Origin of the sequence: Enterobacter sp. E1 (genome assembly GCF_016809815.1) — a bacterium.
GTDB classification, from domain to species: Bacteria; Pseudomonadota; Gammaproteobacteria; order Enterobacterales; family Enterobacteriaceae; genus Enterobacter; species Enterobacter adelaidei.
This window is the reverse complement of record NZ_JAFBJM010000004.1, coordinates 401,845-459,221: the sequence shown is the minus strand read 5'-3', so window position 1 is coordinate 459,221 and position 57,377 is coordinate 401,845. Positions and strand designations below refer to the sequence as shown.

The 57,377-nt window shown below is 53.2% G+C and carries 57 protein-coding genes and 1 pseudogene (2 of these 58 only partly in view); 31 read left to right on the top strand and 27 right to left on the bottom strand.

The genetic code is table 11. From position 1 onward, the window contains the following. The 5 genes in view from cmoB to JGF26_RS13950 are tightly spaced (at most 52 nt apart) and all read right to left on the bottom strand, a layout consistent with a single transcriptional unit that may run on beyond the window. Positions 1-424 carry the beginning of a tRNA 5-methoxyuridine(34)/uridine 5-oxyacetic acid(34) synthase CmoB gene (gene cmoB, locus JGF26_RS13970; protein WP_134708051.1) on the bottom strand. Its footprint begins 548 nt before the window's first position, so the window shows 424 of its 972 coding nt (coding positions 1-424); it begins with the start codon at positions 422-424; its stop codon lies beyond the left edge, outside the window. Beyond that, positions 421-1,164, bottom strand: coding sequence for a carboxy-S-adenosyl-L-methionine synthase CmoA (gene cmoA / locus JGF26_RS13965; protein ID WP_134708052.1), 744 nt, complete (start codon positions 1,162-1,164; stop codon positions 421-423). Before cmoA ends, cmoB begins: the two co-directional genes overlap by 4 nt. 41 nt (positions 1,165-1,205) lie before the next feature. Then, positions 1,206-1,601: an MAPEG family protein gene (locus tag JGF26_RS13960; protein ID WP_028018624.1), complete on the bottom strand. Its 396-nt coding sequence runs from the start codon at positions 1,599-1,601 to the stop codon at positions 1,206-1,208. 52 nt (positions 1,602-1,653) lie between these two features. Then, positions 1,654-2,472 (bottom strand): DUF72 domain-containing protein, encoded by an 819-nt coding sequence (locus JGF26_RS13955; RefSeq protein WP_134708053.1) that lies wholly within the window; start codon positions 2,470-2,472, stop codon positions 1,654-1,656. Then, complete coding sequence (locus tag JGF26_RS13950; protein ID WP_134708054.1) at positions 2,469-3,035, bottom strand: hydrolase; 567 nt, start codon at positions 3,033-3,035, stop codon at positions 2,469-2,471. Before JGF26_RS13950 ends, JGF26_RS13955 begins: the two co-directional genes overlap by 4 nt. A gap of 264 nt (positions 3,036-3,299) precedes the next feature. Between JGF26_RS13950 and aspS the strand changes: the two genes are divergently transcribed. The 6 genes from aspS (at position 3,300) to ruvB (ending at position 8,554) form a co-directional block, all read left to right on the top strand. Beyond that, positions 3,300-5,072 (top strand): aspartate--tRNA ligase, encoded by a 1,773-nt coding sequence (aspS, locus tag JGF26_RS13945; RefSeq protein WP_028018627.1) that lies wholly within the window; start codon positions 3,300-3,302, stop codon positions 5,070-5,072. 1 nt (position 5,073) lies between these two features. Next, a complete protein-coding gene (nudB, locus tag JGF26_RS13940; RefSeq protein ID WP_028018628.1) occupies positions 5,074-5,517 on the top strand; it encodes a dihydroneopterin triphosphate diphosphatase in 444 nt (147 codons plus the stop codon). A 27-nt stretch (positions 5,518-5,544) separates the two neighbouring features. Further along, positions 5,545-6,285, top strand: coding sequence for a YebC/PmpR family DNA-binding transcriptional regulator (locus JGF26_RS13935; RefSeq protein ID WP_028018629.1), 741 nt, complete (start codon positions 5,545-5,547; stop codon positions 6,283-6,285). Positions 6,286-6,319: 34 nt separating this feature from the next. After that, positions 6,320-6,841 carry a crossover junction endodeoxyribonuclease RuvC gene (gene ruvC / locus JGF26_RS13930; protein ID WP_014832404.1) on the top strand — a complete coding sequence of 174 codons (522 nt, stop codon included), beginning with the start codon at positions 6,320-6,322 and terminating at the stop codon, positions 6,839-6,841. A gap of 79 nt (positions 6,842-6,920) precedes the next feature. Continuing rightward, on the top strand, positions 6,921-7,535 hold the full coding sequence (gene ruvA, locus JGF26_RS13925) for a Holliday junction branch migration protein RuvA (RefSeq protein ID WP_134708055.1): 615 nt from the start codon (positions 6,921-6,923) through the stop codon (positions 7,533-7,535). Between the two features lie 8 nt (positions 7,536-7,543). Continuing rightward, positions 7,544-8,554 (top strand): Holliday junction branch migration DNA helicase RuvB, encoded by a 1,011-nt coding sequence (ruvB, locus tag JGF26_RS13920; RefSeq protein WP_028018631.1) that lies wholly within the window; start codon positions 7,544-7,546, stop codon positions 8,552-8,554. Between the two features lie 59 nt (positions 8,555-8,613). Here the strand turns inward: ruvB and znuB are convergent, their stop codons facing one another. Next, positions 8,614-9,399, bottom strand: a complete 786-nt coding sequence (znuB, locus tag JGF26_RS13915; RefSeq protein ID WP_028018632.1) for a zinc ABC transporter permease subunit ZnuB — start codon at positions 9,397-9,399, stop codon at positions 8,614-8,616. After that, a complete protein-coding gene (gene znuC, locus JGF26_RS13910; RefSeq protein ID WP_023312233.1) occupies positions 9,396-10,151 on the bottom strand; it encodes a zinc ABC transporter ATP-binding protein ZnuC in 756 nt (251 codons plus the stop codon). The genes znuB and znuC overlap by 4 nt, the downstream gene beginning before the upstream one ends. A 77-nt stretch (positions 10,152-10,228) precedes the next feature. On the opposite strand from znuC, the gene znuA reads away from it, so the two are divergent. The 3 genes from znuA to lpxM all read left to right on the top strand — a co-directional run bounded on the left by znuA (position 10,229) and on the right by lpxM (position 13,600). Then, entirely contained in the window at positions 10,229-11,173 is a 945-nt protein-coding gene (znuA, locus tag JGF26_RS13905; RefSeq protein WP_028018634.1) for a zinc ABC transporter substrate-binding protein ZnuA, read from the top strand. A 15-nt stretch (positions 11,174-11,188) separates the two neighbouring features. Beyond that, entirely contained in the window at positions 11,189-12,508 is a 1,320-nt protein-coding gene (gene mepM, locus JGF26_RS13900; protein ID WP_028018635.1) for a murein DD-endopeptidase MepM, read from the top strand. Positions 12,509-12,628: 120 nt separating this feature from the next. After that, the gene (lpxM, locus tag JGF26_RS13895) at positions 12,629-13,600 is read left to right on the top strand and encodes a lauroyl-Kdo(2)-lipid IV(A) myristoyltransferase (protein ID WP_028018636.1); all 972 of its coding nucleotides are present in this window, start codon (positions 12,629-12,631) and stop codon (positions 13,598-13,600) included. Between the two features lie 45 nt (positions 13,601-13,645). Here the strand turns inward: lpxM and pyk are convergent, their stop codons facing one another. Next, positions 13,646-15,088: a pyruvate kinase gene (pyk, locus tag JGF26_RS13890; protein ID WP_008500455.1), complete on the bottom strand. Its 1,443-nt coding sequence runs from the start codon at positions 15,086-15,088 to the stop codon at positions 13,646-13,648. Between the two features lie 139 nt (positions 15,089-15,227). Next, a complete protein-coding gene (locus tag JGF26_RS13885; RefSeq protein WP_028018637.1) occupies positions 15,228-16,097 on the bottom strand; it encodes a MurR/RpiR family transcriptional regulator in 870 nt (289 codons plus the stop codon). Between the two features lie 357 nt (positions 16,098-16,454). On the opposite strand from JGF26_RS13885, the gene zwf reads away from it, so the two are divergent. From zwf to kdgA, 3 genes are all read left to right on the top strand, one after another. Continuing rightward, the gene (zwf, locus tag JGF26_RS13880; RefSeq protein WP_028018638.1) at positions 16,455-17,930 is read left to right on the top strand and encodes a glucose-6-phosphate dehydrogenase; all 1,476 of its coding nucleotides are present in this window, start codon (positions 16,455-16,457) and stop codon (positions 17,928-17,930) included. 234 nt (positions 17,931-18,164) lie between these two features. Further along, on the top strand, positions 18,165-19,976 hold the full coding sequence (edd, locus tag JGF26_RS13875) for a phosphogluconate dehydratase (RefSeq protein WP_028018639.1): 1,812 nt from the start codon (positions 18,165-18,167) through the stop codon (positions 19,974-19,976). Positions 19,977-20,015: 39 nt separating this feature from the next. Further along, the gene (gene kdgA, locus JGF26_RS13870) at positions 20,016-20,657 is read left to right on the top strand and encodes a bifunctional 4-hydroxy-2-oxoglutarate aldolase/2-dehydro-3-deoxy-phosphogluconate aldolase (protein WP_108089680.1); all 642 of its coding nucleotides are present in this window, start codon (positions 20,016-20,018) and stop codon (positions 20,655-20,657) included. Between the two features lie 41 nt (positions 20,658-20,698). Here the strand turns inward: kdgA and purT are convergent, their stop codons facing one another. Continuing rightward, entirely contained in the window at positions 20,699-21,877 is a 1,179-nt protein-coding gene (gene purT / locus JGF26_RS13865; protein WP_134708056.1) for a formate-dependent phosphoribosylglycinamide formyltransferase, read from the bottom strand. A 170-nt stretch (positions 21,878-22,047) separates the two neighbouring features. Between purT and JGF26_RS13860 the strand changes: the two genes are divergently transcribed. After that, positions 22,048-22,698 carry a tellurite resistance TerB family protein gene (locus JGF26_RS13860; RefSeq protein ID WP_128347524.1) on the top strand — a complete coding sequence of 217 codons (651 nt, stop codon included), beginning with the start codon at positions 22,048-22,050 and terminating at the stop codon, positions 22,696-22,698. 84 nt (positions 22,699-22,782) lie between these two features. Continuing rightward, positions 22,783-24,843, top strand: a complete 2,061-nt coding sequence (gene ptrB / locus JGF26_RS13855; RefSeq protein WP_134708057.1) for an oligopeptidase B — start codon at positions 22,783-22,785, stop codon at positions 24,841-24,843. Here the strand turns inward: ptrB and exoX are convergent. From exoX to JGF26_RS13840, 3 genes are all read right to left on the bottom strand, one after another. Then, a complete protein-coding gene (gene exoX, locus JGF26_RS13850) occupies positions 24,840-25,502 on the bottom strand; it encodes an exodeoxyribonuclease X (protein WP_028018644.1) in 663 nt (220 codons plus the stop codon). The genes ptrB and exoX overlap by 4 nt on opposite strands. A gap of 24 nt (positions 25,503-25,526) precedes the next feature. After that, entirely contained in the window at positions 25,527-26,177 is a 651-nt protein-coding gene (locus JGF26_RS13845; RefSeq protein WP_028018645.1) for a carbon-nitrogen hydrolase family protein, read from the bottom strand. Positions 26,178-26,288: 111 nt separating this feature from the next. Further along, positions 26,289-26,519 carry a DNA polymerase III subunit theta gene (locus JGF26_RS13840; protein WP_028018646.1) on the bottom strand — a complete coding sequence of 77 codons (231 nt, stop codon included), beginning with the start codon at positions 26,517-26,519 and terminating at the stop codon, positions 26,289-26,291. 137 nt (positions 26,520-26,656) lie between these two features. Between JGF26_RS13840 and yobA the strand changes: the two genes are divergently transcribed. The 3 genes from yobA to JGF26_RS13825 are packed head-to-tail and all read left to right on the top strand — an operon-like array spanning position 26,657 to position 28,254. Further along, positions 26,657-27,028 carry a CopC domain-containing protein YobA gene (gene yobA, locus JGF26_RS13835; protein ID WP_128347527.1) on the top strand — a complete coding sequence of 124 codons (372 nt, stop codon included), beginning with the start codon at positions 26,657-26,659 and terminating at the stop codon, positions 27,026-27,028. 1 nt (position 27,029) lies between these two features. After that, positions 27,030-27,899 (top strand): copper homeostasis membrane protein CopD, encoded by an 870-nt coding sequence (gene copD / locus JGF26_RS13830; RefSeq protein WP_134708058.1) that lies wholly within the window; start codon positions 27,030-27,032, stop codon positions 27,897-27,899. 16 nt (positions 27,900-27,915) lie between these two features. Continuing rightward, the gene (locus JGF26_RS13825; protein WP_134708059.1) at positions 27,916-28,254 is read left to right on the top strand and encodes a YebY family protein; all 339 of its coding nucleotides are present in this window, start codon (positions 27,916-27,918) and stop codon (positions 28,252-28,254) included. A gap of 407 nt (positions 28,255-28,661) precedes the next feature. On the opposite strand, the gene JGF26_RS13820 is transcribed toward JGF26_RS13825, so the two are convergent. Then, a complete protein-coding gene (locus JGF26_RS13820; RefSeq protein ID WP_049008507.1) occupies positions 28,662-29,603 on the bottom strand; it encodes a VirK/YbjX family protein in 942 nt (313 codons plus the stop codon). Between the two features lie 176 nt (positions 29,604-29,779). Here JGF26_RS13820 and pphA point away from each other — a divergent pair, with 176 nt between their 5' ends. Further along, positions 29,780-30,424, top strand: coding sequence for a protein-serine/threonine phosphatase (pphA, locus tag JGF26_RS13815; RefSeq protein WP_108089688.1), 645 nt, complete (start codon positions 29,780-29,782; stop codon positions 30,422-30,424). A gap of 34 nt (positions 30,425-30,458) precedes the next feature. On the opposite strand, the gene JGF26_RS13810 is transcribed toward pphA, so the two are convergent. The 4 genes from JGF26_RS13810 to yebS form a co-directional block, all read right to left on the bottom strand. After that, on the bottom strand, positions 30,459-30,698 hold the full coding sequence (locus JGF26_RS13810) for a YebV family protein (RefSeq protein WP_028018652.1): 240 nt from the start codon (positions 30,696-30,698) through the stop codon (positions 30,459-30,461). A 106-nt stretch (positions 30,699-30,804) separates the two neighbouring features. Further along, entirely contained in the window at positions 30,805-32,247 is a 1,443-nt protein-coding gene (gene rsmF, locus JGF26_RS13805; protein ID WP_134708060.1) for a 16S rRNA (cytosine(1407)-C(5))-methyltransferase RsmF, read from the bottom strand. A gap of 76 nt (positions 32,248-32,323) precedes the next feature. Beyond that, entirely contained in the window at positions 32,324-34,957 is a 2,634-nt protein-coding gene (locus tag JGF26_RS13800; protein WP_167587190.1) for a PqiB family protein, read from the bottom strand. Continuing rightward, on the bottom strand, positions 34,926-36,209 hold the full coding sequence (gene yebS, locus JGF26_RS13795) for a membrane integrity lipid transport subunit YebS (RefSeq protein ID WP_134708062.1): 1,284 nt from the start codon (positions 36,207-36,209) through the stop codon (positions 34,926-34,928). Before yebS ends, JGF26_RS13800 begins: the two co-directional genes overlap by 32 nt. A gap of 132 nt (positions 36,210-36,341) precedes the next feature. Here yebS and JGF26_RS13790 point away from each other — a divergent pair, with 132 nt between their 5' ends. From JGF26_RS13790 to htpX, 4 genes are all read left to right on the top strand, one after another. Next, positions 36,342-36,839 carry a GAF domain-containing protein gene (locus tag JGF26_RS13790; protein WP_028018655.1) on the top strand — a complete coding sequence of 166 codons (498 nt, stop codon included), beginning with the start codon at positions 36,342-36,344 and terminating at the stop codon, positions 36,837-36,839. A 96-nt stretch (positions 36,840-36,935) separates the two neighbouring features. Then, complete coding sequence (gene proQ / locus JGF26_RS13785) at positions 36,936-37,622, top strand: RNA chaperone ProQ (RefSeq protein ID WP_028018656.1); 687 nt, start codon at positions 36,936-36,938, stop codon at positions 37,620-37,622. A 19-nt stretch (positions 37,623-37,641) separates the two neighbouring features. Continuing rightward, positions 37,642-39,690 carry a carboxy terminal-processing peptidase gene (gene prc / locus JGF26_RS13780; protein WP_028018657.1) on the top strand — a complete coding sequence of 683 codons (2,049 nt, stop codon included), beginning with the start codon at positions 37,642-37,644 and terminating at the stop codon, positions 39,688-39,690. A gap of 193 nt (positions 39,691-39,883) precedes the next feature. After that, entirely contained in the window at positions 39,884-40,765 is an 882-nt protein-coding gene (gene htpX / locus JGF26_RS13775; protein ID WP_028018658.1) for a protease HtpX, read from the top strand. A gap of 50 nt (positions 40,766-40,815) precedes the next feature. On the opposite strand, the gene JGF26_RS13770 is transcribed toward htpX, so the two are convergent. Further along, positions 40,816-42,189, bottom strand: coding sequence for an MFS transporter (locus JGF26_RS13770; RefSeq protein ID WP_134708063.1), 1,374 nt, complete (start codon positions 42,187-42,189; stop codon positions 40,816-40,818). A 179-nt stretch (positions 42,190-42,368) separates the two neighbouring features. On the opposite strand from JGF26_RS13770, the gene kdgR reads away from it, so the two are divergent. Next, positions 42,369-43,160 (top strand): DNA-binding transcriptional regulator KdgR, encoded by a 792-nt coding sequence (gene kdgR, locus JGF26_RS13765; RefSeq protein WP_028018660.1) that lies wholly within the window; start codon positions 42,369-42,371, stop codon positions 43,158-43,160. Between the two features lie 60 nt (positions 43,161-43,220). On the opposite strand, the gene JGF26_RS13760 is transcribed toward kdgR, so the two are convergent. Next, positions 43,221-43,460 carry a YobH family protein gene (locus JGF26_RS13760; RefSeq protein WP_049008652.1) on the bottom strand — a complete coding sequence of 80 codons (240 nt, stop codon included), beginning with the start codon at positions 43,458-43,460 and terminating at the stop codon, positions 43,221-43,223. Between the two features lie 159 nt (positions 43,461-43,619). On the opposite strand from JGF26_RS13760, the gene mgrB reads away from it, so the two are divergent. The 7 genes and pseudogenes from mgrB (at position 43,620) to rlmA (ending at position 48,849) form a co-directional block, all read left to right on the top strand. After that, positions 43,620-43,763, top strand: coding sequence for a PhoP/PhoQ regulator MgrB (mgrB, locus tag JGF26_RS13755; RefSeq protein WP_089598207.1), 144 nt, complete (start codon positions 43,620-43,622; stop codon positions 43,761-43,763). 74 nt (positions 43,764-43,837) lie between these two features. Further along, on the top strand, positions 43,838-44,128 hold the full coding sequence (locus JGF26_RS13750) for a YebO family protein (protein ID WP_028018662.1): 291 nt from the start codon (positions 43,838-43,840) through the stop codon (positions 44,126-44,128). Positions 44,129-44,151: 23 nt separating this feature from the next. After that, a complete protein-coding gene (locus JGF26_RS13745) occupies positions 44,152-45,141 on the top strand; it encodes an MBL fold metallo-hydrolase (RefSeq protein ID WP_128347531.1) in 990 nt (329 codons plus the stop codon). A gap of 525 nt (positions 45,142-45,666) precedes the next feature. After that, a pseudogene (locus JGF26_RS13740) lies at positions 45,667-45,811 on the top strand (DUF2627 domain-containing protein). A gap of 12 nt (positions 45,812-45,823) precedes the next feature. Further along, entirely contained in the window at positions 45,824-46,033 is a 210-nt protein-coding gene (gene cspE / locus JGF26_RS13735; RefSeq protein ID WP_001062678.1) for a transcription antiterminator/RNA stability regulator CspE, read from the top strand. A gap of 219 nt (positions 46,034-46,252) precedes the next feature. Beyond that, positions 46,253-47,968, top strand: a complete 1,716-nt coding sequence (gene ftsI, locus JGF26_RS13730; RefSeq protein ID WP_134708064.1) for a peptidoglycan glycosyltransferase FtsI — start codon at positions 46,253-46,255, stop codon at positions 47,966-47,968. 65 nt (positions 47,969-48,033) lie between these two features. Further along, positions 48,034-48,849: a 23S rRNA (guanine(745)-N(1))-methyltransferase gene (gene rlmA / locus JGF26_RS13725; RefSeq protein WP_108089695.1), complete on the top strand. Its 816-nt coding sequence runs from the start codon at positions 48,034-48,036 to the stop codon at positions 48,847-48,849. Here rlmA and mntP read toward each other — a convergent pair. The 5 genes from mntP to manX form a co-directional block, all read right to left on the bottom strand. Further along, the gene (gene mntP, locus JGF26_RS13720) at positions 48,846-49,412 is read right to left on the bottom strand and encodes a manganese efflux pump MntP (RefSeq protein WP_126303775.1); all 567 of its coding nucleotides are present in this window, start codon (positions 49,410-49,412) and stop codon (positions 48,846-48,848) included. The two genes, rlmA and mntP, sit on opposite strands and share 4 nt — an antisense overlap. Positions 49,413-49,811: 399 nt before the next feature. Beyond that, positions 49,812-50,270 carry a DUF986 family protein gene (locus tag JGF26_RS13715; protein WP_134708065.1) on the bottom strand — a complete coding sequence of 153 codons (459 nt, stop codon included), beginning with the start codon at positions 50,268-50,270 and terminating at the stop codon, positions 49,812-49,814. Between the two features lie 62 nt (positions 50,271-50,332). Next, complete coding sequence (locus JGF26_RS13710; RefSeq protein WP_028018668.1) at positions 50,333-51,184, bottom strand: PTS mannose transporter subunit IID; 852 nt, start codon at positions 51,182-51,184, stop codon at positions 50,333-50,335. A gap of 12 nt (positions 51,185-51,196) precedes the next feature. Next, positions 51,197-51,997, bottom strand: coding sequence for a PTS mannose transporter subunit IIC (gene manY, locus JGF26_RS13705; RefSeq protein ID WP_134708066.1), 801 nt, complete (start codon positions 51,995-51,997; stop codon positions 51,197-51,199). Between the two features lie 46 nt (positions 51,998-52,043). Further along, positions 52,044-53,006, bottom strand: a complete 963-nt coding sequence (gene manX, locus JGF26_RS13700) for a PTS mannose transporter subunit IIAB (protein ID WP_028018670.1) — start codon at positions 53,004-53,006, stop codon at positions 52,044-52,046. 461 nt (positions 53,007-53,467) lie between these two features. On the opposite strand from manX, the gene yoaE reads away from it, so the two are divergent. Then, complete coding sequence (yoaE, locus tag JGF26_RS13695) at positions 53,468-55,027, top strand: CNNM family cation transport protein YoaE (protein WP_028018671.1); 1,560 nt, start codon at positions 53,468-53,470, stop codon at positions 55,025-55,027. A gap of 6 nt (positions 55,028-55,033) precedes the next feature. Here yoaE and JGF26_RS13690 read toward each other — a convergent pair whose 3' ends face one another. Both JGF26_RS13690 and sdaA read right to left on the bottom strand, forming a co-directional pair. Next, positions 55,034-56,632 carry a cyclic diguanylate phosphodiesterase gene (locus JGF26_RS13690; RefSeq protein ID WP_134708067.1) on the bottom strand — a complete coding sequence of 533 codons (1,599 nt, stop codon included), beginning with the start codon at positions 56,630-56,632 and terminating at the stop codon, positions 55,034-55,036. Positions 56,633-56,763: 131 nt separating this feature from the next. Next, positions 56,764-57,377, bottom strand: partial view of an L-serine ammonia-lyase gene (sdaA, locus tag JGF26_RS13685; protein ID WP_023336071.1) — the final stretch only. 751 nt of this gene lie beyond the right edge of the window; only the last 614 of its 1,365 coding nucleotides appear in the window; its start codon lies beyond the right edge, outside the window; the stop codon is at positions 56,764-56,766.

Genomic DNA, 57,377 nt, shown 5'->3' with positions numbered 1-57,377 from the left:
CAATCATGCGCCACATGTGGTAACCGCTGCCGCAGCCGACATCCAGAATGGTACGTCCGGTCAGATCGGACAGATGCGGCAAAACGCGATCCCATTTCCAGTCTGAGCGCCATTCGGTATTGATGTTCACACCGTAAAGTGAAAACGGTCCTTTGCGCCATGGCATCAGGTTTCGCATCAACGTTTCGATACGATTAGTCTGCCCGGCGGAAAGAGGCTCTGCGCTTTCTGCGGTCACGCTATGCAGCAGATCCAGACGGTGAGGTGTCAGTTCAGGCAGAAACTCCACTGCATTTGACCACTGCTTTAACAGGCCGTGCTGTTGATCGCGCTGCCAGGTGGCAATCTGGGCAGGCAGGGTTTCCAGCCAGTGGGAAAGGTGGTTTTTCGCAATCAGCTGATAGAAGTTGCCGAACTCAATCATGCAGGAACCCCCGCTTTCAGTGCCACCAGGGAGCCAAAGTTGAAACACTGGAACCACAGTTCGCTATGCTCAAATCCTGCCTGACGCAGACGCGCTTTATGGGTCTCCACGGAGTCCGTGAGCATCACGTTTTCGAGCATGCTGCGCTTCTGACTGATCTCCAGCTCGCTGTAACCGTTCGCACGTTTGAAATCGTGGTGCATATTGAACAGCAGTTCGCCAACCTCGGCGTCTTCAAAGCTGAATTTTTCGGAAAGGACCAGCGCACCGCCAGGGTTCAGCCCTTGATAAATTTTGTCCAGCAGTCGCTGACGGTCTTCAGGCACCAGGAACTGCAGGGTAAAATTCAGCACCACCATCGACGCGTTATTGATCTCAATCTCACGGATATCACCTTCTACGACGTCCACCGGGGTAGGGGCTTTGTAAGCATCAATATGGCGACGGCAGCGTTCAACCATGGCGGGGGAATTATCCACGGCAATGATCCGGCAGCCTTCGTGGTGAACGTTACGACGTACCGACAGCGTTGCCGCGCCAAGCGAACAGCCCAGGTCATAGACCTTCGTGCCGGGTTGAACGAAGCGCTCAGCCAGCATGCCGATCATAGAGATAATATTGGAATAACCGGGAACAGAGCGCTGGATCATATCCGGGAAGACTTCGGCTACCCGTTCATCGAAGGTCCAGTCGCCCAGGCTGGCGATAGGCGCGGAAAAAAGCGTGTCGCGATCTGACATAACGTAAAAAATCCGGGAAAAATAAAGTGGCGTATTGTGCGCTAATGGAAGGAGAAAACCAACTCCCACGGCATATACCAAAGGTTAGCCAGCACCATCAGCAAAAGTGAACACCACGTCGCACTCATGCCGGAACGACGCCAGCGAAACAGGCGGTGGTGAAAACCGTAATAATGCATTAGTCGGCCGGCAAGCAGAAGCAGGCCACAGATGTGCACCATCCAGGTTTCTGCGCCATTCATCTCCATAAACAGCAGCAAAATTAACGCCACCGGGATGTATTCGACCGCATTGCCGTGAACGCGGATAGCGCTTTGTAGCTCGGAAAATCCGCCGTCACCGTAAGAGACGCGGTACTGCATTCTCAGGCGCACAACATCAAATGAAAACTTAATCAGTAGCAATGCACCTAATACCGCATACAGCGCGCTGACCATACAAACTCCCTGTTTTTTGGCAGATGGCACTTTACTATGATAGGGGGTGATATCAGAAAAGAGAAGATTGTTGTGGGATGACGGGGGCGCTGCCCACGGACGGTACCGCAGCCTGCAAGGCCTGCCAGAGAGCATCGACCAGTTCAGGTGCCTGCGCGATATCCGGGGTGTGCAGGAAGAGATATGGCGTGGTGGTCTGTTCCCACGTCGCTAATTTTTGCAGCCAGACGGCGAAAATCTCCTGATTTTGCTGCATGTTATCGCTGCCGATAAACCTGACCATAGGGCGATGAGCCGTCACGATGGCATGAACAGGCACTTTGGGCTTTTTGCGCTGCGCATCAATGATGGCTTCGCTATGCGGAATGGCGCTATGCACCGGACGGCTGTCGAGGATCACACGGTTGACTGAGCGCTCAAGCAGACCGCGATTGAGCGCTTTCTCTTCTTCACCTTTGGCAAAAAATGCAGGATGCCTGACTTCAACCCCATAGGTAAATTCCCGGGGAAGTGTATCCAGAAACTGCCAAAGCGCGGGCAGATCGCGTGGGCCAAAGACGGCGGGAAGCTGCAGCCAGTACTGACCTATGCGGTTTGCCAGCGGCGACATTCTGTTCAAGAACTCGACGGTCAAATCATCGCAGTGACGCAGGGCCGCGTTATGGGAGATGGTTGCCGGAAACTTAAAGCAGAAGCGGAAATCATCGGTTGTTTGTTCGCGCCAGCGTTCAACAATCTCTGCTTTGGGTAGTGCATACAGCGTGGTGTTACCCTCGACGCAATTGAAGTGTCGGGCATATTCCTCAAGGCTGGTGATGCCAAGGCGCACCCATTTCGGGTGCGACCATTGGGGCAGGCCCACATACATCATAACGCGTTTAAAATCTCGTCAGTGCTGCGCACACGACTGATGCGCGGGAAGATGTGAGTCATACTGCCCAGGTGCTGTTCCGCGGAGGCCGCGCTGCAGGCATCTTCTGCAATCACAAGGTTAAAGCCCAGTTCCCACGCGTTGCGGGCGGTAGATTCCACGCCGATGTTGGTGGAAATGCCACAAAGAATGATGGTGTCGATTCCGCGACGGCGCAGCTGCAGCTCCAGATCGGTACCGTAAAACGCGCCCCACTGGCGTTTAGTCACTTCGATATCACTGTCACGCTTGCCGAGTGAGACCGGATACGTCCACCAGTTTTCCGGTAGCGAATGCGCCGCAATCTGCGCATCGACGGGCTGTTTTAAGGCTTCGGCAAAATCGGCGGACCAGCCGACGCGCACCATGACAACAGGCGCTCCGCTTGTGCGGCATTTTTCCGCCAGGCGAGCGGCGCGGCTGACCACATCATTTGCGGTGTGCGGGCCTCCGGCAAAAGGCAGGATGCCTTCCTGTAAATCAATGACGACAAGCGCGGTTTTGCTGGTATCGAGTGTTAACATAGTCACTCCAGTTAAATTAATCACTTCCGCTACACCATACGACGTGATGGCCTGTTACCGGTCGGATAATTTTGTTAATTTTTGTGAGAATGCGCAATAAGAGTGCAGCAAACGACCGTCAGGCCGAGGTTCGCTCTTATCGTCCGGCGGAATTTCCAGTATAATAGCCGCCTTTTTTCATCCAGTTGTGACATACAGAAAGCTGCGACATAGTAGCCTGCATACCAGGCGACATTTAGCCTGCGGCTAATTAAGGGATATCTCATGCGTACAGAATATTGCGGGCAGCTGCGTCAGTCCCACGTTGGACAGCAGGTAACCCTGTGTGGTTGGGTCAACCGCCGTCGTGATCTTGGTAGCCTTATCTTCATTGATATGCGTGACCGCGAAGGTATCGTTCAGGTGTTCTTCGATCCGGATCGCGCAGATGCGTTGAAACTGGCTTCTGAGCTGCGTAATGAGTTCTGCATTCAGGTCACCGGCACCGTTCGTGCGCGTGACGAGAAAAACGTCAACGCAGACATGGCGACTGGCGCAATTGAAGTGCTGGCGTCCGATCTGGTGATTATCAACCGTGCTGAAGCGCTGCCGCTGGACTCTAACCACGTCAACACTGAAGAAGCACGTCTGAAGTACCGCTACCTGGATCTGCGTCGCCCGGAAATGGCTCAGCGCCTGAAAACCCGCGCGAAAATCACCAGTCTGGTGCGTCGCTTTATGGATGACCACGGTTTCCTGGATATCGAAACCCCGATGCTGACCAAAGCCACGCCGGAGGGCGCGCGCGATTACCTGGTCCCATCCCGCGTGCATAAAGGTAAATTCTACGCGCTGCCACAGTCTCCACAGCTGTTCAAACAGTTGCTGATGATGTCTGGTTTCGATCGCTACTATCAGATCGTAAAATGCTTCCGTGACGAAGACCTGCGTGCTGATCGCCAGCCAGAATTTACCCAGATCGATGTGGAAACCTCCTTCATGACCGCTGAGCAGGTGCGTGAAGTGATGGAAGCTCTGGTACGTAGCCTGTGGAACGACGTGAAAGGCGTTGAACTGGGCGATTTCCCAATCATGACCTTCGCTGAAGCTGAGCGTCGCTACGGTTCTGACAAACCAGATCTGCGTAACCCGATGGAGCTGGTGGACGTTGCTGATCTGGTTAAATCCGTTGAGTTTGCGGTATTTGCTGGCCCGGCTAACGATGCTAAAGGCCGCGTAGCTGCGCTGCGTGTACCAGGCGGTGCGGCACTGAGCCGTAAGCAGATTGACGACTACGGTAACTTCATCAAGATCTACGGCGCGAAAGGTCTGGCCTATATTAAAGTCACCGAGCGTGCAAAAGGTCTGGAAGGTATCACCAGCCCGGTCGCGAAATTCCTGAACGCGGACATCGTGGAAGCGATCCTTGAGCGCACTGGCGCGCAGGACGGCGACATGATCTTCTTCGGCGCGGACAACAAGAAAGTGGTTGCCGATGCGATGGGCGCCCTGCGTCTGAAACTCGGTAAAGACCTGAACCTGACCGACGAGAACAAATGGGCACCGCTGTGGGTTATCGACTTCCCAATGTTTGAAGACGACGGTGAAGGTGGTCTGACCGCAATGCACCACCCATTCACCTCGCCGAAAGACATGACTGCCGCAGAGTTGAAAGCCGCACCGGAAGACGCGGTGGCGAACGCCTACGATATGGTCATCAACGGCTACGAAGTGGGCGGTGGTTCCGTGCGTATTCACAGCGGTGACATGCAGCAGACCGTGTTCGGCATTCTGGGCATCAATGAGCAGGAGCAGCGCGAGAAATTCGGCTTCCTGCTGGACGCCCTGAAATACGGTACGCCTCCTCACGCGGGTCTGGCCTTCGGTCTTGACCGTCTGACCATGCTGCTGACCGGTACCGATAACATTCGTGATGTTATTGCCTTCCCGAAAACCACTGCCGCGGCGTGTCTGATGACCGAAGCACCAAGTTTTGCTAACCCGGCCTCTCTGGCCGAGCTGGGCATTGAAGTGGTGAAGAAGGAAGAGAAAAACTGATATGACATATAAGCTGCCCGTTTCGGTCCTGGTGGTCATCTATGCAGAAGACACGAAGCGGGTGCTGATGTTGCAGCGGCGCGATGACCCTGATTTCTGGCAGTCGGTAACTGGCAGTCTGGAAGAGGGGGAGACCGCGCTGCAGGCCGCCGCGCGTGAAGTAAAGGAAGAGGTCACCATTGATGTTGCCCGCGAGCAACTGACCCTGAAGGACTGTCAGCGCACGGTGGAGTTTGAAATTTTTAGCCATTTACGTCATCGCTATGCGCCGGGTACCGAGCGGAATACGGAATCGTGGTTCTGTCTTGCTCTCCCCCACGAACGTGAGGTTGTGTTTACCGAACACCTGACCTACCGCTGGGTAAGTGCGGCGGATGCCGCCGCTCTGACCAAGTCGTGGAGCAACCGGCAGGCGATTGAAGAATTTGTAATTAACGCAGCCTGAGAAGGCGCGATTTTTGGAGAACTTTTTATGGCAGGTCATAGTAAGTGGGCCAACACCAAACACCGTAAAGCGGCACAGGATGCCAAACGCGGTAAAATCTTTACCAAAATCATTCGTGAACTGGTAACAGCGGCACGTCTGGGCGGCGGCGATCCGGCTTCTAACCCGCGCTTGCGCGCGGCGGTTGATAAAGCGCTGTCTAATAACATGACGCGTGACACCCTGAACCGTGCAATCGCACGTGGCGTGGGCGGTGATGAAGACGCGAACATGGAAACCATCATTTATGAAGGTTACGGCCCTGGCGGTACTGCGGTCATGGTTGAGTGTCTGTCCGACAACCGTAACCGTACCGTAGCCGAAGTGCGTCACGCGTTTACCAAAACCGGTGGTAACCTTGGAACTGATGGTTCCGTTTCTTATCTGTTCAGCAAGAAAGGCGTGATCTCCTTCGAGAAAGGCGACGAAGATGTGATCATGGAAGCGGCACTGGAAGCCGGTGCAGAAGACGTTGTAACCTTCGATGATGGTGCAATTGACGTCTACACCGCGTGGGAAGAGATGGGTGCGGTACGTGACGCGCTGGAAGCGGCGGGTCTGAAAGCAGACAACGCTGAAGTGTCTATGATCCCATCAACCAAAGCGGACATGGATGCGGAAACTGCACCGAAACTGCTGCGCCTGATCGATATGCTCGAAGACTGCGACGACGTGCAGGAAGTGTATCACAACGGTGAAATCTCTGATGAGGTTGCAGCGACTCTCTGATGAGAGCGTGTAAACCGTTAACGGGAGACGCGTGATGTCGATTATCCTTGGGATTGACCCCGGCTCACGCGTCACCGGCTATGGCGTTATCCGTCAGGTGGGACGCCAGCTAACCTACCTCGGCAGCGGGTGTATTCGCACCAAAGTGGACGATCTGCCGTCACGCCTGAAACTGATCTACGCAGGTGTGACAGAAATTATCACCCAGTTCCAGCCAGACTATTTCGCCATCGAACAGGTCTTTATGGCCAAAAACGCTGATTCGGCATTAAAGCTCGGTCAGGCGCGCGGTGTGGCCATTGTTGCAGCCGTAAACCAGGATTTACCGGTGTTCGAATATGCGGCAAGGCAGGTCAAGCAGACGGTGGTGGGGATTGGCAGCGCGGAGAAAAGCCAGGTGCAACATATGGTGCGCACCTTGTTGAAGCTCCCCGCGAACCCACAGGCGGACGCCGCGGATGCGCTGGCTATCGCGATTACCCACTGTCACGTCAGCCAGAACGCGATGCAAATGAGCGAGTCGCGGCTCAATCTGGCGCGAGGCAGGTTACGATAATGAAAAATCAGGCTGGATGTTTATCCAGCCTTTTTTTATTATGTCGGCAGTTAATTTTTCCAGAACGCAGGAGCGTCACGTGATAGGCAGACTCAGAGGCACCATCATTGAAAAACAACCCCCGTTAGTGCTGCTGGAAGTGGGTGGCGTGGGCTATGAAGTCCATATGCCGATGACCTGCTTCTACGAGTTGCCGGACGCGGGTAAAGAGGCGATTGTCTTTACTCAGTTTGTGGTGCGTGAAGATGCTCAGCTGCTGTACGGCTTCAACAACAAACAGGAACGTACCCTGTTCCGCGAGCTGATTAAAACCAATGGTGTCGGGCCGAAGCTGGCGCTGGCAATTCTCTCCGGTATGTCAGCTCCACAGTTTGTGAATGCCGTTGAGCGCGAAGATCCCGCAGCGCTGATTAAGCTTCCGGGTATCGGCAAGAAAACCGCCGAGCGTCTGATTGTCGAAATGAAAGATCGCTTCAAAGGGCTGCATGGCGATCTCTTTACCCCTGCGACCGATCTGGTGCTGACCTCGCCTGGCGCGCCAGCGACGGATGATGACGCCGAGCAGGAAGCGGTTGCTGCGCTGGTGGCACTGGGCTATAAACCTCAGGAGGCCAGCCGTATGGTGAGTAAAATCGCCAAACCGGATGCCAGCAGTGAAACTCTGATTCGTGAAGCGCTGCGCGCTGCATTGTGAGGTAAAGGATGATTGAAGCAGATCGCCTGGTATCGGCAGGCTCCCTTCAGGCAGAAGACGTGGTGGATCGTGCGATCCGCCCGAAGCTGCTTGATGAGTACATTGGCCAGCCGCAGGTACGTTCCCAGATGGAGATTTTCATCCAGGCGGCAAAACTGCGCGGCGATGCACTCGATCACCTGCTGATTTTTGGTCCTCCGGGACTGGGGAAAACCACGCTGGCGAATATCGTCGCCAATGAAATGGGCGTCAACCTGCGTACTACCTCCGGCCCGGTGCTGGAGAAAGCAGGCGATCTGGCGGCGATGCTGACCAACCTTGAACCCCATGACGTGCTGTTTATTGATGAGATTCACCGCCTGTCTCCGGTGGTGGAAGAGGTGCTCTATCCGGCGATGGAAGATTACCAGCTGGATATCATGATCGGTGAAGGCCCGGCTGCGCGCTCTATCAAGATCGATCTGCCACCGTTTACCCTGATTGGCGCAACAACCCGCGCCGGGTCGTTGACCTCTCCGCTGCGCGACCGTTTCGGTATCGTACAGCGTCTTGAGTTTTACCAGGTGGCGGACCTCCAGCACATCGTTGGCCGTAGCGCCCGCTATATGGGACTGGAAATGAGCGAAGAGGGCGCGTTTGAAGTGGCGAAGCGGTCTCGCGGTACGCCGCGTATTGCCAACCGCCTGCTGCGCCGCGTGCGTGACTTTGCCGAAGTGAAGCATGATGGTTCCATTTCCGCCGAGATTGCTGCTCAGGCGCTGGATATGCTGAATGTCGATGCGGAAGGTTTTGACTACATGGACCGCAAGCTGCTACTGGCGGTGCTGGACAAATTCTTTGGCGGGCCAGTCGGGCTGGATAACCTGGCGGCGGCAATCGGGGAAGAGCGCGAGACAATTGAAGATGTGCTCGAACCGTATTTGATCCAGCAGGGCTTCCTGCAACGTACTCCGCGTGGACGCATGGCCACGGTGCGGGCGTGGAATCACTTCGGCATTACCCCACCGGCAATGCCATAATGTTTAATTCCCTCTCCCTGTAGGAGAGGGGCAGGGTGAGGGCATCAGCGCCCTCGATGTCAACTTGCCGTCTTCTTCATCATACTGAAAATAAACAGCACCGCTGCACACAGCACCACAGACGGCCCTGCAGGCGTGTCATAAAACGCCGAGAAGGTCAACCCACCCGTTACCGCAACCATCCCAATGAGAACGGCCACGCCGGCCATCTGTTCTGGCGTGCGGGCAAAGCGACGCGCTGTGGCTGCCGGAATGATCAGAAGGGAGGTAATAATCAGCGCTCCGACAAACTTCATCGCCACACCAATGGTCAACGCTGTTACCAGCATCAGCAGCAACTTCACACGCTGCAATTTCACGCCGTCAACAAACGCCAGATCCGGACTTACGGTCATCGCCAGCAAATTACGCCACTGCCAGAGCAGAATGCCGAGCACCACGACGACACCAATGGCGATAGAGATCAGATCTTCTGGCGTCACGGCCAGCAGGTCGCCGAACAGGTAGGCCATCAGGTCGACGCGGATGTTCGACATCAGGCTCACGACGACCAGACCCAGCGACAGGGCGCTGTGCGCCATGATGCCAAGCAGTGTATCAATGGCCAGGTGTGGGCGTTTTTCCAGCCAGACCAGCCCCCCGGCAAGGAGCAGCGTGACTACAATCACCGCATAGAAAGGGTTGACGTTCAGTAACAGACCAAAAGCGACGCCCAGCAGAGAGGCATGCGCCAGGGTATCGCCAAAATAGGACATTCTGCGCCAGACAACAAACGAGCCGAGTGGGCCCGCGGCGCAGGCAAGCATAATCCCGGCTAACCAGCCGGGCAGTAACAGTTCAATCATGAGTGTCCATTTCCCCGGCGCAGGACAATTCGTCCCTGTAAATCATGGCGATGATTATGATGATGGCGATAAATGCCCAGTTGCTCAGCACCGCGAGGGCCAAACATGGAGATAAACTCCGGATGCATTGACACCACTTCAGGCGTGCCGGAGCAGCAAATATGGTGGTTGAGACACAGCACTTCGTCAGTTTTTGCCATGACCAGATGCAGGTCATGGGACACCATCAGCACTGCGCAATCAAGCTCTCGACGTAGCTGGTCGATCAAATCATAAAGCGCAACCTGACCATTCACATCCACACCCTGAGTCGGCTCATCCAGTACCAGCAGCTGCGGGCTGCTCAGCAGCGCGCGGGCGAGTAAAACTCGCTGCGTTTCACCGCCGGACAGTTTTTGCAGAGGCGCATCGACAAGATGACCCGCCTGCACGCGTTTCAGTGCCGGGAGAATATCGGCTTTACGGGTGCCGGGGCGCAGACGCAGGAAACGGCTGACCGTCAGCGGCAGCGTGGCGTCGAGGTGAAGTTTTTGCGGCACATAGCCAATACGCAATTTTTCCTCGCGCTTGATCACGCCTTCATCGGGTGCGACCAGACCCAGCACCACGCGCACCAGGGTAGATTTTCCGGCGCCATTGGGACCGAGCAGCGTCAGAATTTTGCCGGGCTTCAGATCGAGCGACACGTCAGAGAGGACGCGGCGCTGCCCGAATGAGACCGAAATATTTTCAAGAGAAACCAATGTCGTCATGTCATTTTAAGCTTGAAGAAGTCAACGAATGTTATAATATCACATTCCACGCATTCACTACGATGATTAGTCGCATTATGTTACATAAAAATACGCTTCTTTTCGCAGCATTATCCGCTGCCCTTTGGGGTACAACCGCACAAGATGTTAACGCTGCGGTTGTCGCTTCGCTTAAACCGCTTGGATTCATCGCATCTGCCATTGCAGACGGGGTAACGGAAACCCAGGTTCTGCTCCCTGATGGTGCATCCGAGCATGACTATTCCCTGCGCCCGTCAGATGTAAAGCGCTTACAAAACGCGGACTTAGTCGTCTGGATTGGTCCGGAAATGGAAGCGTTTATGCAGAAGTCAGCGAAACAGATTGTTGACGAAAAACAGGTCGCGATTGCCGAACTCCCTGGCGTGAAACCGTTGCTCATGAAAGGGTCGGATGACGACGGCGACGAACATGACCATCATGCTGCAGACGGCGAAAAAGGTGATGGAGATCACCATCACGGCGAGTACAACATGCATCTTTGGTTATCCCCAGAGATAGCGCGGCTTTCAGCGGTTGCAATCCATGACAAATTAGTGGAACTTATGCCGCAAAGTCGAGCCAAACTAGACGCCAACCTGAAGGATTTTGAGGCACAATTAGCCGCAACCGATAAGCAGGTAGGTACTGAGCTCGCACCGTTGAAAGGAAAAGGGTATTTCGTTTTTCATGACGCCTATGGCTATTACGAAAAACACTACGGTCTGACCCCGCTGGGTCATTTTACCGTCAACCCTGAAATTCAACCTGGTGCGCAGCGTTTACATGAAATCAGAACACAGTTGGTTGAGCAAAAAGCGACATGCGTTTTTGCTGAGCCACAGTTCAGGCCAGCGGTCGTAGAAGCCGTGGCCAGGGGGACATCCGTGCGCATGGGGACCCTTGACCCGCTAGGAACGAATATCCAGTTGAGCAAAGCGAGCTATTCGCAGTTTCTCAGCCAACTGGCGAACCAGTATGCGAGCTGCCTGAAAGGAGATTAACGAGGAAGTGAATACGTGCAACAGATAGCCCGCTCTGTCGCCCTGGCATTTAACAATCTGCCTCGACCCCATCGCGTTATGCTGGGGTCGCTTACAGTTCTCACTTTAGCGGTCGCCGTCTGGCGGCCCTATGTTTACCACCCGAGTTCTGCCCCTATCATCAAAACCATCGAGCTCGAAAAGAGCGAAATCCGTTCTTTGCTGCCTGAAGCCAGTGAGCCTATCGATCAGGCGGCTCAGGAAGATGAAGCTATCCCACAAGATGAACTGGACGATAAAACCGAGAGCGACGCAGGGACCCACGAATACGTTGTTTCTACCGGGGATACGCTGAGTAGCGTACTGAACCAGTACGGCATCGACATGGGCAATATCAGCCAGCTGGCGGCTGCAGATAAAGATCTCCGTAATTTGAAAATAGGGCAACAGCTCTCATGGACATTAACGGCAGATGGCGATCTGCAGAGTCTGACCTGGGAAATGTCTCGCCGCGAAACCCGCACCTACGAACGCACTGCAAACGGTTTCAAAATGACCAGCGAAATGCAGAAGGGCGACTGGGTCAATAGCGTTATGAAAGGGACCGTGGGCGCAAGCTTTGTTTCCAGTGCCCGAGATGCAGGGTTGACCAGCGCTGAAATCAGTTCTGTCATCAAAGCCATGCAGTGGCAGATGGATTTCCGCAAGCTGAAGAAAGGTGATGAGTTTTCAGTTCTGATGTCCCGCGAAATGCTGGAGGGTAAGCGCGAGCAGAGCCAGCTGCTGGGCGTGCGTTTGCGCTCAGAGGGCAAAGATTACTACGCGATTCGTGCTGAAGACGGCAAGTTCTATGACCGCAGCGGTACAGGTCTTGCGAAAGGCTTCATGCGCTTCCCGACGGCGAAACAGTTCCGCGTTTCCTCTAACTTCAATCCGCGCCGTCTGAACCCGGTCACCGGGCGTGTTGCACCGCATCGTGGCGTTGATTTTGCTATGCCGCAGGGTACACCGGTACTGGCTGTGGGTGATGGTGAAGTGGTCATGGCCAAACGCAGCGGAGCAGCTGGATACTATGTTGCGGTGCGTCATGGTCGTACTTACACGACTCGCTATATGCACCTGCGCAAGTTGTTGGTCAAACCGGGTCAGAAAGTGAAACGTGGTGACCGTATCGCGCTGTCAGGCAATACCGGACGTTCTACCGGCCCGCACCTGCACTATGAAGTATGGATCAACCAGCAAGCCGTGAACCCGCTGACGGCGAAACTGCCGCGCACCGAAGGCCTGACAGGTAAAGATCGTTCTGATTACCTGGCGCAGGTGAAAGAGGTGGTGCCGCAGCTGAGCTTAGACTAAGCCTTCTGTGTTGTTTAAAAAGCCGGTGTCAGTGTGCGCCGGCTTTTTCTTTTGTGCGTGGGCGACTGCCTCGCTACACTATCTGAATAAAATTTTGCGTCATCAGACCCTGGATCCAGCATGGAAACCCAAAAAAACAATATTGAATACATTCCCGAGTTTGAAAAATCTTTCCGTCACCCGCGTAACTGGGGGGCCTGGCTTGGCGTTTATGCATTTGCGGGTATTGCGATGTTACCAGCTTCTGTACGCGATCCTGTGCTGGGCAAAATAGGTCGCCTGGCCGGACGCTTAGGTAAAAGTGCCCGTCGCCGCGCGCAAATTAATCTTTACTACTGTTTCCCGGAAAAGAGCGACGCAGAGCGGGAGGCCATTATTGATGCCATGTATACCACTGCGCCACAGGCGATGGCGATGATGGCTGAACTGGCGCTGAAAGGGCCGGAAAAAGTCATGGATCGCGTTGACTGGAAAGGTCTGGAAATCATTGATGAGATGCGTCGCAACAACGAGAAGGTCATTTTTCTCGTTCCGCACGGCTGGGGCGTTGATATTCCAGCTATGCTGATGGCGTCGCAGGGACAAAAAATGGCGGCAATGTTCCATAATCAGGGCAACAAGATCTTTGATTACGTGTGGAATACGGTACGTCGCCGTTTTGGTGGTCGCCTTCATGCGCGTAATGATGGTATCAAGCCGTTTATTCAGTCCGTACGTCAGGGCTACTGGGGCTACTATTTGCCGGATCAGGATCACGGCCCGGAACACAGTGAGTTTGTGGATTTCTTCGCGACTTACAAAGCGACATTACCTGCGATTGGCCGTCTGATGAAGGTGTGCCGTGCCCGTGTTATTCCGCTTTTCCCGGTCTACGACGGTAATACCCACCGTCTGAGCATTGAAGTTCGCCCGCCGATGGATGATCTGCTCACTGCAGACGATAACACCATTGCGCGTCGAATGAACGAAGAGGTGGAAATACTGGTGGGACCGCATGCGGAGCAGTACACGTGGATACTGAAACTGCTTAAAACGCGTAAGCCAGGCGAAAAAGAGCCGTATAAACGCAAAGAGCTTTTTCCAACGAAATAAAAAAAGCCCTCTCTGAAAGGAGAGGGCTTTTTAACAGAGACTGACTTACTCGACTGTCATAACGCGAGTGGTGTTGGTTGAGCCGATGGTGCTCATCACATCACCCTGGGTCACGATGACGATATCACCGGATACCAGATAGCCTTTGTCACGCAGAAGGTTTACGGCGTCGTGTGCCGCAGCCACGCCGTCATTGGTGCTATCGAAGTGAACAGGGGTAACACCGCGATACAGCGCCGTCAGGTTCAGCGTACGCTCGTGACGGGACATGGCGAAGATAGGTAAGCCGGAACTGATACGGGAGGTCATCAGCGCGGTACGGCCAGATTCGGTCATGGTGATGATTGCGGTAACGCCCTTCAGGTGGTTGGCAGCGTACATGGCGGACATCGCAATCGCTTCTTCCACATTGTCGAACTGAACGTCCAGACGGTGTTTAGAGACGTTAATGCTTGGGATCTTCTCAGCTCCCAGACAAACGCGCGCCATGGCGGCCACGGTTTCTGCAGGATACTGGCCTGCTGCGGTTTCCGCTGAAAGCATAACCGCATCGGTACCGTCCAGCACGGCGTTGGCCACGTCCATGACTTCCGCACGGGTTGGCATTGGGTTGGTGATCATGGATTCCATCATCTGAGTGGCGGTGATCACCGCGCGGTTCAGCTGACGTGCGCGGCGAATCAGCGCTTTCTGGATACCCACCAGCTCAGGGTCGCCGATTTCCACACCCAGGTCGCCACGGGCAACCATCACCACGTCAGAGGCGAGAATCACGTCGTCCATGGCGTCCTGATCGCAAACGGCTTCCGCGCGTTCAACTTTAGCGACGATTTTGGCATCGCAACCAGCATCACGTGCCAGTCGGCGCGCATAGTTCAGGTCTTCACCGCAGCGTGGGAAGGAGACGGCCAGGTAGTCAACGCCGATCAGCGCAGCGGTAACGATATCCGCTTTGTCTTTATCGGTAAGCGCTTCTGCAGAGAGGCCGCCGCCCAGTTTGTTAATACCTTTGTTGTTGGAGAGCGGGCCGCCGACGGTGACTTCGGTGAACACTTTCATGCCCTGAACTTCCAGCACTTTCAGCTGTACGCGACCGTCGTCGAGCAGCAGGATATCGCCAGGTACCACGTCAGCCGGCAGGCCTTTATAGTCAATCCCGACTTTCTCTTTATCGCCTTCACCTTTGCCGAGATTGGCATCAAGCAGGAATTTGTCGCCGATATTGAGGAAAACTTTTCCCTCTTTAAAGGTCGATACACGAATTTTAGGACCTTGCAGATCGCCGAGGATGGCAACATGGCGCCCCAGTTTTGCTGCGATTTCACGCACTTTATCGGCACGTAATTTATGGTCTTCTGGCGTACCGTGAGAGAAGTTCATACGCACCACGTTGGCACCTGCGGCGATAATCTTTTCGAGATTATTATCGCGATCGGTGGCCGGGCCTAAGGTGGTTACGATCTTGGTTCTGCGAAGCCTTCTGGACATGTATTACTCCGTTGACTGAAACAACTTTGGTGTTGCGTGAACATTGAATCGGCCTTCATTTGCCGCAAGGCGGCAGAGAGTGGACCGAATGCCGTAAATCGTTACATCGTAATTATTCGTTACGTCTTGTTATCAACTATCAGGGAACATCGCTCTTTATAAGCAATTCTTTATCAAAACGCGATTCCTTAAGCGCTTCCTTGACACGCTTCAAGTTATCTCTGAATTTTGCGCCCCTTCGTAAGGTAAAACCGGTCGCCAGCACGTCAATCACCGTGAGCTGCGCCAGACGGGAGACCATCGGCATATAGATATCGGTGTCTTCCGGTACGTCGAGGGTAATAGCCAGCGTCGCTTCACGGGCCAGAGGTGTACCCGCCGTCGTAAGAGCGATCACCATGGCATCGTTTTCACGCGCCAGCTGGGCCAGTTCCACCTGGCTTTTGGTGCGTCCGGTGTGCGAAATCAGTACCACGACATCATCTTCACTGCAATTCATACAGCTCATGCGTTGCAACACAATGTCATCTGAATAAATAACAGGTACGTTGAAGCGGAAGAATTTGTTCATGGCATCGTGCGCCACAGCTGCCGATGAGCCAAGACCAAAGAATGCAATCCGCTTGGCCTGGGTGAGTAAATCCACCGCTCGATTCACCGAACTCATATCCAGACTCTGGCGGACGTGGTCAAGTGTGGCCATGGCTGACTCAAATATTTTCGCTGTGTAGGCATCAACGCTGTCGTCTTCATCCACATTACGATTAACATAAGGTGTGCCGTTAGCCAGACTTTGTGCCAGATGCAGTTTAAAATCAGGAAAGCCGCGCGTTTCCAGGCTACGGCAGAAGCGATTTACCGTTGGCTCGCTGACACTCGCTTCCTGCGCCAGAGCGGCGATGCTTGAATGAATCGCCTGAGCGGGAGACGCGAGAATAACTTCGGCCACTTTTCGCTCGGATTTGCTAAGGTGTTCCAGTTGAAACTGGATTTTTTCCAGCATGTTCATTGTTAACATGACGCTCATGGGTGTAAACGATTTCATAAATGGGTGAAATCGTGATTCGATTTAGCCGATATTACCCCTGTGGCTTCCATAAAGGGTAACAGTCGACAAGATAATGTTGTTGTTTTTTTTCATTACTTGATCGGCGTCGGGTTTTGCCGGGCCCTTGTTGCGCAAAGAATCGACGGTTGTTGCGTCATTGCATCCCCGAAAGCACCGGAATGGCGAAAAATCGCGGTAAAGCACGTGGCGATAAGCGCTAATGGTTTCGGGAATGACGTAAAAGCAGTACAGTGCATTGTAATAAAATTACAACGATACCTGGCAGAAGTACCAGGTGATCCAACTGAGGAGAATGACATGGCGGTAACGCAAACAGCCCAGGCATGTGACCTGGTCATTTTCGGCGCGAAAGGCGATCTTGCACGCCGGAAATTGCTGCCTTCCCTGTATCAACTGGAAAAAGCAGGCCAACTTCATCCAGATACCCGTATCCTGGGTGTAGGGCGCGCCGAATGGGACAAGGACGCTTATACCAAAGTCGTTCGTGAAGCGCTCGAAACGTTCATGAAAGAGAAAATCGATGAAAGTTTGTGGGATACGCTGAGCGGACGCCTTGATTTCTGCAACCTGGACGTGAACGACATCAGTGCGTTTTCCCGCCTGGGCGACATGCTGGATCAGAAAAATCGTGTCACCATTAACTATTTCGCCATGCCGCCAAGCACCTTTGGTGCCATCTGCAAAGGTCTGGGTGAAGCCAAACTGAACGCCAAGCCGGCGCGCGTGGTGATGGAGAAGCCGCTGGGTACGTCGCTGGCAACCTCCCGCGAAATTAACGATCAGGTAGGCGAGTTCTTTGAAGAGTGCCAGGTTTACCGTATTGACCACTATCTTGGTAAAGAGACGGTCCTGAACCTGCTGGCGCTGCGTTTTGCTAACTCCCTGTTTGTGAACAACTGGGACAACCGCACTATCGACCACGTGGAAATCACCGTGGCGGAAGAGGTGGGGATTGAAGGGCGCTGGGGTTACTTTGACCAGGCCGGTCAGATGCGCGACATGATCCAGAACCACCTGCTGCAAATTCTGTGCATGATTGCTATGTCTCCACCGTCTGACCTGACGGCTGACAGCATCCGTGACGCAAAAGTGAAAGTACTGAAGTCACTGCGCCGTATCGACCGCTCTAACGTACGTGAGAAGACCGTTCGTGGTCAGTACACCGCCGGGTTTGCGCAAGGCAAAAAAGTGCCTGGGTACCTGGAGGAAGAGGGCGCGAACAAGTCCAGCAACACCGAGACGTTTGTGGCGATCCGCGTGGATATCGACGACTGGCGCTGGGCGGGGGTTCCGTTCTATCTGCGTACCGGTAAACGTCTGCCAGCCAAATGCTCCGAAGTGGTTGTCTACTTCAAAAACCCGGAACTGAACCTGTTCAAAGAGTCCTGGCAGGAACTGCCTCAGAACAAACTGACCATTCGCCTGCAGCCGGACGAAGGGGTTGATATTCAGATCCTGAACAAAGTGCCGGGTCTTGACCATAAACACAACCTGCAGACCACCAAACTGGATCTGAGTTACTCCGAAACCTTCAACCAGACGCATCTTGCAGACGCGTATGAGCGCCTGCTGCTGGAAACCATGCGCGGTATCCAGGCGCTGTTTGTGCGCCGCGACGAAGTGGAGGAGGCCTGGAAATGGGTTGACTCCATTACCGAAGCCTGGGCAGCCGATCAGGATGCGCCTAAACCGTATCAGGCAGGCACCTGGGGGCCAGTCGCGTCCGTGGCGATGATCACCCGCGATGGCCGCTCCTGGAACGAGTTTGAGTAAGATCATCCTCTAGCTCGAAAGTGTTATTTTACCGGTAACATGATCTAACACAGCTAGTGGCATAATTTTTAAACTTTTAAGCTCCGTGTGGATTCACCCGCGGAGCTTTTTTTATTACACTGCCGGAAGTGATTTTGCCCCTGAGCTCCGGACAGCAAGCGTTTCAGCGTTGTTAACAACTGCCAGCGACTTTGTAAACTCCTGAGCACGGACAGATAAATTAGAGGAGCATTTATGAATCCGACATTGTTACGCGTAACACAGCGCATTATTGAACGCTCGAAAGAGACCCGTTCGGCCTACCTCGCCCGGATTGAACAAGCTAAAAGTAACACCGTCCACCGCTCTCAGCTGGCATGCGGTAACCTGGCACACGGTTTCGCCGCCTGCCAACCCGATGATAAAGCCTCGCTGAAAAGCATGTTGCGTAACAACATCGCCATCATTACTTCCTATAACGATATGCTTTCCGCGCACCAGCCGTATGAGGTATATCCCAATATCATCCGTAAAGCGCTGCACAGCGTGAATGCCGTGGGCCAGGTGGCGGGCGGTGTTCCGGCGATGTGCGACGGCGTGACGCAGGGTCAGGACGGAATGGAGCTTTCCCTGCTGAGCCGCGAAGTGATTGCGATGTCTGCAGCGGTTGGCTTGTCACACAACATGTTCGATGGCGCGTTGTATCTCGGCGTGTGCGACAAGATTGTCCCGGGCCTGGTAATGGCTGCGCTGTCGTTTGGTCATCTGCCTGCGATCTTCGTGCCATCCGGCCCGATGGCAAGCGGCCTGCCAAACAAAGAGAAAGTGCGTATCCGTCAGCTGTACGCAGAAGGGAAAGCAGACCGTCAGGCGCTGCTGGAGGCAGAAGCCGCGTCCTACCATGCGCCGGGAACCTGTACTTTCTACGGTACGGCTAACACTAACCAGATGGTCGTAGAGTTCATGGGGATGCAGCTTCCGGGCTCGTCCTTTATCCAGCCGGATGCACCACTGCGCCAGGCGCTGACCGAAGCTGCTGCCCGTCAGGTGACGCGTTTGACCGGTAATGGCAACGAATGGATGCCAATGGGCAAAATGGTTGACGAGAAAGTCATCGTTAACGGTATCGTCGCGTTACTGGCAACGGGGGGGTCAACCAATCACACCATGCACCTGGTGGCCATGGCGCGTGCGGCGGGCATTCTGATTAACTGGGATGATTTCTCCGAGATCTCTTCTGTGGTGCCGCTGATGGCGCGCCTGTACCCGAACGGCCCGGCTGACATTAACCACTTCCAGGCCGCAGGTGGTGTGCCGCTGCTGATGCGCGAGCTGCTGAAAGGCGGTCTGCTGCATGAAGATGTAAATACCGTGGCGGGCTTTGGTCTGCAACGCTACACCCAGGAGCCGTGGCTGAATAACGGCGAGCTGGACTGGCGCGAAGGGGCGAATGCCTCTCTTGATGCACAGGTTATCGCCACCATCGACAAACCGTTCTCTCCTCATGGCGGTACCAAAGTGCTCAGCGGCAACCTCGGACGCGCGGTGATGAAGACGTCTGCCGTACCGGAAGAGAATCAGATTATCGAAGCACCGGCGGTAGTGTTCGAAAGCCAGCACGACGTATTACCTGCCTTTGACGCCGGTCTTCTGGATAAAGACTGCGTGGTGGTCGTTCGCCATCAGGGGCCAAAGGCCAACGGGATGCCAGAATTACATAAACTTATGCCGCCACTTGGTGTATTATTGGACCGCCGTTTCAAAATTGCTCTGGTGACGGATGGACGCCTCTCTGGCGCATCCGGTAAAGTGCCTTCAGCCATCCACGTGACACCTGAAGCTTACGACGGTGGTTTGCTGGCGAAAGTGCGTGACGGCGACATGATCCGCGTAAACGGTCAGACAGGTGAGTTAACCCTGCTGGTGGATGACGCAGAGCTGGCGGCACGTAAGCCACATATTCCTGACCTGAGCGCATCGCGCGTGGGGACAGGGCGCGAAATGTTTGGTGCGCTGCGTGAGAAACTCTCTGGTGCTGAGCAGGGCGCAACCTGTATTACGTTTTAAGACGACTTGATTTTAACGATCTGGCGAGAGAAGACACTGATGAAAAACTGGAAAACAAGTGCAGAAGCAATCATGACCACTGGCCCTGTCGTGCCGGTTATCGTGGTAAATAAACTGGAGCATGCGGTACCGATGGCGAAAGCGCTGGTTGCCGGTGGCGTTCGTGTTCTGGAAGTCACCCTGCGCACCGCCTGCGCGATGGATGCCATTCGCGCAATCGCTAAAGAAGTGCCGGACGCCATCGTCGGTGCGGGTACCGTTCTGAATGCACAGCAACTGGCGGAAGTGACTGAAGCGGGCGCACAGTTTGCTATCAGCCCGGGCCTGACGGAGTCTCTGCTGAAAGCGGCAACCGAAGGCACCATTCCGCTGATCCCTGGCATTAGCACCGTATCTGAACTGATGCTGGGTATGGACTACGGTCTGAAAGAGTTCAAATTCTTCCCGGCAGAAGCGAACGGCGGCACCAAAGCGCTGCAGGCGATTGCGGGTCCATTCGCTCAGGTTCGTTTCTGCCCGACGGGTGGCATCTCTCCTGCTAACTACCGTGACTACCTGGCACTGAAAAGCGTGCTGTGCATCGGTGGTTCATGGCTGGTTCCGGCGGATGCGCTGGAAGCGGGCGACTGGGATCGCATTACTAAACTGGCTCGTGAAGCGGTTGAAGGTGCGCAGCAGTAAGTTATTCGCAGCATGAAAAACGGGCCATTCGGCCCGTTTTTTTATCCTCTTACGCTAACTGCTGCGGAGGCTGTTTTCGCTCTCGCCACGGCGTCTTCTACGTTATCCCCGGTGGCTAATGCTACGCCAAGACGACGCGTGCCGTCGATCTCCGGTTTACCGAACAAACGCACCTGTAACCCTGCACCTACTGCGCCGTCGACGTTATCAAACGTGACATTCTGGCTGGTTAATTGCGGCAGGATCACTGCGGAAGCGGCCGGGCCGTACTGACGGATGCCACCAACAGGCAATCCGAGGAAAGCGCGTACGTGCAGGGCGAACTCAGAGAGATCCTGCGAAATCAGCGTCACCATGCCGGTGTCATGCGGGCGAGGTGAGACTTCGCTGAAAATAACCTCATCTCCGCAGACGAAAAGCTCTACGCCAAACAGGCCATAGCCGTCCAGCGCGAGTACAGTTTTACGGGCGATCGCCTGCGCACGTTCCAGTGCCAGGGCACTCATCTGCTGCGGCTGCCAGGATTCACGGTAATCGCCATCTTCCTGACGGTGGCCAATTGGGTCACAGAAATGGACGCCATCAATGGCGCTGACGGTCAACAGAGTGATCTCGAAATCAAATTTCACGACACCTTCGACAATCACGCGACCCGCTCCGGCACGACCACCCTGCTGGGCATAATCCCATGCCTTATCCAGCGTGCTGCTGTCGCGAATAAAGCTCTGTCCTTTACCGGAGGAACTCATCACGGGTTTAATGATGCACGGGTAGCCAATCTCCTCGACAGCCTGCAGGAATGCGGTTTTATCGCCAGCAAACCGATAGCTCGACGTGGGGAGCCCCAGCTCTTCCGCTGCCAGACGACGAATACCTTCCCGGTTCATGGTCAGTTTTGCCGCTTTGGCACAGGGCACCACGCGCTGGCCTTCCTGTTCAAGAGCGATCAGCGTATCGGTGGCGATGGCTTCAATTTCCGGGACCACGAAATCGGGTTTCTCCTGCGTAATCAGTGCCCGTAGGGCATCGCCATCCAGCATGTTAATCACATAAGAACGATGGGCGACGTGCATGGCAGGAGCATCGGCGTAACGGTCTACGGCAATCACTTCCACACCTAAACGCTGACATTCAATGGCGACCTCTTTACCCAGTTCGCCCGATCCCAACAGCATCACACGCGTCGCTGCTGGTCGCAGCGCAGTGCCTAAACGAGTCATAACATTCCCCCTGAAAAAGATGCGCGCAGTATAAACGAAAACGTTTGCGTGTGTCTTGTGCAGGGCTAAGGGAGGGGGAAGAAATTTGCGCATCTTTAGCCCATCCAGACATTTCCTGACGCCTGCTCGCTTACGCTGTGAAATATGTTCACCGTTAAGTGAGGGAAACCATGTCTGGTTGGTTAAATCAGTTGCAATCGCTGTTAGGACAGAAAGCATCGTCGTCTGGCGAGCAGGGGCTCAGTAAACTATTGGTTCCCGGCGCACTTGGCGGGCTGGCAGGCCTTTTAGTCGCGAATAAATCCTCACGTAAGCTGCTGGCAAAATATGGTACTGGCGCGTTGCTGGCCGGTGGCGGGGCCATCGCTGGCACCGTACTGTGGAATAAATACAAGGACAGGGTACGGGCTGCACACTGCGATGAACCGCATTATAGCGAGCACACCTCGCCGCTGGATCTGCGTACCGAACGATTGATCCTTGCGCTGGTCTTTGCCGCGAAGAGTGACGGGCATATTGACGATAAAGAACGATCGGCGATTGAGCAGCAGCTTCGCGAAGCCGGTGTTGAAGAGAAGGGCAGAGCCCTGGTGGCGCAGGCGATTGAACAGCCGCTCGATCCACAGCGTCTTGCGCAGAGTGTGAAGAATGAGGAAGAGGCGCTTGAACTCTATTTTCTCAGCTGTGCCGCCATTGATATCGACCACTTTATGGAACGTAGCTACCTCAATGCCCTCGGCGATGCGTTGAAGATCCCGCAGGATGTACGCGAGGGTATTGAGCAGGATATCCGGGAACAAAAAAAAGCGTTACAGGGATAGCGTCGCGGCTGCGACACTGTTTCGCTTGCATCATGCGTGGGTTTTGCCAACCTTATAGGGTGTAAAACTTAAAAGAATGATGACATGCCACCGAAAGCCCGACGTACTCCTTATGCGATCACCACGCATGGCGATACGCGTATAGACAACTATTACTGGCTACGGGACGATTCTCGCTCCCGGCCAGAGGTGCTCGACTACCTGCACGAGGAAAACGACTATGGCCGCAAGGTCATGTCCAGCCAGCAGGCACTTCAGGATCAACTGCTGAATGAAATGGTGCAGCGCATTCCTCAGCATGATATCTCCGCGCCCTGGACCAAAAATGGCTATCGCTATCGTCATATCTACGAGCCCGGCAACGAGTATCCCATCTACCAACGACAACCCGTGTTAAGTGCCGAATGGGATGAGTGGGAGATTTTACTGGATGCCAACCAGCGCGCCGCCCACAGCGAATTTTATACGCTGGGCGGCATGTCCATTTCACCTGACAACACGATTATGGCGCTGGCTGAGGACTACCTCTCCCGCCGTCAGTATGGCCTGCGTTTTCGCAATCTGGACACCGGGAACTGGTATCCTGAAATGCTGGAAAACGTCTCCCCGGATTTTGTCTGGGCGAATGATTCCGAGACCGTCTACTACGTCAAAAAGCATGCGTCCACGCTACTGCCTTATCAGGTGTGGCGACATACCGTAGGGACGGGTTCTGCCGATGACGAACTGGTCTATGAAGAGAAAGACGAAACGTTTTATGTCAGCCTGCATAAAACCTCCTCACGCCACTATGTGATTATTTTCCTCGCCAGCGCGACGACGTCTGAGGTTTTGCTGCTGGACGCCGAACTACCTGATGCCCAGCCGCTCTGTTTTCTGCCGCGTCGCAAGGATCATGAGTACAGTCTGGATCACTTCCAGCACAGTTTTTATTTGCGCTCTAATCGCGAGGGCAAAAACTTTGGTCTCTATAAAACCAAAGTGCGCGATGAGCGCAAGTGGGAGGTGCTTATTCCCGCGCGGGAGCAAGTGATGCTGGAAGGGTTCACTCTGTTTACCGACTGGCTGGTGGTGGAAGAGCGTCAGCGCGGGCTGACCAGTATCCGGCAAATCAACCGAAAAACCCGGGAGGTGGTGGGGATTGCGTTCGACGACCCAGCCTATGTAACGTGGATTGGTTTCAATCCTGAGCCCGAGTCGTCTCGGTTGCGCTACGGTTACTCCTCAATGACCACGCCGGACACGTTGTTTGAGTTGGATATGGATACCGGGCAGCGTCAGGTGATTAAGCAGACCGAGGTCAAAGGGTTTGAGTCTGAGAACTACCGCAGCGAGCACCTGTGGGTCACTGTCCGCGATGGCGTGGAAGTTCCGGTCTCACTTGTTTACCACCAGGCGCATTTCCGGAAAGGGAAAAACCCACTGCTGGTTTACGGCTATGGTTCCTACGGCTCAAGCATGGATGCCGATTTCAGCAGCAGTAGGTTAAGTCTGCTCGATCGTGGCTTGGTTTTCGCTATCGCCCATGTGCGCGGCGGTGGTGAACTGGGGCAGCACTGGTATGAAGACGGGAAATTCCTGAAAAAGAAAAACACCTTCAATGACTATCTCGATGTTTGTGATGCGCTGATTGAGCAAGGCTACGGGGATCCGCATCTCTGTTTTGGGATGGGGGGCAGCGCGGGCGGCATGTTGATGGGGGCGGTGATCAACCAGCGTCCCGATCGCTTCAAAGGGATTGTCGCACAGGTTCCGTTTGTCGATGTGGTCACGACCATGCTTGATGAATCCATTCCCCTGACGACGGGAGAGTTCGAAGAGTGGGGGAATCCTCAGGATGCGATCTACTATCGCTATATGAAAGAGTACAGCCCGTACGATAACGTGGAGGCAAAAGCCTATCCGCACATGCTGGTCACCACCGGGTTGCATGATTCGCAGGTGCAGTACTGGGAGCCGGCAAAATGGGTGGCAAAACTGCGGGAGCTAAAAACCGATGATAATCTGTTGCTGCTCTGTACCGATATGGATTCCGGGCATGGAGGAAAATCAGGGCGGTTCAAGACCTATGAAGGCGTCGCCCTGGAATATGCCTTCCTGATTGGCCTGGCGCAGGGAACGCTGCCAGGCGGTGAAGAGCCTTAAGCTTCGCCCAGGTAGTGTTTCAGCGTTAAGCGCAGTTCCGGGCTCATTTTGTCGAGGTTATTGTAAAGCCAGCGCAGATAGCCCGGATCTTTATCCGCAATATCAGACACCGCTCTACCGCGATATTTGCCAAAGGTAAAGGTGGTGAGAAGCGCAGGACGACCGGTGATCGTTGCCATATCATCCGGCGTCCAGCCAGAGATATTCATAATATCAATGAGTAACGCGGCGGTAATATAGCAGTCGTACAACGCGCGGTGATGGTGAAGCCCCTCAGGTGTACGGACGCTAAGCTTGCGGGACTTATACAGCGCCATATTACTGTATTTGATCCCCGGCCAGAGGCGACGTGCCAGCTTCATAGTACAAATCCATTCCCCTGGCATTTCGGGCAACACCCGGCGGTCAAAGCTGGCGTTATGCGCGACGTACCACGGGCTACCGTAATAGTGTGGAATAATTTCTTCTATCCACGGCTTATCCGCCACCATTGATTCGGTAATGCGATGGATTGCCATAGCCTGCGGGCTAATGGGGCGATCAGGGCGCACCAGATGGCTCATTGGGTTGACGATTTTACCGTCTACCACATCGACAGAGGCCACTTCCACAATTCCGCCCTGAAGATCGCAAGTTTCGGTATCGATGACGCGCAGCATTGAAAACTCCTGAGCTTAAAACGCTTAGCCTAAAGGAATGATATCGCCTTGCCAACCCTGTCTGCCGAGCGTGCCGGTCAGCAAGAGCTCGCCTTTATCCGCGCGGACAATCAACTGACCTCTTTCATCCCATAACGCGCTGCCGCCACACGCATTAGCCATTAACACGGCAATCGCATATTTATGTGCGAAGCGCTGCAGGGTGCTGATGGACTGCCGCCAGCGATAATCAACAACAGACTGACAGCTGGTAAACAGCGCCGCCTGTGAATCGAGATTGGGTGAATCGGTATGCGCATCAATGATGCTAAGTTGTTTATCTCCTGGAACCAGACTTGCGCCGCTCCCCTGCGGGTAGCGCAGGATACCCTGGCTGGAAGGCGTAAACAGCGCGAGTCCTTTCTGGCGCTGACCATTCCGTTCAAGAGGGAGCCCGGCAATGAGGGTAATTTGGTAAAAATGTGCGGCGTCGAGCAGGGGTTCAAGCTGCGCATCACTGGGGGGAGGAGGTAATACCGTTGTGCCCGAACCCGTTAATGAAAGTTCAGGAAATACCAGCAAATCGCATTGCTGGCGTGCTGCTTCGGCGATGAAGCAGAGGTGGCGCGCAACATGGTCATCTACACTGTGATGCTGCCCGGTATACTGGGCTGCGGCAATATTCCATTGTGACATCGTGACTTCCTTATACACTGAGTCGCAGGGATTTTAAGAATACACCTAGATTAATCAGGGTTTTCTTATCCTGGCATATTCCGCGTAAGGAAGTGTAACGACTTTTTAAGCTTATTTAACTTTAGGCTCGTAGGGCAAACGAGAGAGGTTGACCGATGCGAGACGGTGGGCAATTAATCTTTCGCGAAACCAGTCGCGCAGATGAGCCGGTTGTTCACGTTCAACAACCTCAGCCACGATGGGCATGTTGTAACGCTCTTTAAACGCGACGCCTGCGGCAGCGAGATCGACATTCACTTTATCCATCTCGTCCTGAGGAAGGGTGGCCAGATTGATCTTCATTTCCTTCTCCTTATTATGCGGCGGCAACGTTACCGCGATTGCACGATGATGACAAGCGGAGGCGGGATGATCCTCGACTCGTTTATTATACAGCGTTATTCTTTAGCATACAGACATAACAAAAAGGAATGATTGCGATGGGACTAACCACTTCCCGCGCGGTATGCGCGCTTGCCTTTCTGGCATCATTGGTCATGACGCCTTCTGTGCTGGCGCATGCTCATCTTAAACAGCAAACCCCGGCGGCAGACAGCCAGGTGACACCACCCCAGCTCCTTACGTTGATTTTTTCGGAAGGTATCGAACCTGGTTTTAGTGGAGTCTTGGTCACGGATGCACAAAAGCAGGTTATGAAAACAGGTACGGTTAAACGAGACGAAAAGAACAACGCTCAGCTGACGGTTCCGCTGGAACAACCGCTGACGCCCGGGACCTATCAGGTCGACTGGCATGTGGTCTCCGTAGACGGCCATAAAACCAAAGGCAGCTACCACTTTAGCGTGAAATAGCATGCTGGCCCTGTTTTATGTCGGGTTGCGATTTATCCATTTCGGGGCGCTGATGCTCATTTTTGGCAATGCGCTTTACAGCGTCTGGTTTGCGCCTTCCTCACTCCACCGCCTGATGTCCCGGCGTTTCCAGTTACAGCAGAAAGTGGCGTCTTTAATCAGCCTGGGTGCTGCACTCCTGATGTTTATGTTTCAGGGGGGATTGATGGGCAGTGGCTGGGGAGATGTCTTTTCCCCGGAGATCTGGCGTAGCGTGCTGACGACGCAGTTTGGCAGCGTCTGGCTGTGGCAAATGATTCTTGCTGCCATTACTGTCGGAGCTGCATGGCTCGCTCCCCTGAAAGGTTCCCGGCTGTTATTGCTCGCAATGGGTCAGCTTATTCTGCTGGCAGGGGTAGGGCACGCGGCGATGAGCGACGGTCCGACAGGGGCTTTGCAGCGTCTTAATCACGCTTTTCACCTGCTGTGTGCCGCAACCTGGCTTGGCGGATTACTTCCGCTGCTGTTCTGCATGCGTCTGGCGAAAGGGCGCTGGCAAAATGCCGCTATCTACACCATGATGCGTTTCTCGCGTGTCGGCCATTATGCCGTTGCGGGTGTGCTGCTCACTGGCATTATCAACACGCTGTTTATCACTGGCATCCAGATCCCATGGCAGTCTGACTACGTGCAGTTTTTGTTGTTCAAATGTGCGCTGGTGGCGTTGATGGTAGCAATTGCACTGGCAAATCGGTATTTTCTGGTGCCACGGTTTCGTCCGGAGACCGGACAAGCGCAACAGATTTTTATCAGGATGACACAGGCAGAGGTGGTGCTGGGAACGCTGGTGCTGGCAACGGTCAGTCTGTTCGCGACCTGGGAACCCTTCTGATAAGGTTAAATAGCATATGAAAAAGACAGTACTTTCTCTCTTACTACTGGCCTGCACGGGGAGTGCTCTGGCTGCACCGCAGGTGATTACCGTCAGCCGTTTTGAAGTGGGTAAAGACAAATGGGCTTTCAATCGCGAAGAGGTGATGCTGACTTGCCGTCCGGGTCATGCATTATATGCGATTAACCCAAGTACGCTGGTGCAATACCCGTTAAATGAGACCGCAGAGCAGCAGGTGGCTAGCGGTAAGAGCAGCGGCCAGCCTATCAGCGTAATTCAGATTGATGACCCGGCTCATCCGGGACGGAAGATGAGTCTGGCACCGTTTATCGAGCGTGCCGACAAGCTCTGCTAATGCTCAGGTTTCCAATAAAAAACCGCAGATGCTTGCGAAAGCACTGCGGTTTTTTACTTTTTATGATGCTCTTACGCTTTTTTTCAGGCCGCTTTAGCTGTGGACTGGAAAACTCGGCGTCGTCATCTATTCTTAAAAGGCAAGGCGACTTAGCCTGCATTAATGCCAACTTTTAGCGCACGGCTCTCTCCCAAGAGCCATTTCCCTGGACCGAATACAGGAATCGTATTCGGTCTCTTTTTATCTGTATGAAAGTAAACGAATAAATCCAACGCCTTCTTTCTTTTACAGCGTGCACACTGTGTGTGTCTTGCTAAAACATAACACAACACAGCATGCGGAAGTCCAGCCCTTTTTGCCTGTTTTGTTAAATTTTTGTGCGCAGTCAGCGAAAGCCTATGCAGTGCTTAGAAGCGTGATTTAACAGATGCCTCAATTTCATCAAGGAGTTCAAAGCGACGGCGATATTCGGCACGTTTTTTACTGGCAATCTCCTCAAGGGATTTGCGTTCCATCTGCAAGGGCAGCTGCCAGCTGAATGTTGAGCGCTTTTGACCGTCGATAGAGGCCCAAAACTCATCGTAACTGGCGTGGAAATGACGGCCTTTACTCAGGCGATAACGCAGAGCACGGAAGATATGCCCTTCATCGCTGACGGCATAAATCGCTTTGATACCGGAGAGTGTTGCCAGCTGGAAAAGCACCTCCATTAATACTCGCTTAGGGAAAAGGCCGTGGCAGGCTCGTGTTGCCTGCTTGATCACATCACGAGACACGCTGCGGCGAGGTCCCTGAAGACCGCCAATCACCAGCACATATTCCCCGTTTTCCCGGGCGACGCAAAAGGTCACGCTCGCAAGCAGGGTATTTTCATTGTCTCGCAGCCACAGCGTACACTCGCCTTCGCGCTCCGCTTTACTGGCGTTCATGGCATTGACGTTATAGCTCACGCCATCTTTTGCATGAAACTCAACAATAGATTGCTCCTGGGGGCCAGTTAAAGCGTTGACCAGCCCGGCATCTTTCAGAGAGTCAATCCACTGATAATGACTAATGATAGCGTCGGCACGCGCGTTGGCATTCATGCCACGCATCAGATACTGACGATGGGTTTTACTTGGCAGCGTGATTTGCGAGGCCAGAAGTTGGTCAAAATCGTCGCGGCGGGCCAGCGCATCGAGCATTCGGTGCGTTGAAGACCAGAAAAGCAGCGAACGTAACAGAAATTTAAGTCGATACTCGCGTTTTTGCCAGATAGGGCCTGGGACGAGTTGACCTTTCACCAGTTCGGAAATGATATGGGTACGATGCGAATGTGCTGCATCGTCTTGCAGGCGCGTATTTGACACGGGAAAACCTCAAATTTTATGCATTGCATATTTTAGGGGGCATGCAAAACTGGATTAATACTGGTGAAATATTTATTTATCCTTAGTTTACTGTTTGTTTAGCTTTGTGGAAAGCACTGCTGGATTGCGTCTCTCCGGATAAGTCTGGTGCAACTATACTCGCTACAGGAGGTGTTATGTATCAGCGATTAGAAGGTGGGAGGTGGCGTCACGTCTGGGTTGTTAGCGACATTCATGGTTGTTATCAGTGGCTGATGGATGAACTGAAACGTCGTCATTTTAATCCATACGAGGATTTACTGATCTCCGTCGGGGATTTGATTGATCGTGGTCCTGACAGCGTTAAATGCCTGGCGCTAATCAATGAAAAATGGTTTCGCGCGGTGCGCGGCAACCATGAACAAATGGCAATCGACAGCCTGGATAATAATGATTTTGCGCTCTGGACGATGAATGGCGGAATGTGGTTTGCACGCCTTGAACGTGAGCAGCAACAGCTGGCGCTATCGCTGCTCAATGCCTGTCGCAGTTTGCCGCATATTATCGAGATCACCTGTGCAAATGGCCTGAATGTGATCGCCCATGCTGATTATCCTGCGGAGGAATACCGCTGGCAAAAACCGGTAAGCGCCCAGCGCGTATTATGGGATCGCGATCGGTTGATGGGGTTTATGGTGGGTAAAGGGCAGGGAATTCGCGGAGCGGATCATTTCTGGTTCGGACATACGCCTGTCGACCGAAGGTATGATTTTGATAATTTACACTATATCGACACGGGGGCTGTTTTTGACGGTTACTTTACGCTGGCACAACTGCAGTAATAAATAACCCGCCTTCGGGCGGGTTCTCTTTAGGTCAGGCAAGGCGCATGACCCAGGCATCAGTTTTGCTATCGTAATGCTCACGGTAAAGGACAGAGTGTTCGCCATCAAGAATTGCCGGGACGCTGATGTCCGCATCCCAGGCATCGAGTTGCATACACAAATCCGGGTCGGATTTGCAGGGAATACTTAACGTTCGATCGCCTTGTATTTCGCCGCGCAGTTCTGCGTCGTCGATCTCAAAAGCGCCAATACGCACGCTGGTTTTCGTCATATTGCTCTCCGGGTCGATTGTCAAAATCTGGTATGACCAGTGCGGCCATCCATTTTTGATCGTAGACAAGGAGAGCGAAATCGCCAGTAAAAAAATGCGCTTTTTTTCAGGCGGTGCGATCGTTACCGGTAAACAGCCGACCATCTCGCACCAGTTCACGCGGATAGCTGTTCTTCAGTCGTGAGCCCACTTTTTTAGCCAGCCCCAACGGGTATCCCTGATACGTAACCACAACTTCATCATTCGATGGCGTACTGGCAGGATAAACATCGCGACCACGGTACCACTCTTCGGCTTCCTGATGTGTCAGCGCGAACGTATTCTCGTGTCCGGCGAGGGCGATAACAGCCTCATGCTGCCAGCGATAGCCTTTATTATGAACTTCCGCCAGACGGATCCCGATACGGGAAAAACGTACTTTGCCAATAAGCGGTTCAATACTGGCCGGGAAAAGCCAAATCTCTTTCTCACGTAACCAGAGATGGTGCGTTTCATCCCAGGAAAGCCCGGCTTTTCTGGCGGCGAGGGTGACCTGCTCGGCCTCTCGGCCTTTCAGCGGTGTGAACGGGAAATTGCCGACCTTAAACGTTGGAGCGGGCAGGGGATCAACGGCGACAGCTTTACGCAGTCGGGCAACAAAAAAACCTTCACAGTCATAGATCTGCGGGAAAACATGCAGGAATCCTTCAGGCGTGATGGCCTCTTTTGCCGTGGGGAACAGATCGTTGAGCGGCAGAAACTCGACGGCATCGGGATATTGCGCCTTCAGCCACAGACAGACGTCTTCGTTTTCATCCCGGTTCAGTGTGCAGGTGGAGTAAATCAACGTGCCGCCTGGCCGCAGTGCATGAAATGCGCTGTTGATCAGCTCACGCTGGGTAGCAGCGATCTCAAGGTTGCTTTCAACAGACCAGTTCTTTAACGCATCAGGATCTTTACGTACCACTCCTTCCCCGGAGCAGGGAGCATCCAGCAGAATAGCATCAAAGGCTTCCGGCAGGGCAGCACCGAACACGCGCCCGTCGAAGTGTGTCAGGGCAACATTATGAATACCGCAGCGGCTGATGTTGGCATGCAACACTTTGACGCGGCTGGCGGAATACTCATTGGCAAGAATTGCCCCCTGGTTACCCATCCGGGCGGCAATCTGCGTGGTTTTCGACCCGGGTGCCGCGGCCACATCCATCACCCGCTCAGGCGCGTTGTCATCGGCGAACAACGCGGCAACCGGCAGCATTGAACTGGCTTCCTGAATATAAAACAGCCCGCTCAGATGCTCGGCGGTACTTCCCAGCGGCACGGCATCTTCGTCATCACGCTCGATCCAGAACCCTTCAGCACACCATGGTACTGGCGTCAGTTGCCAGTTGTACGGTGCGACCAGCGCGAGAAAATCCCCGACGCTGATTTTTAGCGTATTGACGCGAATACTTCGGCGCAACGGACGCTGACAGGCGGCGATAAAATCGTCTAACGACAGGTGAGAAGGAAGCGCCTCACGCATTTGCGCGAGGAATTGTTCAGGAAGAAATACGGAGTTTTGAGCCACGGGTACACCACAGGGAAAAGTTCAGGTGCGCAGTGTAGCATAAAGGCTCCGGCGCGTTGACACCGGAGCCCTGAGATTAACGCGGCAGGGCAGTTCCCCATTCACGCCACTCTTTCGGTTCACTTTCGAGCAGCAGGAAGTGTTTACCCGGTTGCGCTTTCGGTGCCAGCGGTGTGCCCGGTGGTGTGGCAAACGCAATCCCACCGCGAATAAACTGGTTGAAGGTACCGGTTTTCACGACACCCCCCGTCAGGCCAAAGTCCAGCGAATAGCCGGAAGCCAGCCAGAATACCGAGTTATTTCGCACCAGATGCTGGTAACGTTCGCTGATCCGTAACGCCACCATCACGCGGTCGGAGAGCGTCCCGAGCGTCAGACCGGTCACTGTGCCCACCTCAATACCGCGGAACAGTACTGGCGTGCCGATGCTGAGCGAACCAGCTTCTGGTACCTCCACCACAATGCTCAGACCATCAAGATAGCGCGAATCAGTGATTGTGGCTTCCTGCAGCTCAAAATCACGACGGGCATTGCCCTGGCCAGGCTCGACGTTGATATACGGCTGCAGGATGGTGTCGAGGTGCTCAACGCCTGCGGCCGAGATTTGCGGCGTCACCACCGAGAAGCGCGAACCGGTGCGGGCGAACGTCTGTACATATTCCGGGTAGAGCACGGCGGTGGCCTGCACCTCGTTACGCGAGGTGATCAGCGTCAGCTTCTGGATCTGCCCGATATCAATACCCAGGTAACGGATTGGCATCCCTTCAGCCAGTTTTCCCGCATCAAAAGCGTGCAGGGTAATCTGCCCGCCAACGGCACGTGCTGCGGTTTCGGACGGGAAGAGAATACGCTTATCCCCTTTGCGCAGATTCGCACCTGCACCGCTGAGGTTATCGAAACTAATTGCCCCACGCAGCGCGCGTGAAAGCGGGGAGGCCTGCACCGTCAGCCCGTTACCGTTGAGCTGAACTTTTGCACCGCCTTCAGCCCAGAAGACGCTGTTTGGCGTCAACAGCTTGCGATACTCCGGCTTGATATGCAGCTCGATATCAAATGCGTCCGCGCGAGGGCGAACGGTGATCACTTCCCCGACCTCAAATTTGCGATACAGCACAACGGAGCCTGCCTGAACGTCCGGCAATGTTTCGGCGCTTAATGTCAGCGTAGTGGTAGGAAGATCGCTCAGGCTGTTTTCAATCGCTTTATCCAGGTTGGCATACAGCGGGTAGCTGTCACGCACAGGGCCTTTATCGCCCGGCAGAATGCGGATCCCGCCGTTGACCCATTCGCTGGCGCTGGCGCCGAGGAACTCCACCCCGTCCAGACCTACTTTCACGTCGACACGACTGTTAACCACAAACTTACTGTCGCCATGGACCAGGTTGCTGTATTGCGGGTCAATGGCGACCGAGAAGCTCACGCCGTTCTCGGTAAGCGTACGCTCAAGAACTTGTCCTACCTGAACACCGTGCAAAATCAACGGCTGGCCGGCTTCAATACCGTAGCTTTCTGGCGCATTCAGCGTGACCGTCACGACACCCGGCTTTTGCAACAAGGCTTTGTCGGCCGGGGCAATCACAAAGCTATTGCTGGGCTGACCTTCACCGGGCACCAGCTCAAACGTATTTCCCGTCAGCAGACTACTGATACTGGCATCGTTGAGTGATAGCTTTGGACTGCGCATTTCAATACGCGTCTTCTCGCGCAGAAGATCGACCACGCTCGGATCAACAGTCATTTCGCCGGTGACCGAGCCGCCCGGGTTGAGCGTCATTTTGGTAAGCTGACCGACCTGCAACCCTTGATACATCAGCGGTGTTGAACCGGCTTTAAGCCCCTTCGCGTCAGGCAGGACAAGTTTGATAATCACGCCGCGCTGGCTGTGCGCCAGGTCAACGTACAATCCGAACGAGTCATCAGCGGTGGCAGGGCTTGAGTTTTCAGGGGAATCAAAGGCAATGGCGCCATTCACCAGCGCAGCCAAACTCTCCAGTTTCACCTTTGCACCGCTCAGACTGAGATCGGCATCCACGCCGGATACGTTCCAGAAACGGCTGCCCTTTTTAACCAGATTGGTAAAGCGGCGCTCGATCAGCACATCAATGGTGACACCCTGTTTATTCGGGTTGATGGCGTAATCGTAAACGCGACCCACCGGGATTTTACGGAAATAAACCAGTGAGCCACTGTTCAGAGAACCGAGATCCGGCGCCTGCAGATGGATCATCAAATCGCCGTTGTTAAGGCGGTACTTGGGCTGAGTATCCAGGGCAACAAAGTGATCCTGCGGTTCACCTTTACCTGGCATCATACCGATATAGTTACCGCCCACCAGTGCATCCAGACCGGAAACACCCGCCAGAGAGGCCTTCGGCGTGACCAGCCAGAATTGCGTTTCGCTGCGCAGGGCATCCTGCATGTCTGATTTAATACTGACCCGCACCTGAATCTTGTTCAGCCCTTTTCCAAGGGAGATGTCCTGAACCGTACCTACTTCAACCCCCTGGAAGCGAACGGGTGTTCGCCCGGCGACGATACCGTCGGCGGTCTGGAAATCAATGGTGACCGTACTCCCGCGATCTTGATAGCTCGTCCAGATAAGCCAGCCCGCAATCATCAGGGCGATGACAGGCAGCAGCCAGAATGGCGAAATGCGGCGTTTTGTTTTAATTCTCGCTTCAGTCGGCGAAGCGGGGGTTTCCTGACTCATGTGCATCCCAAAGTAAGCGGCTATCCAGCCATTCCACAGCAAGAATAGTCAATATCACCGCTGAGCCGAAATAAAAAGCCGCGGGTCCCATTGTAAAAGCAAGTAACTGGTCACGATTAATCAGCGACATCATCAACGAAATCACGAACAGATCCAACATCGACCAGCGACCAATCCAGGTGACGAACCGCAAAAGCAGGATACGGGTACGTAACCCCTGCTCACATTTAAAGTGAATGCTGATAAGTAACGTAAACATCACCACCACTTTGGTAAACGGCACCAGGATACTGGCAATAAAGACGATGGCAGCCACCCCCACATTGCTGTGCGCAAGGGAAATAATGCCGGAGAGGATGGTATCTTCCTGGCGTGCGCCATTCACGTAAATAATGGAAATCGGCAGCATATTGGCCGGGATCAGAAACACAATAGAGGCAATCAGTGCGGCCCAGCATTTTTGCAGACTGTTGTTGCGCCGCAGTCTCAAAGGAATATGGCAGCGTGGACAGCGGCCACGCGCGTCGGGCAGCCCGGTGTAGTGGCAACCCATACAGACACGGAGGTTCTCATCCGGGCGTGTGGCTGGGCGCTGAGGATAAAAACGCTCCCAAAGCTGTTCGACGTTCAGGTGGATGAGCGTCAGGATACTGAGCAATACCAGGCAGATAAAAGCAAAGAGTCCGACGCCTGGCTGCAGAAACGCGTAGTCCTGCACTTTAATTGACGCCACGCCAACACCCACAAGATAGATATCCAGCATGACCCACTCTTTGAGTTTATCCAGCATCAGCAACACCGGTCGCAGGTTCATACCCAGAATGTTGCCGAGCCATAAATACGCAATCGCCGCGACCAGGACCAGCGGCGCGCCAACGGTGCAAAAAAGCACCATCGCTGCAGTTACCGGATCACCCTGCCGGGTCATCTGCCAGATACCCTGTAGAACGTTGGCATCAATGCGTACACCAAGCAGATAGAGTTTGAGGAGCGGCTCGCTCCACGCGAAAGGCATCAGAAGCAGCATCGTGACGGCCATGGCGGCGAGGCGGGTCAAAGACCAGTCGCGGCCGTCACGAATTTTGGCATCGCAGCGGGGACAAAAGGCACTTTGGTGCGATTTCATCTTCGGCAACATAAAAAGCGTATCGCACTGGGGGCAACGCTGATAATGTGCACGAGGCAAAGCTTCGCTTACCGTATGGACAGTTATCTTTTTTGTCGGCGTAATTTTGGTTGTTTTTAAGGCCATCAGCTGCGCACAAATAAGTATTGTTGAAAGTTATAATAACTCATGAACTGATTCATCTTGAGCATGAGCGCATTTAATGCTTATTTTAATAGGCTATGCGGTAATTTTGTAAGACAACTAAGTGATTGAATAATGAACAAAACAGAATTCTACGCGGATCTGAACCGCGATTTTAAGGCATTGATGGCGGGCGAGACCAGCTTCTTAGCCACTCTGGCAAATACTAGCGCATTGCTGTTTGAACGTCTCAGTGACGTTAACTGGGCTGGATTTTACCTTCTGGAAGGTGAAACACTGGTGCTGGGGCCATTCCAGGGCAAGCTGGCCTGCGTACGTATCCCGGTAGGGCGTGGTGTGTGTGGTACCGCGGTCGCCGAGAATCAGGTACAGCGTGTGGAAGACGTTCATGCGTTTGACGGACATATTGCCTGCGACGCTGCAAGTAATTCTGAAATCGTTCTGCCACTGGTGGTAAAAAATCAGATTATTGGCGTTCTGGATATCGACAGCACGGTCTTCAGTCGCTTTACAGCCGAGGACGAACAGGGACTGCGCGAGCTGGTGGCAAACCTGGAAAACGTTCTCGCTGCAACCGATTATCAAAAATTCTTTGCGAGCGTCGCAGGATAATCAACGGATAACGTAGCATTTACTGATAGCGTCATTATAATGACGCCTGTTCATGCCTGCGCTTGTTGGCAACGTCCGTTGTAATCAGGAAATTTCATGGAAAATCAACCTAAGTTGAATAGCAGTAAAGAAGTTATCGCATTTCTGGCCGAGCGTTTCCCACAGTGCTTCAGTGCTGAAGGTGAAGCTCGTCCCCTGAAAGTCGGTATTTTTCAGGATCTGGTGGCACGTGTTGAGGGGGAAATGAACCTCAGCAAAACTCAGCTGCGTTCCGCCTTACGTCTTTATACTTCGAGCTGGCGTTACCTGTACGGTATCAAACCGGGCGCGACTCGCGTGGATCTCGATGGCAACCCTTGTGGTGAGCTGGATGAGCAGCACGTTGAACACGCGCGTAAACAGCTGGAAGAAGCCAAAGCTCGCGTTCAGGCACAACGTGCTGAACAGCAAGCGAAAAAACGCGAAGCCGCAGCGGCAAACGGCCAGGAAGAAGCGCCTCGTCGTGAGCGTAAACCACGCCCTGCACCGCGTCGTAATGATAATAACGATCGCAAACCGCGTGCTGACAAACCTGCAGCGAAAGCCCCGCGCGCCCCTCGTGAAGAGCCGCGTCATACCCCGGTTTCAGACATTAACGCCCTGAGCGTTGGTCAGGCGCTGAAGGTAAAAGCGGGTAACAATGCTATGGACGCCACTGTACTGGAAATCACCAAAGATGGCGTTCGTGTACAGCTGACTTCTGGTATGTCAATGATTGTACGCGCAGAACACTTGTTGTTCTGAAACGGAGGCCAAGCCTGGCATGAACACTTTTTTTAAGCTCACCGCGCTGGCGGGCCTGTTTGCCATAACAGGTCACGCTTTCGCAGTGGACGATATCACGCGTGTTGATCAAATTCCGGTTCTTAAGGAAGAGACGCAGCACGCAACGGTGAGCGAGCGCGTAACCTCACGTTTCACCCGTTCGCACTATCGTCAGTTCGATCTCGATCAGGCCTTTTCGGCCAAAATCTTTGACCGCTATCTGAACTTGCTGGATTACAGCCATAACGTTTTGCTCGCCAGCGATGTCGAGCAGTTCGCTAAGCGTAAATCTGAGGTGGGTGACGAGTTGCGTTCAGGCAAGCTGGATCTGTTCTACGATCTCTATAACCTGTCGCAAAAGCGCCGCTTTGAACGTTATCAGTACGCGCTGAAAGTGCTGGAACGTCCGATGGACTTCACCGGCAATGACACCTTTAATCTGGATCGCAGTAAAGCACCCTGGCCGAAAGATGAAGCCGAGTTGAATGCGCTGTGGGACGGAAAAGTTAAATATGACGAACTGAGCCTTAAGCTCACCGGCAAAGATGAAAAAGAGATCCGTGACACGCTGACGCGTCGTTACAAATTTGCTATTCGTCGTCTGGCGCAGACCAACAGTGAGGATGTCTTCTCACTGGCAATGACTGCCTTTGCTCACGAAATCGATCCGCATACCAACTATCTCTCCCCGCGTAACACCGAGCAGTTCAATACTGAAATGAGCCTGTCTCTCGAAGGTATCGGCGCGGTGCTGCAGATGGATGATGATTATACCGTGATCAATTCGATGGTCGCGGGTGGCCCGGCATCCAAAAGCAAAGCGATAAGCGTAGGCGATCGCATTGTGGGTGTGGGACAAACCGGTCAGAACATGGTTGATGTGATCGGCTGGCGTCTTGATGATGTGGTGGCGCTGATTAAAGGCCCGAAAGGCAGCAAGGTTCGTCTGGAAGTGCTGCCTGCAGGAAAAGGCACTAAAACCCGTATTGTTACCCTGACCCGTGAGCGTATCCGTCTGGAAGACCGCGCGGTGAAAATGTCGGTGAAAACCGTGGGTAAAGAGAAGGTGGGTGTCCTGGATATCCCGGGCTTCTACGTAGGGCTGACCGACGATGTGAAAGTGCAGCTGCAGAAGCTTGAGAAGCAGAACGTTAGCAGCATTATCATCGACCTGCGCAGTAACGGCGGCGGTGCGCTGACGGAAGCGGTTTCGCTCTCTGGCCTGTTTATTCCATCTGGTCCTGTGGTTCAGGTGCGCGATAACAACGGTAAAGTCCGTGAAGATGCCGACAACGATGGTGTGGTTTACTACAAAGGCCCGCTGGTGGTCTTAGTGGACCGTTTCAGTGCTTCAGCGTCTGAGATCTTTGCTGCCGCAATGCAGGACTATGGCCGTGCGTTGATCGTGGGTGAACCGACGTTCGGTAAAGGCACCGTTCAACAGTATCGCTCTCTGAATCGTATTTACGATCAGATGCTGCGCCCTGAATGGCCTGCGCTGGGTTCGGTTCAGTACACTATTCAGAAGTTCTACCGCGTGAACGGTGGCAGTACGCAGCGTAAAGGCGTGACGCCGGATATCATGATGCCGACAGGCACGGAAGAGACGGAAACCGGCGAGAAGTTTGAAGATAACGCGTTACCGTGGGACAGCATCAACGCGGCGACCTACGTGAAAGCGGGTGATATGACGCAGTTTGGTCCTGAACTGCTGAAAGCGCATAATGACCGTATTGCGAAAGATGCGGAATTCCAGTACATCATGAAGGACATTGCTCGTTTCAATGCTCTGAAAGATAAACGGAATATTGTTTCTCTGAACTACGCTCAGCGTGAAAAAGAGAACAACGAAGACGATGCAACGCGTCTGGCGCGTATCAACGATCGCTTCAAACGGGAAGGTAAGCCTCTGCTCAAGAAACTGGACGATCTGCCAAAAGATTACAAGGAGCCAGATCCTTATCTGGATGAGACGGTGCATATTGCACTCGACCTTGCGAATCTTGAAAAAGAGAAACCTGCCGTACAACCTGCTCCGGCAAAATAATCTCCCAACAGGCACAAGAAATTGTGCCTGTTTCTTTTTGTTCTGCATCCTTCCGTCAGGCTGGTTTCCAATTGTGTAAAGTTGTGTCTTTCTGGTGACTTACGCCCGCCTGATGCTTGAAAATAGCCACAATACCCATACGATGTGGGTAATCGCATAGTGCGTTTTGTTAAACTGAGGTTAAAAGAAAATTATGATGCGAATCGCGCTCTTCCTGCTCACCAACCTTGCGGTCATGGTGGTTTTCGGGCTCGTGCTAAGCCTGACAGGAATTCAGTCGAGCAGCGTTCAGGGTCTGTTGATTATGGCGCTGCTGTTTGGTTTTGGTGGCTCTTTCATTTCACTGTTGATGTCGAAGTGGATGGCACTGAAATCGGTAGGTGGTGAGGTTATTGAACAGCCGCGTAACGATATGGAACAGTGGCTGATGAATACGGTTGCTCAGCAATCCCGTCAGGCTGGGATTGCCATGCCGCAGGTCGCTATTTATCACGCGCCGGACATTAATGCGTTCGCTACGGGTGCTCGTCGTGATGCATCCCTGGTTGCCGTCAGCACCGGGTTGTTACAGAACATGAGCCGTGATGAAGCCGAAGCGGTTATCGCTCACGAAATCAGCCATATCGCAAATGGTGACATGGTGACCATGACCCTGATTCAGGGCGTGGTGAACACTTTCGTTATCTTTATCTCCCGTATTCTGGCGCAGATTGCTGCAGGCTTTATGGGTGGCAACCGCGACGAAGGTGAAGAGAGCAACGGTAATCCGCTGATCTACTTCGCAGTTTCCATGGTACTGGAGCTGGTGTTCGGTATTCTGGCAAGCATTATCACCATGTGGTTCTCCCGTCACCGCGAATTCCACGCGGATGCCGGCTCCGCAAAACTGGTTGGGCGTGAGAAAATGATTGCTGCGCTGCAGCGTCTGAAAACCAGTTACGAGCCGCAGGAAGCGAACAGCATGATGGCCTTCTGTATTAACGGTAAATCGAAGTCACTGAGTGAAATGTTTATGTCTCACCCGCCGCTGGATAAACGTATCGAAGCGCTGCGTAGTGGGGAATACATGAAGTAACGCGAAGAACCGCAATAAGCCGGGCAGGAGAAGACTCCGCCCGGCTTTTTTTATGCCTGGGCTCTGGGCTGGGTAATGCGCAGACCGCTGACGATAGCCGCGAGGGTAGCAAGGGCTCCTGCGCTAAGGAGCGCAATGTGATTACCGTTTTGCCCGGCAAGGTTAAACATCAGAGCGACCAGAGCAGCACCGCTGCTTTGCCCTAACAGACGCGCGGTGCCTAACATACCGCTGGCCCCTCCACTGCGATGACGCGGCGCTGAGGTAATAATGGTGTGATTGTTAGGCGACTGGAACAGGCCAAACCCGGCTCCGCACAGGATCATGCGCCAGATGATGTCGAGATCGGAAGGCGATGACGGCAGTAGTGCCAGCGCGAAAAGGCCTGTTGCCATCACAGCCAGCCCCAGAGCACCTAATAAACCGGCATGGACGCGTTCAATCAAGTAACCCGCCAGCGGTGCCATTACCATCGTAGCCAGCGGCCATGGGGTTAACAACAGCCCGGTCTCCACTTCAGAGCGTCCCACTACGCTTTGCAGGAAGAAAGGCAGAGAGACCAGGGCCAGCATCTGGGCGCAGAATGAGCAGACAGATGTGCAAATGGAGAGCGAAAAGAGGGGAATGCGCAGCAGGTCAACTGGCAGTAACGGCACAGGAAGCGTGAGCTGACGGCGAACAAAGAAGAAACCTGTCACCAGCAAGACGATGAGTTCCGCGCCGGTAAGCATCAGGGATTGTCCCTGTGCAAAACCGCTCAGGGCAGTAATCAGCAGACCAAAGGTGAGGGCATTCATTACCGCGCTCACGACGTCGAAGCGCGGCATTGTACTTTTGGGGCCGTTAGCGGGAAGAAAGCGTAGGGCAAAGAAGATAGCCACGATGCCCAGCGGCACGTTTATGGCGAACAGCCATTGCCAGGACGCGACGGAAAGAATGGCTGCTGCAATGGTTGGCCCGGCGGCAGAAGAGACCGCAACAATAAACGAGTTTATCCCCATGCCGCGTCCCAGATGACGCTGCGGATAAATTAAGCGGATCAACGCTGTGTTAACACTCATGAGCGCTGCACCGCCAAAACCTTGTGCAATACGTGCAAGTGTCAGGGTATGTAGCGAATCAGAAAGGGCACATAACAATGAGGTGAAGGTGAAAACCACCAGACCGCATTGATAAACCCGACGGTAGCCAAACATATCGCCCATAAAAGAGAACGAGAGCAGGGAAATAACAATTGCAATCTGATAGGCGTTAACTATCCATATCGAACTGGCAGGGGAGGCATGCAGGTCGCTGGCGATGGTTGGCAGGGCCACATTCGCAATTGCGCCGTCAAGGACGGCCATTGAGATACCGATAATGATGGTCGCTATAGCGCCATACCGCTGGGGTAAAGGCAGGCCATCGGAAAGGGTCTTTTCCATTAGGATTAAAAAAGCTCAGCGTGAAATTATTCTCAGGGTAACTATTTTAGCATTGTTACAGCCGCGATATGTCGCAGATTTGTAACGAAGTAAACGCGGATTGATTGCAGGTGACATGACGGGAACTTATAATAAAAACCGATTCTGATTTTTATAAAACACTCTCTATGAGGTGGTAAATGGCAATTGCGGATTTGGATAAACAGCCAGATTCTGTTTCTTCCGTGCTGAAGGTGTTTGGCATCTTACAGGCGCTTGGGGAAGAGCGTGAAATTGGTATTACAGAGTTGTCGCAGCGTGTGATGATGTCGAAAAGCACCGTTTATCGTTTTTTGCAAACCATGAAGTCACTGGGCTACGTTGCGCAGGAAGGCGAGTCTGAAAAATACTCTCTGACGCTGAAACTCTTCGAACTGGGTGCCCGTGCGCTGCAAAATGTTGACCTGATCCGCAGCGCGGATATTCAGATGCGTGAAATCTCCCGTCTGACCAAAGAGACCATCCACCTGGGGGCACTGGATGAAGACAGTATTGTTTACATCCATAAAATCGACTCCATGTACAACCTGCGTATGTATTCACGCATTGGCCGCCGTAACCCACTCTATAGTACTGCCATTGGTAAGGTTCTGCTGGCGTGGCGCGATCGTGAAGAAGTGAAACAGATCCTTGATGGCGTGGAGTACAAACGCAGTACGGCACGAACCATTACCAGCACGGATGCGCTGTTAACCGTGCTCGACAAGGTGCGTGAGCAAGGCTATGGCGAAGATAACGAAGAGCAGGAAGAGGGGCTGCGCTGTATTGGTGTTCCGGTATTTGACCGCTTTGGCGTCGTGATTGCGGGGCTTAGTATTTCCTTCCCGACGTTGCGCTTCTCTGAGGAGCGACTGCACGAGTATGTGGCTATTCTGCACACCGCAGCACGTAAGATTTCCGAGCAGATGGGGTATCACGACTATCCGTTTTAATCCTCGTTAGCATAAAAAACGCCGCGAGTGCTGCGGCGCTTTTGCAGTTAACCTGGCTGATTAGCCATTATCGATCACGACGGATGTTTTACGCAGTACCGGGCAATTAGTCAGGCCAATGATTCCGCTGTCAGTATGCAGATACTGCGCGGTGCTTACTCCTTGTGCTGTTAAATATTTACACTGAATGCCTAATCCTGCTGCGTTTTCAGTGCTTCCCACCAGCACACCATAACCGGTTAACAGAAGGCCAATCCAGACGATGGCCAGTACAACAATTGTTCGAATGATTAAGCGCATCAATGCCTCTTTATCGTTGTTATCATTAAGCAAGCGTAAACGGTTTACGTAATGAAACAAGTGCATGATTCTGAAAAAGGCTTGATGTCGGTACAGTTAGCCCTTGTTTAAGATAACCGTGATAACCTGGTTACATCAGGTCTTTTGACGGAGTGTGGAGTGAAAAAAATACGCTGGGTAATTCTGGTTATCGTGCTGGTAGCGTGCGTGGTGCTATGGACGCAGACCATCAATGTGATGTGCGATCAGGATGTACAGTTCTTTAGCGGCGTTTGCGCAATAAATAAGTTTATTCCGTGGTAACACGCATTTTTTCTCAAGGTGATTTCCTTCCTTCGCGCCAGTGGTAAAATAGACGTTTTTATTGAGGTGGTGAAATGGGTGAGTTACTGAATTCAGGGCTGCTGAATGTGGCATCCTTGATGATTTCTTTGGTCGTTCTGCTTGTGGGGCTGGTCATTTGGTTTTTCGTTAACCGGGCCAGTTCACGTACTAACGAGCAGATCGAACTGCTTGAAGCGCTGCTCGATCAGCAAAAACGTCAAAATGCGTTGTTACGCCGTCTGTGTGAGGCTAACGAACCGGAAGAGAAAGACGCGCCGAAAGACGCTGTCGCTGAAGACGACAAAGACGAAGACGACTTTATCCGCCTGGTGGCTGAGCGTTAATCTTTTTGTCCTGGGAGGTGGCTGTGGTCTGGAAAAATCCCTGGTATGACCCCTCCCTGAAACATCACACGCCGAATGGTTTCCGTAATACCCGTCCTGTCGGGCATCAGCCCGGTGACCTTGAGCGCTGGCGAAAAGCGCGTAAAGAGGCCGGTTTGCCCAGACCGCCCGCACTCGGTTATGAGGATTTTATACGTCAGTGGTGGCAACCGGTTGATCTTATGCAACCTCATGAGGATGGGGTATGGTGGCTGGGACACGCGAGTGTGCTGCTGCAGATAGACGGCAATATTCTCCTCACTGACCCGGTTTTCTCACAGCGTGCCTCTCCGCTCTCATTTCTGGGACCACAACGTAAGACCCCTCCGGTACTTTCTGTCGATCAACTTCATCAGCTTGATGCCGTCGTTATCTCCCATAATCATTACGATCATCTTGATGACGCAACTATCCGTCGGATCCTTAAACGCTTCCCTGACGTGAGTCTGTTTGTACCTTTAGGTCTGGCCGACTGGTTTCGCCGCCGGGGGGCAAGATGTGTGGTTGAGCTCGACTGGTGGCAGAGTTTCACCTGGCAAGGGATAACCTTGAGTGCTGTTCCGGCACAGCACTGGAGTATGCGAACACCCTGGAATCGAAATCGCACCTTGTGGTGCGGCTGGGTCTTTGAGGGGCGGCATCACCGTTTCTGGTTCAGCGGTGATACAGGTTATTCGCCTGAGTTGCTATTGATACCGGAGCGTTTGGGGAGAATTGACGCTGCTGCATTACCTATCGGAGCTTATGCCCCACGATGGTTCATGGCTGTACATCATATGGACCCTCAATCTGCCGTTGCGTTATGGCAACAGTTGGGCTGCCCTCTGGCGTTTCCTATTCACTGGGGCGTGTTTGAACTGGCAGATGATGCGCTGGATGACCCAGTGAGGGAGTTAACGGTTGCGCTAGATAATTTAGCACCAGTTGATAGTTCTTTAAGGATACTGAAAATTGGTGAATATTTATCCTTATAAACGAAGCGATAAATTGTTGCATATATTCTGTATGTGAACGCGATAATGAATATTTTATTTTTATCGAAACGTTTTGCTTGCCTTGTTTTGATGCAGAGTCATAAAAATTTCATTATTTTGGTGCATAACACGGCTTATTAGCTGATGAATTTTAATACAGTCAACTGCAGGTTATTAACATTGTATTTTCTGCGAAACAATGCCGTGTCGTTACAATGATTTAAGCATAAGTTTTCACAAATTGTTCTAACTCAATCAATTTTGAAGATTTCTTTTCCCGGCTGCTGGACGCACTGGAATGATTGAGCTATGTTAAAAAAGTCTTAGATTACAGCGACTGCGAAAGCAACGTTGAGTCTCTGTAACGAAGTAGAATTGCCTGTATGTTATGCGCATAATTGTGCAAAACCTGACAGGCAGTGTTCGAATTTGTGCGGCGGATCGAGACATGTTTAAAAATGGCTTGCCATATTAAACATTGTGTGTGATAACACGTTTTGGGTCAAACGAGGTACAGTTCTGTTTATGTGTGGCATTTTCAGTAAAGAAGTCCTGAGTAAACACGTTGTCGTTGAATACCGCTTCTCTGCCGAACCTTATATTAGTGCCTCATGCAGTAATGTCTCAGTTTTATCTCAGTTAATGCCTGCGGGCTAAGAAAACACTCTAAGGAATTTTGCAAATGGCAAAGATTAAAGGTCAAGTTAAGTGGTTCAACGAGTCTAAAGGTTTTGGTTTCATTACTCCTGCTGACGGCAGCAAAGACGTGTTCGTACACTTCTCTGCAATCCAGGGTAACGGCTTCAAAACTCTGGCTGAAGGCCAGAACGTTGAGTTCGAAATTCAGGACGGCCAGAAAGGCCCAGCTGCAGTTAACGTAACTGCTATCTGATCGAACCACTGCTGACTGAAGCGCTTAGCACTTCACTCTCAGACATAAAGCCTCGCATAACGCGGGGCTTTTTTATGCCCTTTATCTTTCAAAATATTACCATCCCCGTACTTGTTAGTAACTTGTTGCAAAGCTGCGAGGTTAGTAGCACTGTTTCGGCTCCTTCTGCTCGGCTTTTCCCGTTAAATCAGGGCGTTGTTAAATTGTCCTGGGGTTCAGGTGAAGAAGATACTTACGACAGCCGGAAATTTCACTCCGGCGCGTTTTGCGCTGCTCTGTTTTGCCATTTTTTGTAGTCTGGCTTTTTTACTGGGTCGTGTTGCGTGGCTGCAAATCATCAAGCCAGACAATCTGGTGAAGCAAGAGGATATGCGGTCACTCCGGGAACTGCCGATTGATGCTCCACGCGGCATGATCAAGGATCGTGAAGGAAGACCACTGGCGGTCAGTGTGCCAGTCAGGGCCGTATGGGCCGATCCAAAAACGGTACTGGCGAAAGGGGGAGTCGGCTTTGATCAGCGCTGGCAAGCGCTGGCGAATGCGCTACATCTCTCTTTGGCTACGCTCTCGACACGCATCAACGCGAATCCACAGGGACGTTTCATTTACCTTGCCCGCCAGGTCGACCCGGCACAGGCAAAGTGGATCGATAAACTGAATTTGCCTGGTATCAATTTACGTGATGAGTCTCGTCGTTTTTATCCCGCCGGGCATGTGGCGGCAAATCTGATTGGTTTCACCAATATTGACGGGCAGGGTATTGAAGGTGTGGAAAAAAGCTTCAACGCTCAGTTAACGGGGAAGGCCGGGGTCCGGCAGGTAAGAGAGGATCGCTACGGGCGTGTGGTAGAAAACCTGACAGAAGTTGCTTCTGCACCGGCGCATAACATCCAGTTGAGCATCGACGAGCGACTGCAAACCATTACCGAAGATGCGCTTGATAATGCCGTGGCCTGGAATAAGGCCGAATCCGGGGCATCGGTGTTAATTAATATCCCAACCGGGGAAATACTCGCCATGGCGAGCTATCCGGATTTCAACCCCAATAATCGCGAAGGCGCAACAATAAACGATTTTCGTAACCGTGCGATCAGCGATACGTTTGAACCTGGTTCTACCGTCAAACCGCTGGTGCTGATGACTGCATTGCAGCAGGGGCTGGTCCAGCCGGACAGCGTGATTGACACCCATCCGTATACTCTCGACGGGCATCGTATCCGCGATGTGGGTTACTACCCTGAACTGACCATGACTGGGATCCTGCAAAAATCGAGCGATACAGGCGTATCCCGCCTCTCGCTGGCGATGCCGATCCAGCATCTTATTGATACTTACCGGAACTTTGGTTTTGGTACAAATACGGGGCTTGGCTTAACGGGGGAGAGTGCGGGACTACTGCCACAGCGTAAATTCTGGAGCCAGCTCGACAGGGCGACGTTTGCCTTTGGCTACGGGCTGATGGTGACACCGCTCCAGCTGGCACATGTTTACGCCACCATTGGCGGCTACGGGCTTGAGCGTCCTCTCTCAATCACGCGTATCGATCCACCCGTAATTGGACAACGCGTCATGCCAGAGGAAATCGCTCATGAAGTGGAGCACATGATGGAGAGTGTGGCACTGCCTGGTGGGGGAGGCGTTAAGGCAGCCGTGCGTGACTACCGCGTGGCGGTGAAAACCGGTACGGCGAAGAAAATTGATAATAGCGGGAAGTATGTCGATAAATACGTCGCCTACACTGCAGGTGTTGCACCCGCCAGCGACCCACGTTTTGCGCTCGTAGTCGTGATTAACGATCCTCAAAACGGGGCATACTACGGCGGTGCCGTCTCCGCGCCCGTTTTCAGCGAGATTATGGGAAACGTGCTGCGTCTGGAGAATGTGAAACCCGATGGTTTACCGGCGGGTTCAGATCACCTTATCGTTATGCGTTAACCGGGCGTTTATAACCAGGGCGAATAGCGGTACACTTCGCCCTTTGAATATGCTCCGGAGTCACCATGTCCTTCAGCTGTCCCCTTTGCCACGCCCCCCTGACACACTCAGATAAAAGTTATACCTGTCCGCAGGGGCATCAGTTTGATATGGCAAAAGAAGGCTACGTGAATCTTCTGCCGGTGCAGCATAAGCGCTCCCGCGATCCCGGCGACAGTGCAGAGATGATGCAGGCGCGTCGCGCGTTTCTGAATGCCGGGCACTATCTGCCGCTGCGGGAGACCGTCGCGCAGAGGCTGAATGACATTCTGCCTGATTCTGCCACCGCCATACTCGATATCGGCTGCGGGGAAGGGTACTACACCGCACGGTTTGCCGAGATTGCCCGTGAGAAGGGCGCGCTGACATTCGGTCTGGACGTGTCGAAAGTGGCGATTCGCGCAGCAGCAAAACGTTACACCGACGTGACGTTCTGCGTGGCATCCAGCCACCGTCTGCCGTTTGACGATGCCAGCATGGACGCTGTTATCCGCATTTACGCGCCCTGCAAGGCGGAAGAGCTGGCTCGCGTGGTGAAGCCGGGCGGATGGGTAGTCACCGTGACGCCGGGCCCGCGTCATCTGATGGAGCTGAAAGGGCTGATCTACGACGAAGTGCGTCTCCATGCCCCTCATTCTGAACAGCTGGCCGGTTTTAGCCTGAAGCAGGAGCAAAGCGTGGCGTATGAAATGAAACTTAAAGGAGAAGAGGCCGTTGCGTTGTTGCAGATGACGCCGTTCGCGTGGCGGGCAAAACCGGAAGTATGGGAAGCGCTAGCTGCACACTCAACATTTCGCTGCCAGACGGATTTCAGTATCCACGTCTGGCAGCGCGAAGATTAACCGGCGAAGTGTGCCCAGAGTATCTGGGCTCCGATGCCAATCAACACAATCCCCCCCAGAATCTCGGCGCGTTTACCCAGCAGCGGGCCGATAAACCGACCGACCATCATGCCCAGCGTGGACATAATTAGCGTTGCGCAGCCAATGGCCAGCGCGGTGGCGATAATATTAACCTGCAGGAAAGCCAGACCGACACCGACGGCCATCGCATCAAGGCTGGTAGCAATGGCTGTGGTAACCAGTAACCAGAAACCGTGACGGTGTTGAGGCTCCTCGTCTTCATCGTCACTGCCGCGAAAACCTTCAATGACCATTCGGCCGCCAAGAAACACCAGAAGCACGAACGCAATCCAGTGGTTCCATTCCAGCACAAACTGGCTGGCGAGCATGCCAAGACCCCAGCCGATAAGCGGTGTCAGCGTTTCAATCGCGCCAAAGATAAGACCGGTGCGTAATGCTTCAGAGAATTTTGGTTTGTGGAGCGTGGCACCTTTACCAATGGAGGCGGCAAACGCGTCCATGGACATGCCGAAAGCAAGAAGGATGGTAGCGGAGATATTCATAACAGCGTCCAGACCGGGAGATATCCATATGACACATCACTGCCCCCAGTAAACAGCAGTTGATGTATCTATGGTCTCGCCTGATCACAACGCACATAAGATGTGCAGAAAGCGATCCGTACGCACCACGTTTTTCAACGAGTATGTTGACACGTACATTTCCTGAGAACAGGAAACCGGCTACTCCCCAACGACGGGCGCAACCTTAACATATTTTGAGAATATAAAACAACAATAGAGAGGTATTATTTCAAATGCTTGTTGATAACGATTTTCATTTTTATTTAAGGGTGAATGTATCGTTAAGAAATATAGGTAGAAAGAAAAAGAGTAATATAGCTTAGGCTATGTTTATTGCGTAAAATACACACAAAATATAGCCGATGCTATATATCTAACTCATTGAGTTTTAACAAGTAATTTGTATATTTTCTCCAGGTCGTCAATATTTTTAACACGAATAAGCAGGCGGCGTTGCTCTAATTGCATGACCAGTACTCCATCTTCCGATATATTCATCTCTTTAATACGGTTATATTCTATCCAGACATTGGCAAAGAAAAATCCACGGGATTTAAAAATGATTTTTGGCGTGCGGATCCAGAACAGATAAATCGCCATTAATGCCAGCGCACATAATAACCATGTGGTTAATATTGCACCATGGCTGGTGATGTTGTTGTAAATAAGGATAACGATGAGACCCGTGAAGATAAACGCATCTACGCGTCCGCGTCGCAGAAGAGGAAGGGAAAGCAGCGTCTCGCCGTGGCGGCGAGGCATGATGAACTCGTCATAGATCGCGTAAGCCAGAAGGGCAGCAATAAATAAAACCAATACGATGTCCGTGACAGTCATTCATCCTCCGAAGAACAGATAAAAAAACCGGGGGCAAGCCCCCGGCGTCTAACGTTATTGCTTTACAGGCCCAGCAGGCCGACAGCGTAACCCGCGATACCGATGATAAAGAAGCCAACGATGATCCACAGTGGGTTAACTTTCTTACGCAGCAACCACATGCAGGCGAAGGTTAAAAGCAGCGGCACCAGGCCAGGCATAAGCTGATCCAGGATAGTCTGCACGGTGGTGACACGGGTCTGACCATCCTGCCCGGTGATGGTGGAGACCACCAGCGGAATGTTCACATGTGTCCACTTATTAACCAATGCCCCCATCACAAACAGGCCGAGGATAGACGCCCCCTCAGTCAGTTTTTGCAGGAAGCCGCCACCCATGTCCTTAACGATGTCCACCCCTTTACGGTAACCGTATGCCACACCGTAGTAGCGGGTCAGCAGACGCACGGCGTTGAACAGGATGAAGAACAGCAGCGGGCCAAGCAGGCTGCCGCTCATCGCGATACCGGCCCCTAGTGCCGCGAAGACCGGACGAACGGTACCCCAGAAGATAGGGTCACCGACACCTGCTAACGGACCCATCAGACCGACTTTAATACCGTTGATGGCACCATCGTCAATCTCTGCGCCGTTTGCACGCTGCTCTTCCATCGCCAGCGTTACACCCAGAACGGGAGCCGCCACATATGGATGGGTGTTAAAGAATTCCAGGTGACGCTTAATCGCCTGACGGCGCGCTTCGTTGTTTTCCGGATACAGGCGTTTGATTGCCGGCACCATGGAGAAACAGAAGCCCAGCGCCTGCATACGTTCGAAGTTCCATGAACCCTGAAACAGGTTAGAACGGATGAACACGCCACGAATATCACCCGGAGTGAGTTTTTTCTCGGTGGTAGTTTTTGTCATATCAACCATTTCGCTCACCTGCTAGTCCAGTTCGTTATCGAGATCGTTGTTACCAGCAGCCTGCACTGGGGCACCCGCAACGCGGTTGTATTTCGGGCTCAGCTGGATGTAGAGAATCGCCATCACTGCACCAATTACACCCAGCGCAACCAGGTTGAAGTTGGTGAAGGCAGCGGTCACGAAGCCGAGGTAGAAGAACGGCATCAGGTAGCCTGCGCGCATCATGTTGATGACCATTGCGTAACCGACTACCACGATCATACCGCCCGCGATGTTCAGGCCGCCGGTGACCACTTCTGGAATGGCGTTCAGCATGCTCTGCACTTCACTGGTACCGACAGAAATCGCGACGATGACCGCCGGAATAGCGATACGCATCGCCTGCAGGAACAGCGATGAAACGTGGATCCAGGACAGCGCCGTGAGGTTGCCATTTTCGGCCGCCTTATCCGCTGCGTGCTGGAAAGCAACCGTGATGGTACGAACGATGATGGTCAGTACCTGGCCTGCTGCTGCCAGCGGGATCGCCAGGGCGATACCTGCACCAATACTCTGGTGACCGGCAATAACCAGAACGGTAGAAATGATGGAAGCCAACGCGGCATCAGGCGCAACCGCCGCACCGATGTTCATCCAGCCCAGGGCGATCATTTCAAGGGTACCACCGATGATGATACCGGTTTTCATGTCACCCAGAACGGCACCAATCAGCGTACAGGCCACCAGAGGACGGTGGAACTGAAATTCATCAAGTACGGATTCCATACCCGCAATACATGCGACGATGAACACCAGCACAATCTGAAGAGTGGTAATCTCCATTGCACTTCTCCTATTACATAAGCGTTATGTGAAAACCGGCGCGGGCTTATTTCCCAACTTTACCGATCAAATCCATCATTTTCAGTTTCTGATCCGTGGAAACCTTACGGGCTTCCAGCTCAATACCGCGGGCATTCAGTTTGTTAAATGCCTCGATATCTTTCGCATCAACCGAAATGGCGTTGTTGACCTGCGTTTTGCCCTGACGGAATGCCATACCCCCGATGTTCACGGAGGTGATTTTCACGCCGCCTTCAACAATGCGCTCAACGTCTGTCGGGTTAGTGAACAGTAGCATCACGCGTTCACCCGCATATTTCGGGTTGTTATAAACGCGGATCATCTTGGCGACATCCACCACGTGCGCGGTAACGCCAGGAGGAGCAACCTGAGTCAGAAGGGTTTTACGTACAGTATCGGCGGCAACCTCATCACTGACGACGATAATGCGTCGGACGTTGGTCTCTTTGGTCCAGCGCGTAGCGACCTGACCGTGGATTAAGCGGTCATCAATACGTGCAAGGCCAATAACCATGTAATCGTTCGGGCCCATCGGTTTTGCCGGTGCAGCAGCTTTTGGCGCTGCGACAGCCGGTGCGGGTTTCTCGACCGGTTGTGCTTTCAGCGCTTTCACGCCTTCGCGGCCGGTTTCCACAGCGAGTGCAACCAACTCATCGAAAGAGGGATTGTCGTCGCGCGCCATGAAGGTTTCCACCAGCATCGGGATATTCACCCCGGCGACAACTTCGTAGTGCTCTTTATCGACGACAATGCGGCTGGCAGCATTGAACGGACTGCCTCCCCATGTATCAACGAGAAACAGCACGCCTTTGCTGGTATCCAGCTTCGCGAGTTGGGCGTTGTACTTCTCAATCAGCGTCTCGGCATTTTCACCGGGAACGAAATCGATCCAGCCGACGTTTTCCTGCTCGCCCAACAGCATCTCTGCTGTTTTGAGTAGCTGCTCAGCAGCCCAACCATGTGTGCCTATGACAATAGCAATGGTCACTTGCTACCTCCTTTTATTATCATTAATACGCCTGCCAGGCAGTCGTACTGAGAATCGTATTGGCGAACCGAATCGATTCAGATAAGGGTTAGAGTTCAAAAAACTAAGACTTCCGCGAATTATTTTAGATAGTGAAAAAATAATTTATGTGATGAAGATCCGTAATTTAGCTTTCGCAATCGAGAAATTACTCGTCAAGAATTAAGTCTTATCGAATTTTTGCAAAGGAACGTAAATCTTTGCTAAACAGATATTGTCTCTGATATGTTTAGCCTCCGTTTAATTGTTCAGGAGTATAGGGCTACAGCCCACTATATGGACCGTCACCGACGTCAGACATCTACCAGGCCATTTCGCGCCTATTTCACCGGCGATCCTCGCCACGTATCGACTCTGTTTGCCTCTGTTTTGCCCACATTGAGTGGGGCACCGTTTCGTCATTCCTTTAGCAGGAGCTTGTCATGGAATTCTTAATGGACCCGTCAATCTGGGTGGGATTGCTCACGCTGGTGGTGCTGGAGATTGTTCTCGGCATTGATAACCTGGTGTTTATCGCCATCCTTGCGGACAAACTGCCGCCAAAACAACGTGATAAAGCGCGTCTGATTGGTCTGTCGCTGGCGCTGGTCATGCGCCTGGCATTGCTGTCCGTCATCTCGTGGATGGTGACGCTGACAAAACCGCTCTTTTCCGTCATGGATTTCACCTTCTCCGGCCGTGATTTGATCATGCTATTGGGGGGGATATTCCTGCTGTTTAAAGCGACGACAGAGCTGCATGAGCGGCTGGAAAACCGTCAGCACGATGATGGACACGGTAAAGGCTATGCCAGCTTCTGGGTTGTCGTGATGCAGATCGTGGTGCTTGATGCGGTCTTCTCGCTGGATGCGGTGATCACGGCCGTCGGTATGGTGAACCATCTCCCGGTGATGATGGCGGCTGTTGTTATTGCGATGGCGGTTATGCTACTGGCCTCGAAACCGCTGACGCGTTTCGTGAATCAGCATCCGACGGTAGTGGTACTGTGTCTGAGCTTCCTGCTGATGATTGGTCTGAGCCTGGTGGCGGAAGGCTTCGGTTTCCATATTCCGAAAGGCTACCTGTACGCAGCCATTGGCTTCTCAATTCTGATTGAGCTGTTTAACCAGATTGCACGCCGTAACTTTATTAAACAGCAGTCGAATCAGCCGCTTCGCGCCCGTACTGCAGACGCCATTCTGCGTCTGATGGGGGGGCGTCGACAGGTCAACGTCCAGTCTGACTCCGAAAACCGTCATCCGGTTCCGGTCCCAGAAGGGGCGTTTGTGGAAGAAGAGCGCTACATGATTAACGGCGTACTCTCCCTGGCCTCGCGTTCACTGCGCGGGATCATGACCCCGCGCGGTGAAATCAGCTGGGTTGATGCCAACCTGAGCGTGGATGAAATTCGTCGGCAGTTGCTCTCGTCACCACACAGCCTGTTCCCGGTTTGCCGTGGTGAGCTGGATGAGATCATCGGTGTCGTCCGTGCGAAAGAGATGCTGGTGGCTCTGGAAGAGGGTGTCAACGTCGAAGCCATCGCCGCTGCTTCACCTGCGATTGTGGTGCCGGAAACGTTAGATCCAATCAACCTGCTGGGCGTGCTACGCCGTGCTCGCGGTAGCTTTGTGATCGTCACTAACGAATTTGGCGTAGTACAGGGGCTGGTGACGCCGCTGGACGTTCTTGAAGCGATCGCCGGTGAGTTCCCGGATGCAGACGAAACACCTGAGATCGTGGCTGACGGTGAAGGCTGGCTGGTTAAAGGTACAACCGATCTGCATGCGCTCTCACACACCCTGGGGCTGGAAAACGTGGTCAATGATGAAGAGGACATTGCCACCGTGGCGGGTCTGGTCATCGCGGTTAACGGGCAAATCCCACGAGTGGGGGATGTTATCGAACTGCCGCCGTTGCACATTTCCATCGTTGAAGCCAACGACTATCGCGTTGATATGGTTCGTATTGTTAAAGAACACTCTGTCCACGATGAAGATGAGTAAGTCTGCTTAACGTAACGGCATTAAAGGCACGATGTGTCCGTTATGGTGTGCTGGCGGGGGGGCGCTTCCCGCCAGCCATTGCGGAAAATCTCGCAGTGGCATAGGCCGCGCATAGAAAAACCCCTGCAGGACAGGTACCCCATGACGGCGTAAATACCGCGCCTGCTCCTCTGTCTCGACTCCTTCAGCAACCAGTTCGATATTCAGCCGCTGACCCAGAGCAATAATGATATCTGTCACCGTTGAATTTACTGCATCAGTTCCAATTGCAGTGGTAAACGACTGATCAATTTTCAGAACGTCCGGGTGCAGTTTTTCAAGCCAGGAGAGGGAACTGTTCCCGGTGCCAAAATCGTCGATAGCGAGTTTCACCCCCTTACGATGGAGCTCACGCACAGTGCGATAATCCGCATCCAGCAACGCATCTCGTTCCGTTAATTCAATCACCAGTTGCTGGCGCGGGTGTGCGCTGAACCAGAAGTGGTTCAGATCCTGTATCAACACAGCGCGACGGAAATGGCTGGCGGCGACGTTAATCCCAATGTGGAAACCTGCGCTGGAAGGAAAGTAACCTATCTGGCGCACCGTTTCGGCGATGACGTAACGGGTCAGGGGAACAATCAGGTTGTGTTCTTCTGCCAGAGGAATAAACACTTCCGGGGAGATCCACCCCTGACGGGGATTATTCCAGCGCAGCAGGATCTCAACACCAGAGCACTCCTGAGTACGGGCATTCACCAGCGGCTGACAGAAAAGCTCAAATTCCCGCGCCGCAATCCCCATATCAATCTCCCATGTGAAGCTCATCCGGTTTGCCGTAGCGAGCCAGGCGAGATATCCCAGCAACAGGCTCAGCATTAACCCCAGCGGCAGTTGGGCTGGCAGGCTCTTTAAGGCGAGTTGTCCAGGACCCGGCCCGCTTACTGTAATGGAGAAAGGATTACGGATTGATGACTGCTGGAAAATAGCGCCATCTTCATCAAATGTCAGGCTATCAGTGACGCGTTGACCATAACGCAGGAAGCGATCGCCCACGGTCAGCGCCACGTCATCGATCAGCGGGCGCTGGGGTTCCAGTATCATTTTGGTGATCAGATCAATATTGATGATTTCAATAACGCCATCTTCACCGTCACCGGAAACAGGGTACCACTGGATCAAAATCGGACTGCCCTTAAGCAGCCACTGGTCGGTCGATAAAATCAACTTCGTCGTATTGGCGGGTAATTCTTTCAGGAAATCACGAACCGGCACATCGCGGCTACCGAAAATACTGGAGCAATAGAGAATACCGTCTTTAATCAGGGCAATGGAGCGCACGGTCTGCAAAATGGCTGCCTGCTTTCGCAGAGCAAGGTGCACCTGAGGGCAGGGTTGACCCACGAGGGACTGCAGCACCTTGCGACGGTTTTCTAATGAAAGCAGTATGTTATCAAGGGAGCGAACGGTATGGCTGGTAAAATCGAGGATCCGCTGTTGGTTGACGTTCCGCTGCGAAATAAAGCGAATACCTAATGTCAGGATGAGCGTGAGGAGCGCGACCGTCACACAGACGATAACGCGTTTTCGGCGATAGTTTTTAATGATCGTTTGTGCTGTTTGCATGAACGGGCGCCTGATAAGCCACCAGCCACAAAAGCCGGACGCAACAGTACAAAGTGTAGTGGTGAAAGCAGAAGGAGACGAGAAACAGGAGGGAAATTCGCCCATCCGTTGCAGATGGGCGAAAGAGAGTATTAGTCGCACTGCACCTTAATAGCCAGGCCACCACGGGACGTTTCACGGTATTTCGCGTTCATGTCTTTGCCCGTTTCGTACATGGTTTCAATCACCTTATCCAGCGATACGCGAGGTTCGCTGGTACGGCGCATCGCCATGCGCGAGGCGTTGATGGCTTTCACTGAGGCAATCGCGTTACGCTCGATGCACGGTACCTGCACCTGGCCCGCGACCGGGTCACAGGTCAGACCGAGGTTATGCTCCATACCGATTTCAGCCGCCACACAGACCTGCTCAGGGCTTGCTCCCAACAGCTCTGCCAGACCGGCTGCCGCCATCGAACAGGCCACACCCACTTCACCCTGACAGCCCACTTCCGCACCAGAAATCGAGGCGTTCATTTTGTACAGCGCACCGATGGCACCCGCCGCCAGGAAATAACGGATGTAGATGTCCGGGGTCACGGGTTCAATAAAGTGATCGTAGTAGGCCAGCACCGCCGGAACGATGCCGCACGCGCCGTTGGTTGGCGCAGTCACGACGCGACCCCCTGCGGCGTTTTCTTCGTTAACCGCCAGGGCAAACATGTTTACCCAGTCGACCACGTTCATCGGGTCGTTGGAGAACTTGT

Coding starts and splice junctions, on each gene's coding strand:
- cmoA (WP_134708052.1), bottom strand. CDS start 1,164: ATGTCAGATCGCGACACGCTTTTTTCCGCGCCTATCGCCAGCCTGGGC.
- JGF26_RS13960 (WP_028018624.1), bottom strand. CDS start 1,601: ATGGTCAGCGCGCTGTATGCGGTATTAGGTGCATTGCTACTGATTAAG.
- JGF26_RS13955 (WP_134708053.1), bottom strand. CDS start 2,472: ATGATGTATGTGGGCCTGCCCCAATGGTCGCACCCGAAATGGGTGCGC.
- JGF26_RS13950 (WP_134708054.1), bottom strand. CDS start 3,035: ATGTTAACACTCGATACCAGCAAAACCGCGCTTGTCGTCATTGATTTA.
- aspS (WP_028018627.1), top strand. CDS start 3,300: ATGCGTACAGAATATTGCGGGCAGCTGCGTCAGTCCCACGTTGGACAG.
- nudB (WP_028018628.1), top strand. CDS start 5,074: ATGACATATAAGCTGCCCGTTTCGGTCCTGGTGGTCATCTATGCAGAA.
- JGF26_RS13935 (WP_028018629.1), top strand. CDS start 5,545: ATGGCAGGTCATAGTAAGTGGGCCAACACCAAACACCGTAAAGCGGCA.
- ruvC (WP_014832404.1), top strand. CDS start 6,320: ATGTCGATTATCCTTGGGATTGACCCCGGCTCACGCGTCACCGGCTAT.
- ruvB (WP_028018631.1), top strand. CDS start 7,544: ATGATTGAAGCAGATCGCCTGGTATCGGCAGGCTCCCTTCAGGCAGAA.
- znuB (WP_028018632.1), bottom strand. CDS start 9,399: ATGATTGAACTGTTACTGCCCGGCTGGTTAGCCGGGATTATGCTTGCC.
- znuC (WP_023312233.1), bottom strand. CDS start 10,151: ATGACGACATTGGTTTCTCTTGAAAATATTTCGGTCTCATTCGGGCAG.
- znuA (WP_028018634.1), top strand. CDS start 10,229: ATGTTACATAAAAATACGCTTCTTTTCGCAGCATTATCCGCTGCCCTT.
- lpxM (WP_028018636.1), top strand. CDS start 12,629: ATGGAAACCCAAAAAAACAATATTGAATACATTCCCGAGTTTGAAAAA.
- pyk (WP_008500455.1), bottom strand. CDS start 15,088: ATGTCCAGAAGGCTTCGCAGAACCAAGATCGTAACCACCTTAGGCCCG.
- JGF26_RS13885 (WP_028018637.1), bottom strand. CDS start 16,097: ATGAACATGCTGGAAAAAATCCAGTTTCAACTGGAACACCTTAGCAAA.
- zwf (WP_028018638.1), top strand. CDS start 16,455: ATGGCGGTAACGCAAACAGCCCAGGCATGTGACCTGGTCATTTTCGGC.
- edd (WP_028018639.1), top strand. CDS start 18,165: ATGAATCCGACATTGTTACGCGTAACACAGCGCATTATTGAACGCTCG.
- kdgA (WP_108089680.1), top strand. CDS start 20,016: ATGAAAAACTGGAAAACAAGTGCAGAAGCAATCATGACCACTGGCCCT.
- purT (WP_134708056.1), bottom strand. CDS start 21,877: ATGACTCGTTTAGGCACTGCGCTGCGACCAGCAGCGACGCGTGTGATG.
- JGF26_RS13860 (WP_128347524.1), top strand. CDS start 22,048: ATGTCTGGTTGGTTAAATCAGTTGCAATCGCTGTTAGGACAGAAAGCA.
- ptrB (WP_134708057.1), top strand. CDS start 22,783: ATGCCACCGAAAGCCCGACGTACTCCTTATGCGATCACCACGCATGGC.
- exoX (WP_028018644.1), bottom strand. CDS start 25,502: ATGCTGCGCGTCATCGATACCGAAACTTGCGATCTTCAGGGCGGAATT.
- JGF26_RS13845 (WP_028018645.1), bottom strand. CDS start 26,177: ATGTCACAATGGAATATTGCCGCAGCCCAGTATACCGGGCAGCATCAC.
- JGF26_RS13840 (WP_028018646.1), bottom strand. CDS start 26,519: ATGAAGATCAATCTGGCCACCCTTCCTCAGGACGAGATGGATAAAGTG.
- yobA (WP_128347527.1), top strand. CDS start 26,657: ATGGGACTAACCACTTCCCGCGCGGTATGCGCGCTTGCCTTTCTGGCA.
- copD (WP_134708058.1), top strand. CDS start 27,030: ATGCTGGCCCTGTTTTATGTCGGGTTGCGATTTATCCATTTCGGGGCG.
- JGF26_RS13825 (WP_134708059.1), top strand. CDS start 27,916: ATGAAAAAGACAGTACTTTCTCTCTTACTACTGGCCTGCACGGGGAGT.
- pphA (WP_108089688.1), top strand. CDS start 29,780: ATGTATCAGCGATTAGAAGGTGGGAGGTGGCGTCACGTCTGGGTTGTT.
- JGF26_RS13810 (WP_028018652.1), bottom strand. CDS start 30,698: ATGACGAAAACCAGCGTGCGTATTGGCGCTTTTGAGATCGACGACGCA.
- JGF26_RS13800 (WP_167587190.1), bottom strand. CDS start 34,957: ATGAGTCAGGAAACCCCCGCTTCGCCGACTGAAGCGAGAATTAAAACA.
- yebS (WP_134708062.1), bottom strand. CDS start 36,209: ATGGCCTTAAAAACAACCAAAATTACGCCGACAAAAAAGATAACTGTC.
- JGF26_RS13790 (WP_028018655.1), top strand. CDS start 36,342: ATGAACAAAACAGAATTCTACGCGGATCTGAACCGCGATTTTAAGGCA.
- proQ (WP_028018656.1), top strand. CDS start 36,936: ATGGAAAATCAACCTAAGTTGAATAGCAGTAAAGAAGTTATCGCATTT.
- prc (WP_028018657.1), top strand. CDS start 37,642: ATGAACACTTTTTTTAAGCTCACCGCGCTGGCGGGCCTGTTTGCCATA.
- htpX (WP_028018658.1), top strand. CDS start 39,884: ATGATGCGAATCGCGCTCTTCCTGCTCACCAACCTTGCGGTCATGGTG.
- JGF26_RS13770 (WP_134708063.1), bottom strand. CDS start 42,189: ATGGAAAAGACCCTTTCCGATGGCCTGCCTTTACCCCAGCGGTATGGC.
- kdgR (WP_028018660.1), top strand. CDS start 42,369: ATGGCAATTGCGGATTTGGATAAACAGCCAGATTCTGTTTCTTCCGTG.
- JGF26_RS13760 (WP_049008652.1), bottom strand. CDS start 43,460: ATGCGCTTAATCATTCGAACAATTGTTGTACTGGCCATCGTCTGGATT.
- JGF26_RS13750 (WP_028018662.1), top strand. CDS start 43,838: ATGGGTGAGTTACTGAATTCAGGGCTGCTGAATGTGGCATCCTTGATG.
- cspE (WP_001062678.1), top strand. CDS start 45,824: ATGGCAAAGATTAAAGGTCAAGTTAAGTGGTTCAACGAGTCTAAAGGT.
- rlmA (WP_108089695.1), top strand. CDS start 48,034: ATGTCCTTCAGCTGTCCCCTTTGCCACGCCCCCCTGACACACTCAGAT.
- mntP (WP_126303775.1), bottom strand. CDS start 49,412: ATGAATATCTCCGCTACCATCCTTCTTGCTTTCGGCATGTCCATGGAC.
- JGF26_RS13715 (WP_134708065.1), bottom strand. CDS start 50,270: ATGACTGTCACGGACATCGTATTGGTTTTATTTATTGCTGCCCTTCTG.
- JGF26_RS13710 (WP_028018668.1), bottom strand. CDS start 51,184: ATGGTTGATATGACAAAAACTACCACCGAGAAAAAACTCACTCCGGGT.
- manY (WP_134708066.1), bottom strand. CDS start 51,997: ATGGAGATTACCACTCTTCAGATTGTGCTGGTGTTCATCGTCGCATGT.
- yoaE (WP_028018671.1), top strand. CDS start 53,468: ATGGAATTCTTAATGGACCCGTCAATCTGGGTGGGATTGCTCACGCTG.
- JGF26_RS13690 (WP_134708067.1), bottom strand. CDS start 56,632: ATGCAAACAGCACAAACGATCATTAAAAACTATCGCCGAAAACGCGTT.